The organism is Salmonella sp. SAL04162 (genome assembly GCF_046551535.1).
Classification (GTDB): Bacteria; Pseudomonadota; Gammaproteobacteria; order Enterobacterales; family Enterobacteriaceae; genus Salmonella; species Salmonella enterica.
In genome coordinates, this window is record NZ_JBGDVX010000006.1 from 286,524 (window position 1) to 343,052 (window position 56,529).

Below are 56,529 nucleotides of genomic sequence, written 5' to 3' on the forward strand. Positions count from 1 at the left end.
CAGGCGCCTTCCATATACAGGATAGGCGCGACACGGGCTTTCACGCCTTCAAGGCGGGCGATACGGGTCATCAGCGCCTTCCGCGCCAGCGCCAGACGTTCATCCAGCAGTTTCCAGAATGCGGTTTCGTCGCCTTTTGCTTCCAGCGCGATGCGCGGCAGGTTAAGGCTAATCACGCCCAGGTTGTTACGCCCGTCGTGGATCTGCTCGCCGTTTTCGTTCTCCCACACGCCGAGGAAGCTGCGGCAGCCCATTGGCGTTTTGAACGAACCGGTGACTTTGACCACCTGATCGTAGTTGAGGATGTCCGGATACATGCGCTTGCTCGCGCACTCCAGCGCCAGTTGTTTAATGTCGTAGTTCGGATCGCCAAACTTGTGGTTCAAACCGTCGCGGATAGCGAAGACCAGTTTCGGGAACACGGCGGTTTTGCGATTTTTACCCAGACCGGCGATACGGTTACGTAAAATAGACGCCTGGATCAGACGCGACTCCCAACTGGTGCCGAGGCCAAAACCAAAGGTCACGAAAGGCGTCTGGCCGTTAGCGGTGTGCAGCGTGTTAACTTCGTACTCCAGCGACTGGAAGGCGTCGTAGCACTCTTTTTCGGTGCGAGAACGCGCATATCCTTCGGCATCCGGGATCTGCCACTCATCGGCGGTTTTGCGGTGCTTGTTATAGCTTTCGGTGACAAACGGTGCCAACACTTCATCAATCCGGTTAATGGTGGTGCCGCCATAAATATGGCTGGCGACCTGAGCGATAATCTGCGCGGTAACGGCAGTGGCGGTAGAGATAGATTTTGGCGGTTCGATCTCGGCGTTACCCATCTTAAAGCCCTGGGTCAACATGCCTTTCAGGTCGATCAGCATACAGTTGAACATCGGGAAGAACGGCGAGTAGTCGAGATCGTGATAGTGGATATCGCCGCGCTCATGCGCTTGTACTACGTCACGCGGCAACAGGTGCTGGCGGGCATAGTGTTTGGCGACAATCCCGGCCAGCAAATCGCGCTGGGTGGGAATGACTTTACTGTCTTTGTTGGCGTTTTCATTGAGCAACGCGGAGTTAGTTTGCTCTACCAGGCCGCGAATTTCCTGGTTCAGACGACCACGCTTTTCACGCTGAATGTCGCGATCGTGACGGTATTCGATGTAGGCGCGGGCAAGCTGTTTGTACGGGCCGGACATCAGTTGGTTTTCAACCGCAGTTTGGATCTCGTTAATATCCACCTGACTGCGCGCGTTCATTTGGCTGCTAACGACTTCTGCGACGGTGGCACAGTAATCTGCGTCATCGACTCCCGCTGCTTTAGCTGCACGTAGAATGGCTTCCTTAATGCGCTCTGATTTGAATGGCACTTTACAGCCATCTCGTTTCATCACATGCGGTGTCATGATCACTCCATATTTGTAAGAACAGGTTATCCACAGAGGCCGGGGAAGCCATAACAGGGTTTATTCATCTCTTTTCCAATGACTTCCCGCAATCCTGACCCAGGTTATCCACAATTCACCTTGTGTCGAGTGAACGGGTGTTGTAGCAATTGTAGTCAATTAATACAACATATTGGGGCGGCGTGCATTTTAAAGTCTATATGTAGTGATTTGCATCAAGGATGTTTGCAATTTTATTGATGTAGAACAAGGTAAAAATCAGAGCGTACAGATGGCGGGCGCTGTAGCGTTTGTAAAAGATAGCAAGAAAAATCTGATTAATTATTCAACAAAAACAGACAGTAACCTGGAGCAACGCCACAGCCCGTGTCAATAGGCCTGTGGCGTTTATCCGTATAAGGACGTCGCGTTAGCGTTGTAACCACCAGATGGCTTCAAATGGGCGGAGCGTCATCGCCGCTGGCTGGCTGGCGACCTCGCCATAATTGTGCAGTAGCGCCTGCCACTGTCCTTTGATATGCGGCGGATGCCACTCCTGACACTGGTCGCTCAGATTGGCGACGACCAGCAGGGTTTGCCCCTGCCACTGGCGGCGATAACACCATACTGATGGGCTATCCGGGAGGAGATCCTGGTAATCGCCCCAGATCAGTACAGGCTGGGTTTTACGTAGCGCAATCAGCTTTTGATAGGTGTAAAACACTGAGTTTTTATCGCGTAATGCCGCCGCGACGTTAACCTCCGTATAGTTATCGCACAGGCTTATCCACGGCTCGCCCTGGGTGAAACCGGCGTTTTTACCGTGGTCCCACTGCATCGGCGTGCGGCTGTTGTCGCGGGATTTACTGGCCAGGATAGCCAGTAGTTCGTCGGGGTCGCGTCCGGCGGCGCGTAGCGCGGCAAACATGTTATGGCTTTCCACGTCGCGATAATCGGTGATGCGGGTAAAGTGTGGGTTGGTCATGCCGATTTCTTCGCCCTGATAGATATAAGGCGTCCCTTGCATACCGTGCAGCGCCATCGCCAACATTTTCGCGGCTGGAACCCGGTATTCACCCTCGTCGCCAAAGCGGGAAACGATGCGCGGCTGATCGTGATTACACCAGAATAACGCGTTCCAGGCGACGTTATGCATCCCCTGTTGCCAGTGGCGGAACAACGCTTTCAGCGCCACATAATCAGGTTTTGCCAGCGTCCACTTTTCGCCATTGGGGTAATCCACCTTCAGATGATGAAAATTGAAGGTCATCGAGAGTTCGTCGCCGCTAAGCGCGGCATATTGCTGGCAGTTTTCCAGCGTGGTAGAGGACATTTCGCCTACCGTCATCAGATTACGCGGTGTAAAAACGTCACGGTTCATTTCGCGTAAAAACGTATGCGCGCGCGGTCCGTCGGTATAAAAGCGGCGTCCGTCGCCCGTCGGATCGTCAGGGAAGTCCTGATCTTTGGCGATCAGGTTCACCACGTCCAGACGCAGGCCATCCACGCCGCGATCGGCCCAGAATTCGCAGACCTTTTTCAGCTCGGCGCGCACGGCGGGGTTTTCCCAGTTCAGGTCGGCCTGTTCAGGCGCGAAAAGGTGTAAATAATATTGTTCGCTCTGGCTATGCCAGCGCCAGGCGCTGCCGCCAAATTTGGATTGCCAGTTATTCGGGCAGACATCCGGCGTGCCATCGCGCCAGATATAAAACTGACGGTATGGGCTCTCTTTGTTCAGCGCTTCGCGAAACCAGGCGTGCTGGGTAGAAGTATGGTTAAACACCATATCCAGGATGATGCGAATACCGCGTGCTTTCGCCTGCGCGACCAGCTCGTCAAAATCATCCAGCGTGCCGTAGGTCGGGTCGATGGCCGTATAATTTGCGACGTCATAACCGTTATCCACCTGCGGCGAGATATAAAACGGCGTGAGCCAGATGGCATCCACGCCGAGTCGCTGTAGATAGTCAAGGTGCTGCGTGACGCCGCGTAAATCGCCGGTGCCGCTGCCGGTCGTGTCCTGAAAACTTTTTGGGTAGATCTGATAAATAACGCCGTTTTGCCACCAGAGGGGAATAGTCATTGTTGTTTCCTGCAAGTGCGTTGGGACGCAACTGCGCCCCGAAGAAGTATTAGACAATTTGTAATGTGCCCTGACGATGCTTACGCTGATAGATAAAGGTGGTCAGAATCACCGGGATAACGATCGCGATAACCATCGCCATGCCGTACACCTGCCAGTAGCGCGGCGGTATAGACAGGATGCCCGGCAGGCCGCCCACGCCGATACCGTTGGCGATGACGCCGTTCAGACCGCAGAGCAGTCCCGCCAGACCAGAGCCGATCATCGCGCATAGCATCGGAAAACGATACTTCAGGTTGATACCGTACATCGCCGGTTCGGTTACCCCAAGGTAAGCGGAAATGGCGGCAGGAACGGAGATCTCGCGTTCATTGTGTTTACGGCTGGAGATGATGATGCCCACCACGGCGGAGGCCTGCGCGATATTCGACAGCGCAATCAGCGGCCAGACTGGCGTACCGCCCATGCTCTGGATCATCTGCATATCGATAGCGAGCGTTGTCTGGTGGACGCCGGTAATGACCAGCGGGGCATACAGGAAGCCGAACAGCGCCGCGCCTATCGGGGCGAAACTGCCGGTCATCAGATAACGTACCGCAAAGGCCACGCCGTCGCCGATCATACGACCAAAGGGGCCGATAAAGGTGTGGGCGAGAAAGACGGCCAGTATTAACGAACACACCGGGACGACGACCAGGTAGAGATAATCCGGCACGATGCGTTTCAACCGCGTTTCAATAAACCCAAGCGCCAGCCCTGCCAGTAGCGCCGGGATAACCTGCGCCTGGTAGCCCACTTTCTCAATGCTAAATAAGCCGAAGTTCCAGACGTCCGGCGTTTGCTGGCCCAGCAGATACGCATTCATCAACTGCGGCGACACCAGCGTCACGCCGAGCACGATACCAAGAATCGGCGTGCCGCCCATTTTTTTCACCGCCGACCAGCAGATCCCCACCGGCAGATAGAAAAAGATCGCTTCGCCGATCAACCATAAAAAATCATAAAGCGTTTTTAGCGCCGGATGCATCTGCGCCAGCGTTTGGCCGTTGCTCATCGGCACATCGCCGATCACGTTACGAAAGCCTAAGATCAAACCGCCGCTGATCAACGCCGGTAGTAGCGGAAAGAAGATCTCCGCGAAGTGGGAAATTAACTGCTCATGCCATTTCATGTTCTGGCGAGCGGCTTTTTTGGCCTGCTCTTTATCGGCATACGCTTTGCCGGTGGTCTCCAGCAGCGCGTTATAGTAATCGCCGACTTCGGTGCCGATCACCACCTGAAACTGCCCGGCGTTGGTGAAACAGCCTTTAACCATCGGTAATTGTTCGATCTCTTTTGGCCTGGCGTTCGCGGGCTGGTGGAGCACAAAGCGCAGGCGAGTAATGCAGTGGCTCACCGTGGCGATGTTGTCACGCCCGCCGACCAGGTCAATCAGCCGGTCGATATCGGCTTGTTTTACTTTGCTCATCGTAAAGCCTCATGGCAGAGGAGGTATGTTATGGGTTGGCGCAAGAGTATCTCTTCAACGTTGGTTTAAAAATGGGAACGTTCCCGAAACGCAGCGACGATCACAAATTACTCGTGGTATTCCGTTTAATCAGTCACTCAGGCGAGGGTAGAAGGAATGACGATCCGGCGCGGATCGCAGCGGCCATTGATCTGTTCGATCAGCTGCGAAGCCGCCTGTCGTCCGGCTTCAGCATAGCCAGGATCGACAGTGACGATCTCCGGGTGCAGGAATTTTATCAGCGGCGTGTTCCCGACGCTTGCCAGTTGCAGCGTCTCAATACGTTGCTCCTGTAAATACTTACTGGCGCCCAACGCCAGCGTATCGGTGGCGCAGACTAACGCGGTGGTATCCGGCATGATGACGCTTGCCGTATGCTCATAGCCCTGCTTCATGGCAAGACCGGGCAGGGCGGCGACGGGATGAAGTTTATGTTTTTTGCAAAACGCCAGGTATGCGTCATGCCGACGTTTGCCGGTGGTAATATCGCTATGGGGAACGCCCAGAAAGCTAATGTTGCGGTGTCCCTGCTCATACAGCCGCTGCATAAGGATATGAATCGCGCCTTCGTCGTCGTAACAGACGGAGGCAAAACCTTGCGCATCTCTTGCCAGTAGCACCAGCGAGGCTTTCCAGGGGGCGATCAACTCTTCTGTGATGCCGGTAAAGCCAAACAGCACCACGCCATCAATGTTACGTCGTCTGAGCATGCCCAGATGTTCCATTACCAGCGTCGGCGAGAACTGACTTTCCATCATAATAGGGTCGTAGCCCTGTTCATAAAACGCAGGCAGCATGGTCTGAACCGCGAGATTTTCAGACAACGAATCAAGGCGAGTGACGATAATAGCGACCACTTTATCGCTTTGTCCCCGCATCGCACGGGCGGAGCGGGACGGAAAGAAACCGTGTTGATTCATCACCGCTTCGACACGCTCGCGGGTACGTTCGCTTACGCCGCTTTCATTGTTAAGCACGCGGGAAACGGTTGATTTCCCTACGCCGCTCAGGCGGGCGATGTCTTTGATAGTGAGCCGGTTTTGCATCCTGTTTTCCCGTGGCGTGACGCTGATGGTGATTGGTGATAAAAAGAGTAACTTTACTCAAGCGAAGGGCAATGGGCAAAGTCTGGTTTATCGTTGGTTTAATTACGTAACGGTATGATACCGCCATAATTGCCACAAAACTTATGGATTTATGCGTATAATCCACGGCGCAAATCGTTTACTTACCGGAGGCGACATGGACCCTGAACCCACCCCTCTCCCGCGATGGAGAATTTTCCTTTTCCGGTAAGCCTGCCTCTGCTGTCTTACCGGTGTGTAAGACAGTGACACAATAACGTCCCTGTTTTTATTTAAACATTGCTCATCGGGCAAGGCTTTGCCGTGCCTGAAGAATTTTCTGCGCCTGACTTCGGCGCGGAGGGATTACCTATGCTAAAAACCATTACCCGCCAGCTTTTTGCCCGGCTTAATCGTCATTTGCCTTATCGTCTGGTTCACCGCGATCCGCTGCCCGGGGCGCAGACCGCGGTAAATGCGACTATCCCGCCTTCGCTGAGCGAACGCTGTCTGAAAGTCGCGGCAATGGAGCAGGAGACTCTCTGGCGCGTTTTTGATACGCACCCGGAGGGATTAAACGCCGCCGAGGTAACGCGCGCGCGTGAAAAGCATGGCGAAAACCGCCTTCCGGCACAGAAACCCTCGCCGTGGTGGGTGCATCTGTGGGTATGTTATCGCAATCCTTTCAACATCTTACTCACGATTCTTGGCGGCATTTCTTATGCCACGGAGGATCTGTTTGCCGCAGGCGTTATCGCCCTGATGGTCGGTATCTCAACGCTGCTGAATTTTGTGCAGGAAGCGCGCTCGACGAAAGCAGCGGACGCGCTAAAAGCGATGGTGAGTAATACCGCTACCGTACTGCGGGTTATTAATGAAAATGGCGAAAACGCCTGGCTGGAATTACCCATCGATCAACTGGTGCCCGGCGATATTATTAAGCTGGCGGCGGGGGATATGATCCCGGCGGATTTACGGATTATCCAGGCGCGCGATCTGTTTGTCGCCCAGGCGTCGCTGACCGGCGAATCTCTGCCGGTCGAGAAAGTCGCCGCGACGCGTGAGCCCCGGCAAAATAACCCGCTTGAGTGCGACACGCTGTGCTTTATGGGGACGAACGTCGTGAGCGGAACGGCGCAGGCCGTGGTGATGGCGACCGGCGCCGACACCTGGTTTGGTCAATTGGCGGGGCGCGTGTCGGAACAAGATAACGAGCAGAACGCTTTCCAGAAAGGAATTAGCCGCGTCAGCATGTTGCTGATCCGCTTTATGCTGGTCATGGCGCCGGTAGTACTGATTATTAATGGTTACACGAAAGGTGACTGGTGGGAAGCGGCGTTATTTGCGCTTTCGGTCGCGGTAGGGCTCACCCCGGAAATGTTGCCGATGATCGTCACCTCCACCCTCGCGCGCGGGGCGGTGAAGCTCTCGAAACAGAAAGTTATCGTGAAGCACCTTGATGCGATTCAGAACTTCGGCGCGATGGATATTCTGTGCACCGATAAAACCGGCACTCTGACGCAGGATAAAATTGTGCTGGAGAATCATACGGATATTTCTGGTAAGCCCAGCGAGCATGTACTGCATTGCGCCTGGCTGAACAGCCATTATCAGACCGGTCTAAAAAACTTACTGGATACGGCGGTCCTGGAGGGAGTAGACGAAACCGCCGCGCGTCAGCTCTCCGGACGCTGGCAGAAAATCGATGAGATTCCGTTTGATTTTGAGCGTCGCCGGATGTCGGTGGTGGTGGCCGAAGATTCGAGCGTGCATCAACTGGTCTGCAAAGGCGCGTTACAGGAGATCCTGAATGTGTGTACTCAGGTGCGCCACAACGGCGATATTGTGCCGCTGGACGACAATATGCTGCGCCGGGTGAAACGCGTTACCGACACGCTGAACCGTCAGGGGCTACGCGTGGTCGCCGTCGCGACCAAATACCTGCCTGCACGTGGGGGCGATTACCAGCGTATCGATGAATCTGACCTGATCCTGGAAGGGTATATTGCTTTTCTCGATCCGCCGAAAGAGACCACCGCGCCGGCGCTGAAAGCGCTGAAGGCAAGCGGAATTACGGTGAAAATTCTCACCGGCGACAGCGAGCTGGTAGCGGCGAAAGTTTGCCATGAAGTTGGGCTGGATGCGGGCGATGTCGTTATTGGCAGTGATATTGAAGGGTTAAGCGACGACGCGCTGGCGGCGCTGGCCGCCCGTACGACGTTGTTTGCGCGTCTGACGCCGATGCATAAAGAGCGCATCGTCACTTTGCTCAAACGCGAGGGGCATGTGGTCGGTTTTATGGGCGACGGGATTAACGATGCCCCGGCGTTGCGGGCGGCGGATATTGGTATCTCGGTAGATGGCGCGGTGGACATCGCCCGTGAAGCCGCCGATATTATCCTGCTGGAAAAGAGCCTGATGGTGCTGGAAGAAGGCGTCATTGAAGGTCGTCGTACTTTTTCTAATATGTTGAAATATATCAAGATGACGGCCAGCTCAAATTTCGGTAACGTGTTTAGCGTACTGGTGGCGAGCGCCTTTTTGCCGTTCCTGCCAATGCTGCCGCTGCACTTGCTGATTCAAAACCTGCTGTACGATGTATCCCAGGTGGCGATTCCGTTTGATAATGTCGATGAAGAACAAATTCAAAAGCCGCAGCGCTGGAATCCGGCGGATTTGGGGCGCTTTATGGTCTTTTTCGGTCCGATCAGCTCGATTTTCGACATTTTGACCTTTTGTCTGATGTGGTGGGTATTTCATGCGAATACGCCAGAAACGCAAACTTTGTTCCAGTCCGGCTGGTTTGTGGTGGGATTACTGTCGCAAACGCTGATTGTGCATATGATCCGTACCCGTCGTCTGCCGTTTATTCAAAGTCGCGCCGCCTGGCCGCTGATGGCGATGACATTGTTGGTGATGGTGGTGGGAGTTTCGTTGCCGTTTTCGCCCCTGGCGTCTTACCTGCAGTTGCAGGCGCTGCCGTTAAGCTATTTCCCGTGGCTGATTGCCATTCTGGCGGGCTATATGACGTTAACCCAGTTAGTGAAAGGGTTTTACAGCCGACGTTATGGCTGGCAGTAAACACTTTCGTCGGGGATTCGCCAGCGTGCTTAATCCCCGATATCGCTAACCAGGCCAGATGCCCGTAAAGCTCGACAAGTTTTACGCGATCGGCTTTATCTTTAAATTTCAGGGCTTATTCAAGCAACTGTAGAATGCTATATGCAGGCATAAAAAAGAGGAATGTCCAGCTAAGTTTGTAAAATGTGTTCTCTGCCCCCAATCCGGAACGAGAGGAGGAGATATCCCACCGCCGGATATGTTTTGCGGATATGCGACGAAAGCGGCGAATATAGCTAACGCAATAAACTAAGTAAGGAGGAATCGCTAAGGCGCCAGTGGGTTTAGGAAACATAAGGGTAAGCAATATGGCTGCGACAATGAAGCATAAAAAGACTATCTTCGCGGTAGATTCTATCTGTTTTAATTCCTGGCGTACGCTTTCAGCATGCTTCTCCTGCCAGCGACGGAGCGTGCTGTTGCTAAATCCATATTCTTCGCACAACGCCTTATTCGGTACGCCGTTTTTCGACTGTTGCAGAAAATCGGCGATTTGTTCCTCGGTAAAACGCGATCTTACCATTGCCGCCTCTCCATGGCTGTTGGTGCCCCGAACCGGGCAAACTTGCGCCGCCCGGCGGGGATGACGTCCGGCGCTTAGCGACGAACAGCGATCGCTTCAATCTCAATTTTCACGTCTTTCGGCAGACGGGCAACTTCCACGCAGGAACGCGCCGGGAAGGTGGCGTTGTGCTCGGTGAAGAAGGCTTCGTAGGTGGCGTTGACGGTCGCGAAATCGTTCAGGTCTTTCACGAATACGGTCGTTTTCACAATGTCGCCTACTTTCAGGCCAGCGGCTTCCACGATAGCTTTAACGTTTTCCAGCGACTGACGTGCCTGAGCGGATACGTCTTCCGCTACGGCGCCGGTTTTCGGATCGACCGGGATCTGACCGGAAGTGATTACCATGCTACCCAGGTCAACGCCCTGTACGTATGGGCCGATTGCTGCTGGTGCATTTTCCGTCGCAATAGTTTTGCTCATGATTTCTCCTGAATTACAGCGGTAATAGAATGTCCCCGCTCATTATAGGGAGCCGGGATCTCATAACCAACCCCATTAGTTGGCCAGCACCACATTATGCGAAAACTCTTTTTCACAGTATTTGCATTTGAGGGCGATATCATTGGCGCGTTTTTTCACTGCAAAGCTGGAGGATACCGGTTCCGCGTGGCTGATGCAGTTGCTGTTCGGGCAAACCAGCACATTATTAATACGCTCTGGCAGGCTGGGGCGTGATTTCCCGACTACGTCGTAGTTGTCGATGCGGTTAACGGTGGCCTGCGGCGCGTACAGAGCAAGTTGGTTAACCTGCTCATCGGTGAGGAAGGTGTTTTCTATTTTGATTAAGTCTTTACGCCCCATCTCGCCAGACGGGAGATTCAGACCGATAGTGATTCGCTGATCGGTCTCGGTCAATTTAAACAGACTCAGCAGTTTAAAGCCTACCTGCGCAGGGATATGGTCAATCACGGTGCCGCATTTAATGGCTTCAACCTGCAGTTTGTTATCGTGTGTCATCGCTTTTCTCCCTTACAGACTCAGTTCGCTATTCAGTACCAACGCCAGTAACGCCTGGCGAGCGAAAATACCGTTGCCCGCCTGTTGGAAGTACCAGGCGTGTGGCGTTTTATCCACATCCGTGGTGATTTCATCAATGCGCGGCAGCGGGTGCAGCACTTTCATATTTTCACGCGCGCCGTTCAGGTCGCTGGCGCGCAGAACAAACTGCGCCTTCACATTGGCGTACTCCGACGGGTCGAGACGCTCTTTCTGTACGCGAGTCATATAGAGGATGTCGACGTCGGCCATGACCTCTTCAATAGACCCATGCAGGCTCCAGGCCATTCCTTTTTCATCCAGCATATCCAGAATGTACTGCGGCATCGCCAGTGCGTCCGGCGCGATAAAATAAAAACGGTTGCCGCTAAATTTCGCCAGCGCCTGGGTTAGCGAATGCACGGTGCGGCCATATTTCAGATCGCCGACCATCGCGATATGCAGGTTATCCAGACGGCCCTGTGTTTCCTGGATGGTGAACAGATCCAACAGGGTCTGCGTCGGATGCTGGTTCGAACCGTCGCCCGCATTGAGCACCGGCACCTGACCGGAAAACTCCGTCGCCAGACGTGCCGCGCCTTCTTGCGGATGGCGCATCACAATCGCGTCCACGTAAGTGCTAATCACTGAGATCGTGTCGGCTAACGTTTCTCCTTTTTTCCCCAGCGACGTGTTGGCGCTGTCGGAGAAGCCCACTACGCTGGCGCCCAGGCGATGCATTGAAGTTTCAAACGACAGGCGGGTACGCGTGGAGGCTTCGAAAAAGCAGCTGGCGATCACTTTATGTTTCAATAGCTCCGGCTGCGGGTTGGCTTTTAATTTCGCCGCCGTCGCCAGTACCAGATTAAGATCGTCGCGGCTGAGGTCGTTTATGGAAATGATATGTTTTTGATATAGCGGGTTAGCCATGTTTATCTCCTGACGCCTGGGCAAAAAAAAGCCCCTCAATTGAGGGGCTTGGTATTGGTTTTCAACGGAAAGAAAAACGGCAGGCCTGCGTCTTTTTTCAGACGCGGTAAGACAGAATGTCGTACACACTGAACCATGCTTCCTCCCGGCAAATTGTCCGCGATTATACTCAGCTCTGTTTGGGGATCAAGCGAATTAATGCATGATTTACTTGTCGCAAACGGTTCTTATGAATTTAAATTCATTTTAAGCAAATAATTAATTTGTTTGTGTACCAGCGCCGTGCGCTGAACGACCCGTGGTGCGACCCAGACAATACTGCTACCGGCAACGACGCCGAGAATTTCCGGCAATGCGTGGTAATCCAGAATTCTCGCGACGGCGCGACCATAACCTGCCGCCGTATGGATAAGGATAAATTCGCTATTATGTTCAACGCTGACGACCATTTCGGCTATTGAACGTCCGGCATCCGGCGAAGGACGCCGCTGGGGATTTACGGAATAAATCTTTTGTCCCTTCGTATTTCTGATTTTTATTGCGCCCAGCAGCTTGAGCAGGCGCGAAACCGTAGACTGACTAATACCTTCAAATCCCTCATTTTGTAAATCGCGGCGAATCTCCTCCTGGGACAGGTAACTTTTTTCACTAATCAGGCGCTGACAAACCGCCAGTTGCTGTTGTTCTTTGGCGGAGTAATCATCGTATTCCTTCATAAATGCACCTTATCTTTATTATTGATATCAACGGACTGGCGAAATTCATCACATTTGTCACATTGATTGCGGATCAATCGGGCGGTTTTGCAGGAAAATGAGAAGCCGATCAAAAAAGGTGACGGCGTGCCTGATGGCGCTGTGCTTATCAGTCCTGTCGGATAAGACGCGTCGCCATCTGGCTCGTTACATCATCGCTCCGATGCTCAGTACCGCCATATTCAGCAATGTCAGGATCAGCAACAGCGGGGCGACCCATTTCAGATAGCGGACATAGGGAACCCGCGCGATCGCCAGACCGCCCATGACTACGGCTGAGGTGGGAGTAACCAGGTTCACAATCCCGGAGGCCGACTGGTAGGCGGTTACGACCAAATCCCGCTGTACGTGGGCAAAATCCGCTAACGGCGCCATAATGGGCATCGTCAATACGGCAAGACCGGAAGAGGAGGGCACCAGGAAGGAAAGCAATACTTCCAGCCAGTAGGTTACGTTTATGAAAATGGTGGTAGAGAGGCCGGAAACCAGACTTTCCGCGCTGTGCAGAATGGTGTGGGTAATCATACCGTTATCCATGACCACCACAATGCCGCGCGCGATACCAATAATTAGCGCCACGCCGAGCAAATCCCGCGCGCCGTCGATAAAGGTACTGGTGAACGCTTCCTCACCCATCCGCGTTATCACGCCAACGATAATCGCCGCCGCCAGAAAGACGCCGGAGATTTCCGCCATCCACCAGCCGAGAACCGCCACGCCGTAAATCATCACCGCGAAAGAGGCGGCGAAGATCAGCAGTACCCATTTCCGGGTAGCCGTAAACTCCAGCAGAGTATTGGCGCGATTGCCGAGAAAATGGGCGCGGTTTTCCTCCATTTTATCCGCCACGATAGAAAGCTCAGGATGGGCGCGGACTTTGCGCGCATAGCGCATTACCCAAAACACGCACAGTACGTAGCCGACAATTAACAGCAGTACGCGCATCAGCATTCCCTGAGTAAAAGGGATGCCGGCGGCGTTGGCGGCAATGACTGTGGCGAAAGGGTTAATGGTCGAACCGAGCGTGCCTATCCCTGCGCCGAGCAGTACGGTTGCCGCCGCCACTAACGGATCGAAGCGGGCCGCCATCATGACCGGCACCAGCAGCGTGTAGAAGGGCAACGACTCCTCCGCCATGCCATAGATAGTGCCGCCTGCGGCGAACAGCGCCATCAGAATGGGGATCATCCACTCATCTTTGCCGTTGAGTTTGATAGTTACCCGTTCAATACCGGCATCAATCGCCCCCGTTTTATTCACCACCCCCAGAAAGCCGCCGATAATCAAGACAAACAGCGCGACGTCAATGGCGCCGGCGGTGTAGGTTTCGTGGTTATAGAGGCCGTCAATCGGCGCCAGTAAAACAGCGGTAATCCCTTGCGGATGCGCGTCCACGGGGGCATACGTTCCCGCCACCGGCACCTCTTTTCCCAGCGTGGCGTTCATCGCCATTTGGTATTTTCCCGCCGGCACAATCCAGGTCATCACTGCGACCAGGGCAATAAGAATAAACAGGATGGTATAAGCGGTGGGAAATTTAAATTTACCCATGATGTTCTCTCCTGATATCACGGATATGCGCCGCGAGGGCGCATATCCTGTGGGATTAGTCGCCGAGCGTCGCCACCATGACCGCTTTGATGGTGTGCATCCGGTTTTCCGCTTCATCGAAGACTATCGAGCCTGCGGACTCGAACACCTCTTCCGTGACCTCCAGTCCTTTCAGGCCGTAAGCCATTTCGATTTCGCGTCCCACTTTGGTGTGCTCGTTATGGAAGGCGGGCAGGCAGTGCATAAACTTCACATCAGGATTACCGGTAGCGTTTACCACCTGCTGGTTGACCTGATATGGCGTCATCAGACTGACGCGCTCCGCCCAGGCTTCTTTGGGCTCTCCCATCGAGACCCAGACGTCGGTATAGAGGAAATCCACACCGTGAACGCCGTCTTCAACGCTCTCCGTTAAGGTGATACGAGCGCCGGTAACGCTGGCGATTTCCCGGCACTGCGCGACCAGCGCGGCATCAGGCCAGAAGGACTTTGGCGCTATCAGGCGGATATCCATGCCCATCTTCGCCGCGCCCACCATCAGCGAGTTGCCCATGTTGTTGCGCGCGTCGCCCAGGTAGGCGAAGCTCAGTTCCGGCAGCGTTTTACCCGGCGCGTGTTCCAGCATGGTCATCAGATCGGCCAGGATCTGGGTGGGGTGAAATTCATCGGTCAGGCCGTTCCAGACGGGAACGCCCGCGTATTCCCCCAGCTCTTCCACAATGTGTTGACCAAAACCGCGATATTCGATGCCGTCATACATCCGCCCCAGGACGCGAGCAGTATCTTTCATGGACTCTTTATGGCCGATCTGCGAGCCGCTTGGGCCGAGATAAGTCACCTGCGCGCCCTGGTCGAAAGCGGCGACTTCAAACGCGCATCGGGTGCGGGTAGAGGTTTTTTCAAAAATCAGCGCGATGTTTTTGCCGATCAGCGTTTGCTTTTCGCATCCGGCTTTTTTTGCGGCTTTCAGCTCAATAGCCAGATCGATGAGGTGTTGGATTTCCGCCGGGGTGTAGTCAAGCAGCTTCAAAAAGTTACGATTTTTCAGTGAAATAACCATTACAATATCCTTGTTAAAATGAATTGCCTGATGGCGCTGCGCTTATCCGGCCCACGGTTATGCGCGCTCTGTAGGCCGAATAAGGCGGAAGCCGCCATCCGGTAAAAAGCCTTATGCGTCAACGTCGGCGGTTTCACACCGAATCAAAGTGCCTTTCTCGCCCGCGAGAATGGCTTGCCCATCCGCCAGCGAGCCGATTCCGGCAATGCCGCGGCAATGGCTGACAAACTCAGCGCAGGCGGTCACTTTCGGGCCCATCGAACCGGCGTCGAACTGCATTTCACGAAGCAGCTCCGGCGTAACCTGCGCCAGCGGGCGTTGGGTGGGTTTGCCCCAGTCGAGATACACCGCGTCGGCATCGGTCAGAATGAGCAGCGCGTCGGCGTGAATTTGGCTGGCAAGCAGAGCGGCGGACAGATCTTTGTCGATCACCGCCTCGATACCGTGGTAGCCATCGGCTTTTTCCACGACCGGCACGCCGCCGCCGCCGTTACAGATAACCAGGTGATCGCGGCTAATCAGCGCGCGGATGGCATCGTTTTCCACAATGCGTTTCGGCTGCGGGGAGGGCACAACGCGGCGGAAGGCGTTACCGTCGGCTTTGAATACCCAGCCCTTTTCTGCCTGTAACGCACGGGCCTGCGCTTCGTCGTAAATCGGTCCGATATATTTGGTTGGATTGAGGAATGCCGGGTCGTTGGCATCGACTTCGACCTGGGTGAGCAGGACGCTGATTTCGCGCTCCGGCAGATGATTCTTCAGCGCCTGTTGCAGCATGTAGCCAATCATGCCCTGGCTTTCCGCACCGAGAATATCGAGCGGGTAGGGCGTAACGTTAGCGTAGGCGCTATTTTGTAGCGCCAGCAGTCCTACCTGTGGGCCGTTGCCGTGCACTAACACCACGCGCCATTGCCGGGTAAGCTGGGCGATGGTTCTGGCCGCCAGTTCGATATTTTTACGCTGAATATCAGCCTCCAGCGGTTCGCCGCGTTTGAGCAGCGCATTGCCGCCCAGCGCGACGACCAGTGTGCGTTTGTTTTCCATAACGTCTCCTTTAAATACCATCGCGTTCCAGTGGACAGCTCATGCAGCGTGCGCCCCCGCGCCCGCGACCTAGTTCATCGCCGGGAATGGGAAGGACGGTAATGCCGGCTTTGTCGTATTTTTCGTTGGTCCAGATGTTGCGCTCATAGCCCACCACCACGCCTGGACGCAGGGTGAGCACGTTATTGGCGTCATTCCACTGTTCGCGCTCAGCTTCAAATGCGTCGCCGCCAGTGGTGATTAAGCGCACCTGATCGATGCCAAGCGCTTTTTCAAGAGCATGAACCAGCGTGCTCTCCTGGGTTCGTTTCAGACCGCCGCGTCCGTCTGGCGTCAGCGTCCAGCACTGAACGTCCGGGCGAACGACTTCCGGATAGACGGAGAAGGTGTCGATATCAATGTGGGTCATGACGGTGTCAAGGTGCATACAGGAGCGATGTTTTGGCAGTTCAACGGCAATAACGCGTTCCGCCTGACGATGTTTAAACAATGCCTGCGCCAGGAACTCGACGCCCTGCGGCGTAGTACGTTCAGACATACCGATCAACACCGCGCCGCGGCCAATCACCAGCACATCGCCGCCCTCTAAAGTGGCGTGGTCGTAATTAATGTCCTCGTCGCCGAAATATTTAATGAAATCACCGTCTGCGAATTGAGGATGCCAGCGATAAATAGCACGTAAATTATTCGTTTCACGTTGGCGTGCAGGTTTCGCCATGGGGTTAATTGAGACGCCGTTATATATCCAGCAGGACGTGTCACGGGTAAATAGGTGATTCGGTAATGGCTTCATAATAAAGTCATTAATATCGTGAGTATCGACCACCATATTTTTTATGGAGGCGGGGATTTCGCCGTAAGTTAAACCGCCGCTTAAATGGCGAGCCAGTTCACGGTGCGGCATATCCGCCAACCAGGCGCGAATATCTGCGGCAAAGGTGGGCCCAAGGCGATAATCGGAAATTTGCGTGTCCAGTAGCCAGGCTTTAGCGTCAGCCACATCCAGCGTTTGGGTGAGCAGGTCGGTTAACAGCAACACTTCTATCCCTTGCTGGCGCAGCGTGTTGGCAAAAATGTCATGCTCTTCGCCAGCGCGCTCTACGGATAATACATCGTCAAAAAGTAATTCCTGACAATTTGAAGGGGTAAGTCTTTTTAGGCTGAGATTGGGCCGATGCAACATTACACTGCGTAATTGACCGATTTCAGAACCGACAAAATGCTTTTCCATCATTATACCTTTTACATAATTTCAAGAATAAAGAAGGAGTGACTGCAAATATTTAGCGTGCTTGCAGTCGCGGCGTTTCAGTTAAATTCGGGAGCAATGATTGAATTTTATTTGGGTTGTTAATGTGATGAGATTCACATCAATCAAGGAGTGCTATTTTTCTTATTTAATATATGAGCCGGGTCAGAGAAATTCAAAAAACAATAAGGCATTAAATGAATTACTACGCAGCTATATGGTTTGTTATTTTTTTATTGTTAATTATTTGTTTGTTGTATTGAATGATATTTAAATCTTAACCACTTGAAAACAAAGTGATTATTTTTAAGAGTTGCATAACTATGCGTGAGGGGGATTTTATTATCGGGGATATTTAAATAATTTAAAAATAACTATGGATATAGAAGTCATTTATGCAGGGAGAGCGAATTGTGATCGCTAAAACGTTTTTATGTTAACGCCTTTAATATCAAAGCGTTGTTAGTGATGGCAATTTGGCACCGCTGGGGTTTATGCATAGATACTGCATAAAGTTGGGCGAACTATTAACAATATATAAACACCGCTGGCGATAAACATGCGCTGGTGCAAAATCGATGAGAGTAAGGGTAGTATGGCAGCCATTTTTCTCGTATAAAGAGAAAAATAAAACGCTGTTTTAACTAAGGGGATGCGATGATTATTGGCAATATTGAACATCTGGAGGCCTGGCTGCCGACGGCGTTACGGCAGGCGATTGAGCACGTCAATGCGCATGTCACGGCAACGACCGCGCCAGGTAAGTATGACATTGACGGCGACAGGCTGTTTTATATGATTTCTGAAAATATGACGGAGCCGGGCGAATCGCGCAGCGCAGAGTATCACGCCCGTTATCTTGATATTCAGATTGTGCTACAAGGTCAGGAAGGGATGGCATTCAGTACCCGGCCTGCAGGAACGCCGCACACGGACTGGCTGACGGATAAAGACATTGCATTTTTACCGACGAGCGTCGACGAGAAAACCGTCGTCCTGAACGAAGGCGACTTTGTGGTGTTTTATCCCGGCGAAGTGCATAAGCCCCTGTGCGCGGTGGGAGAACCGGCGCGGGTACGTAAAGCGGTTGTGAAAATGCTGATGGCGTAATATTTTGTCCGGATGGCGGCGCCTGCACGTTGCGATTTTGTAGGCCAACCGCCATCCGGCATCATAACGACATTATTTAGACAGCGTCGCTACCATTACTGCTTTGATGGTATGCATTCGGTTTTCCGCTTCATCAAAGACAATGCTGGCCGCAGACTCAAAAACCTCGTCGGTCACTTCCATCCCGCCATGTAAACCGTACTCTTCGGCCATTTTTTTGCCGAGCGTGGTTTCGTCATCATGGAACGCAGGCAGACAATGCAGGAACTTAACCTGCGGATTGCCGGTTAACGCCATCATCTGGCTGTTGACCTGATAATCACGCAGCAGGGCAATACGCTCCGCCCATTTCTCTTTGGGTTCGCCCATAGAGACCCAAACATCGGTATAGATAAAATCCGCGCCTTTTACGCCTGAGGCGATATCTTCGGTCAGGGTGATGGCGCCGCCATTCTTTTTCGCCATGGCGCTGCACTCCGCCACTAACGCGGCTTGCGGCCAGCAGGCTTTTGGCGCGACCAGACGGAGATCCAATCCTGTTAACGCGGCGGCTTCCAGCATGGAGTTACCCATGTTATTACGCGCGTCTCCGGCATAGACCAACGTCATCTCGTTAAAGGCTTTACCCGGCAGATGTTCCTGCATGGTGAGCAGATCCGCCAGTAATTGCGTTGGGTGATACTCATCGGTTAAACCGTTCCATACCGGCACACCGGAATATTCAGCCAGCGTTTCGACGATCTCCTGGCCATATCCTCGATACTGAATACCGTCAAACATCCGGCCCAGGACGCGGGCAGTATCTTTGATGGACTCTTTATGGCCGATCTGGCTCCCGCTGGAGCCCAGGTACGTCACGCGCGCCCCCTGATCGTATGCGGCAACTTCGAAAGAGCATCGTGTCCGGGTCGAGTCTTTTTCGAAGATGAGCGCAATATTTTTACCCACCAGCTTTTGTTCTTCTTTACCGTTTTTCTTATCGGCTTTCAGTTTGGCGGCAAGCTGCAACAGAGCAGTGAGTTCGCTGGCGGTGAAATCAAGTAACTTTAAAAAAGGTTTTTGGTAAAACGTAGACATACTTCCCTCACATGGCTTAGGCTTCTCATTGAATTAAAATTCACTTTATATGGATGATTATTCATTTGCAACCCTGTTTGATAAAACTTTTCTCGATAAGGTGGAGGCAACGTCGGCGGTATGTGACAATAAGAGTATCGGCAGGACATCTATGAGGAACGAGCTATGGCAAACCCGGAATTACTGGAAGAGCAGCGTGAAGAAACGCGGTTAATTATTGAAGAGTTACTTGAGGACGGCAGCGATCCGGATGCGCTGTACACTATTGAGCATCACCTTTCCGCTGACGATTTCGAAACGTTGGAAAAAGCCGCGGTAGAAGCCTTTAAACTCGGCTATGAAGTGACGGAGCCGGAAGAGCTGGAAGTGGAAGAGGGCGATACGGTTATTTGTTGCGACATTCTCAGCGAGTGCGCGTTGAACGCCGAACTCATCGACGCTCAGGTTGAGCAACTGATGAACCTGGCGGAAAAATATGATGTTGAATACGACGGCTGGGGAACCTATTTCGAAGACCCTAATGGCGAAGAGGGTGACGACGACGATTATGTCGATGAAGATGACGACGGCGTGCGTCACTAAAGCTGTATAGTATGACGGTACGGCAGCGTCTGCTGTCGTATTTTTTTAACAGGTTACGTATGAATTACCCGCAAATACTCTCTCCGGTGCTTAATTTCCTGCATTGCCCGACGCCGCAGGCGTGGATTGTCCAGGCCCGCGATCCGCAAAATCTTCCTCTTCTGCTTACCGATCACTTGATCTGCGAACTGAAGGCTGCGCAAACCGCGTTGCTGTTGGTGCGTAAATATGTCGCTGATAAATCGGGCGCCGACGCGCTGCTCGCCTGGCTGCAACCTTACGAGGCGTTCGCGTTTCGTCAGGGGCCGGAGCCGGATTTTGTTGCCCTGCATAGACAGATTAGCAAAAACGCCATGCCGCAAACTGATGACCCCTGGGGGCGTCAGCTGATCGACCGTATGGTGTTATTGATTAAAGAGGAGTTGCACCATTTTTGGCAGGTACGCGAGGTCATGCAGGCCAGAAACATTCCTTATGTGAAAATCACCGCCAGCCGCTACGCGAAAGGAATGTTGAAAGCGGTACGCACGCACGAACCGCTCACCTTAATTGATAAGCTGATTTGCGGGGCGTATATCGAAGCCCGCTCCTGCGAACGTTTTGCCGCTCTGGCGCCCTGGCTGGATGAGGATTTACAGACGTTTTATCTCTCGCTTCTGCGCTCCGAAGCGCGGCATTATCAGGATTACCTGGCGCTGGCGCAGCAGATTTCCGCCGAGGACATTTCTGCGCGCGTGCGCTATTTTGGCGAGGTGGAAGCTGACCTTATCTTGTCGCCAGACCGCGAGTTTCGTTTTCATAGCGGCGTGCCAGCCGCCGGATAAAGGGTAAAATTAAAGATTAGCGTTTTTATCTTTTACGCTGTCGCTGTCTGCAAAATTTGTGGTGGTCATCCGCCCGACATCAAACTGCTGGCGAGCAGAAAAAGTCATTTTCATGATATTCTGTCCTGAGTAAAGCCTGCCCTGCGGCAGGCAAAAAGAACTCACTCAGTGTTATATTCCCGAAAGGTGACCTTGAACAATGCCATTTTTGCATCATCACTACGGGTTCTTGTGTTGAAATACTTACTGTTTCACGCCTTTTGACGCTTCAGAGCAGGTCTTGCCAACAAAGGTTTGTTTAATTTTGTTGATGGAGGTTGTTTTATTACCTCCTGCATCGACATCCGATTTCATGGTCATCGCAAATTCTGTATCGCTTATTTTCGTCGTTTCTACAATAGAGTGCGATTTGGCATCAGGATTATTACACACAGTCTCATTGATCAGTTTAGTATCCGTACTTTCTACAAATGTTGTCGTGCAACCGCCTGCACTGGTAGAAAAACCCTTCACCATTTTTTTAGAATCTTCAGACATTTTAGGGGTATAACACATAAGCGTCGCTATGCCCGAATTTTTTTCATCCATTAATACTTCTTTTGTATCTGGATTGATGGTGCGCATTTCTATATTTTCCATTTTCCATTCACCGGGCTGTATATCTAAAGCATATACATTAGAGATACTAATAAACATAGCGGGGAAAACAATTGCTGATAATAGGCGTTTCATTTATAACTTCCTTGAATAATAAGTAATTCCCGGATAACAGGATGTTTCCGGGATTACTTATATCAGCAAAAATAATACCTGGCGAGGATAAATAAACGCCTGGTTTTCAGAGATCCTTTAACATCCTCACTTCGCAATCGACATGTCCGGTGCAGCCGAGCGGTTCGCTAATATGTTCAAATCCTAAACGTTCGTATAGCGCAATCGCCTCGCGTAAAAAAGCCGTTGTTTCCAGATAGCAGCGTTTAAAACCCTGTTCACGGGCATGATCCAGCGCCATCAGCGCCAGCTTTTTCGCCAGCCCCTGACCACGAATCACCGGTAAAAAATACATTTTTTGCAGTTCACAAATGTCTGGTTTGCTACAGGATAACGGCGCCACGCCGCCGCCGCCTACCACACAACCGTTTTGCTCTACCACCCAGTAGGCCGCGCCCGGTTGGCTATAAACCTGATACAGTTCATCCAGATTGGGGTCGGCAACGGTATAACCTTTATCGGCGGTAAGTCCGTATTCCGCTGAAACCTGACGGATGACACGGGCAATAGCGGCATTGTCGGCGGCAGTGATTCGGCGCACCGTGAGCGTTGGCGAGGCGACATTATTCATAATATGGCTCAATTTTTAAAATTTATTTATAGATTACTTTAATACCACCGTCTTGAGTCACGCGCAAGGAGATCCTGAATCAGACAAAATAAAAGGCGGAAAAATTAAACAAAAATAGTATCGTAGTCAAATCAGTAACAATTTACTGGTTTTTATTATTAATTCTAATAGATTGTAATTCAGGGATATGATTCATGAATAACGTTATCAGTAGTAAAGATAACCATAATCACACGTTGGTGTTTACAGGCAAGGGCGGAAAGTATTTTGTTATTTGCCTTGTGAATTTCTTGTTGACGTGTATCACGTTGGGAATCTATGCGCCGTGGGCGATGGTGAAATGTCGACGTTATATTTATACTAATATGACGCTAAACAATCAGCCTTTTGCTTACAAAGCCACGGGCGGCGCATTATTTATTAGTGTGTTGTTAGTTTTTATTATTTATATTGTTAGCCTCTCTCTTATTGAACACGGTCATCCCGGTCTCGGTTTTACGCTATTCGGCTTATTAATTGCGATTATTCCTTTTATGGCGGTGAAAGGATTACAGTATCAGGCGATGATGACTTCGCTTAATGGCGTACATTTTGGATTCCAGTGTTCCATGCGGCGCGCCTGGTGGTACATGTTCGCTCTCCCGGTACTCCTGATGGTGGCGCTTTATATTGTTCTTTATATTATCTCACTGGTAACCATCGCCGTCGGCGGTTTAGTGTTCAATATCGTTTTTCTCGGTTTGCTGGCTATTATTGGGATAGGGGTCATTAACGGTATTACCTACAGCAAATGGATGACCTTGTTTGGCAATGGCGCAAACTTTGGCATTCATCGTTTCTCGATTCAGGTTAATGTTAAAACGTGCATCAGAGGGTGCGTGTTGGCAATGTTGACCCTTTTCCCTTTTGCTGTCGTGATTGGTTATCTAATCGCGCCGGTGTTCACCGACATGATTCTTTTGAGTATGATGGGGAATGCGCAGGCAGGAGGGGCGCTTATTCTGCAATATTATGGCCAGATAATGGCATGTTATTTCCTCTATTTTCTCGCGATTATTGTGGTAACCAGTTACTTATATGTGGCGTTACGCAACCTGTTTTTAAACAATTTGTCACTGGCGAACGATTCGATTCGTTTTCATTCCTCTGTCACTGCACACGGTATGCTGTGGCGGTTACTGGTGGTGTTTGTGATTTCCGGCGTGACCTTAGGGCTGGCTTATCCGTGGTTGAAAATTTGGCTGGTGAGCTGGCTGGCGCAGAATACACAGGTCCAGGGCGATCTGGATTCGCTTGAGTTAACCAATGATGAGAAGCCGCTGGAAAACAGCCCGCTAATGTGGATTTCTCGTGGCATTATGCCTTACTTCCCGTTTATCTGATGTAAAAAGGCCGACGTTTACGTCGGCCCATAATTCATGTTGTCGGATGGCGGCGTGAATGCCTTATCCGGCCTACCGATCGCGCCATGTCAATAAGCGAACGTGTAGGCCTGGTAAGCGAAGCGCCATCAGGCTTTCAGATTACAGCGCGCTAATAACCGCCTGCTGCTCAATCAGTTTCGCTTTGGCTTCTGCGTAACCGTCCAGCTTCTCACGCTCTTTGGCAATCACCGCTTCCGGCGCACGGGCGACGAAACCTTCGTTGGACAGTTTGCCTTCGATACGGGCAATCTCGCCTTCGATTTTCGCCACTTCTTTCGCCAGACGCGCCAGCTCATCGTCTTTGTTGATGAGGCCTGCCATCGGGATCAGCAGTTCGGCGCCGTCGATGATTTTGGTCACGGAAACCGGGCCTTTGTCATCGGCTGGCAGCACGGTGATGCTTTCCAGACGCGCCAGGGTTTGCAGGAAGCTACGGTTGTCGTTAACACGACGAACGGCTTCTTCACTACAGCCGCGCAGCAGCAGTTCCAGCGGTTTGCCCGGGGCGATGTTCATTTCCGCACGAATGTTACGTACCGCGACGATCGCCTGCTTCAGCCACTCGGTATCGGCCAACGCGGCTTCATCCACCTGTGCGGCGTTATATTCCGGGAACGGCTGCAGCATGATGGTGTCGGCGGTAATACCGCAAATGACCTTCACGCGCTGCCAGATGGTTTCGGTGATGAACGGAATGATCGGGTGCGCCAGACGCAGCAAACCTTCCAGCACGGTGACCAGCGTATGGCGGGTGCCGCGCAGCTCAGACTCGGAACCCCCGGTCATCACCGGCTTGGTCAGCTCCAGATACCAGTCGCAGAACTGGTTCCAGGTGAACTCGTACAGGATGCCTGCGGCGATATCGAAGCGGAAGCTGTCCAGAGCGTCGCGGTAGGCTTTAACGGTCTGGTTGAATTCCGCCAGGATCCAGCGGTCCGCCAGCGACAGCGTCATTTCGCCGCCGTTGAAGCCGCAATCCTGCTCTTCGGTGTTCATCAGCACAAAGCGGCTGGCGTTCCACAGCTTGTTACAGAAGTTACGGTAACCTTCCAGACGCTTCATATCCCAGTTGATATCGCGGCCGGTCGAGGCCAGCGCCGCCAGGGTAAAGCGCAGGGCGTCGGTGCCGTGCGGCTCGATGCCGTTCGGGAACTGCTTCTCGGTACGCTTGCGAATTTTCTCCGCCATCTGCGGCTGCATCATATTGCCGGTGCGTTTTTCCAGCAGTTCCGGCAGGGAGATGCCGTCCACCATATCCAGCGGGTCGATAACGTTACCCTTGGATTTGGACATCTTCTGGCCTTCGTCGTCGCGAATCAGACCGGTCATATAGACGGTATGGAACGGCACCTGCGGCTTGCCGTTTTCATCTTTGATGAAGTGCATGGTCATCATGATCATGCGGGCAATCCAGAAGAAGATGATATCGAAGCCGGACACCATCACGCTGGTGGGGTGGAACTGACGCAGCGCGTCGGTGTTTTCCGGCCAGCCGAGGGTGGAGAAAGTCCACAGCGCGGAGGAGAACCAGGTATCAAGAACGTCTTCGTCCTGACGCAGCGCAACGTCGGCACCAAGGTTGTTTTCCTGACGCACTTCGTCTTCGGTACGGCCAACGTAGACGTTGCCGTCGTTGTCATACCATGCCGGGATACGGTGACCCCACCACAACTGACGAGAGATACACCAGTCCTGGATATCACGCATCCAGGAGAAGTACATGTTTTCGTACTGCTTCGGCACGAACTGAATGTCGCCGTTTTCAACCGCTTCCACCGCCGGTTTCGCCAGCACGTCTGCACGCACATACCACTGGTCGGTTAGCATCGGTTCGATAACCACGCCGCCACGGTCGCCGTAAGGGACGGTCAGATCGTGCGGTTTAATTTCTTCCAGCAGGCCGAGCGCGTCAACGGCAGCAACGATGGCCTTACGGGCAGCAAAGCGTTCCAGCTTCTGGAACTCAGCCGGAATCTCGCTGGAATAAACGTCAGACTCTTCACCTTTGGTATCGAACACTTCCGCGCTTTCGCGAATGTCGCCGTCAAAGGTCAGGATGTTGATCATCGGCAGGGCGTGACGTTTCCCGACTTCATAGTCGTTAAAGTCGTGCGCCGGGGTGATTTTTACGCAGCCGGTGCCTTTTTCCATATCGGCGTGTTCGTCGCCCACAATCGGAATGCGGCGGTTAACCAGCGGCAGAATAACGAATTTGCCAATCAGATCTTTATAACGCGGATCTTCCGGGTTCACGGCCACGCCGGTATCGCCCAGTACGGTTTCCGGACGGGTGGTGGCGACGACCAGGTAATCTTTACCGTCTGCGGTTTTCGCGCCGTCGGCAAGCGGATAGCGGATGTGCCACATCGAGCCTTTGGACTCGCGGTTTTCCACTTCCAGGTCAGAGATGGCGGTGCGCAGTTTCGGGTCCCAGTTCACCAGGCGTTTGCCACGGTAAATCAGGTCTTCTTTGTACAGGCGAACAAAGACTTCTTTCACGGCATTGGAAAGGCCTTCGTCCATGGTGAAGCGCTCGCGTTCCCAGTCAACGGAGTTGCCGAGACGGCGCATCTGACGGGTAATGGTGCCGCCGGATTCCGCTTTCCACTGCCAGATTTTGTCGATAAACGCATCGCGGCCGTAGTCGTGACGGGTTTTACCTTCTTCAGCGGCAATCTTGCGCTCAACCACCATCTGGGTCGCGATCCCGGCGTGGTCGGTGCCGACCTGCCACAGAGTGTTTTTACCCTGCATACGCTGGTAACGGATCATGGTATCCATGATGGTTTGCTGGAAAGCATGTCCCATATGCAAACTGCCGGTGACGTTCGGCGGCGGGATCATGATGCAGAAGGACTCTTTGCTTTCGTCGCCGTTAGGCTTGAAATAGCCCTGCTTTTCCCAGTGCTCGTAAAGCGGCTGTTCGATATCTTGGGGGTTATATGTCTTTTCCATTATTTCCAGGTTGCCGTATTCAGGTTAAAACCAGCCACGCGGTAGGCTTTGTAGCGTTCGCGCGCCAGTTGTTTCAAAGTTTCTTCGTAAGGGACGAAGTCTACCACTTCTGTGAAAGCGGTGGCAAAATCTGCAAAGCTTGTACGCAGGCTGATTAAAATATCGCGCGGGCTGCTGTTGCGTTTTTGCGGCCAGGCAATTTCAACCGGCGCGCCGCCGCGTGGGCCTTCGCCTGCCAGATTGTGCGGGACAAAACTTTCCGCCGGTCTTGCCCACAGCGCTTCATCCAACCGAATGGCCTGCTTCTCATCTTCGCAGGCGATCAGCACGCGCTTGCCGGCGCGCCAACGTTCTGCGGCAATTTCACACACCAGTTGTTCAACGGCGCTTAAACCATTGACGGTAGTGTCATTATCCAGAAGATAGAACGTCGCATTCTTCATATATGGGGCTTCTTGTGGTGGATTTAAATGCGTTGCCATGATGCATCCCGTAGGCCGGATAAGCGCAGCGCCATCCGGCAAAACGCCTGATGGCGGCGCTAATGCGCCTTATCAGGCCTACGGGGTAATCTCAAACTTACTCTTCGCCGTTAAAGCCCGCGCGATTGAGCAGGAACTGCGACAACAGCGCTACCGGACGCCCCGTCGCGCCTTTCGCTTTGCCGGAGCGCCAGGCGGTGCCGGCGATATCCAGGTGCGCCCAGTTATACTTACGGGTAAAGCGCGACAGGAAGCAGCCCGCGGTGATGGCGCCGCCAGGACGACCACCAATGTTTGCCATATCCGCAAAGTTGGACTCCAGTTGTTCCTGGAACTCATCGCCCAGCGGCAGACGCCACGCGCGATCGCCCGCTTGCTCGGACGCGCCGATCAGCTCATGCGCCAACGGGTTATGGTTCGACATCAGACCGGTAATGTGATGGCCCAGCGCAATCACGCAGGCCCCGGTTAGCGTCGCCACGTCAATGACGGCTTCCGGTTCGAAGCGTTCAACGTAGGTCAGCACGTCGCACAAAACCAGACGGCCTTCGGCGTCGGTGTTCAGGACTTCAACGGTTTGACCAGACATGGTGGTCAGCACGTCGCCCGGACGATACGCGCGTCCGCCCGGCATGTTTTCACAGCCCGCCAGCACGCCGATAACGTTAATCGGTAGCTGAAGCTCGGCAACCATACGCATCACGCCGTAAACCGCCGCTGCGCCGCACATGTCGTACTTCATCTCGTCCATCCCTTCAGATGGCTTGATGGAGATGCCGCCGGAGTCGAAGGTCAGGCCTTTACCCACCAGCACGATCGGGCGCGCGTCTTCGGACGGATTGCCCTTGTACTCAATCACCGACATCAGCGATTCATTCTGCGAACCGTGGCCGACCGCCAGATAAGCGTTCATACCCAGTTCGCGCATTTGCTGTTCGCCGATGACGCGGGTGATGACATTTTTGCTGTAGCTGTCAGCCAACTGGCGCGCCTGTGACGCCAGGTAGGCGGCGTTACAGATATTGGGCGGCATGTTGCCGAGATCTTTCGCTGCCTTAATCCCGGCGGCGATGGCCAGACCGTGCTGAATGGCGCGTTCGCCGCTGGTGAGCTCACGGCGGGTCGGCACATTAAAGACCATCTTACGTAGCGGGCGGCGCGGCTCGCTCTTGTTGGTCTTGAGTTGATCAAAGCTATAAAGCGTCTCTTTGGCCGTTTCGACGGCCTGACGCACTTTCCAGTAGTTGTTGCGGCCTTTGACGTGCAGCTCGGTCAGGAAGCAGACGGCTTCCATCGAGCCGGTATCATTCAGAGTATTTATCGTTTTCTGAATAACCTGCTTATACTGACGTTCATCAAGCTCGCGCTCTTTGCCGCAACCAATGAGGAGGATTCGCTCGGAAAGAACGTTAGGAACATGGTGCAGCAACAGAGTCTGCCCCGGTTTTCCTTCCAGTTCGCCGCGACGCAGCAATGCGCTGATGTATCCGTCGCTAATTTTGTCGAGCTGTTCTGCAATCGGAGAAAGGCGACGCGGTTCAAAGACGCCCACGACAATGCAGGCACTCCGCTGTTTCTCCGGGCTACCGCTTTTTACACTGAACTCCATGCACTATGCTCCTGAATCTTAAAGACAACAGTGGTGGCTACAGCTATACTCGTCGTCTTTCAAGTTGCAGATGCGTTGGCTGCGCCTGCTCACCCCTGTCGCTTACCTGATGTAAGCTCCGGGGCTCCACAGTCTTGCCGCCTGCCTGCAACTCGAAATCCATTAGAGTATAGAAATTGAAAGCTTTCGTAACTCATATCCGCTGTTGCGGTGACTTCGTGTTAATCTTAACGTTATTACGGCATTGGCACGTCAGAACAAGTTCTGAGAGGTGAATCCGCTGAGTATAATGATCTTAGCGATGATTTCGACGACTCAAGAGAATAAATGACGTTTAAGCCATGAAACAAGCTAAATTCCAGCAAAAAAATGGGTTTTTACGGGCGTATTTAAAGTGATAATCATAAGATATCTGGTGCGGGAGACGCTCAAAAGCCAGCTGGCGATACTCTTCATCTTACTTTTGATCTTCTTTTGTCAAAAGTTAGTGAGGATTCTCGGCGCGGCGGTTGACGGCGATATTCCCGCAAATCTGGTGCTCTCGCTTCTGGGGCTGGGCGTACCGGAAATGGCGCAGCTCATCCTGCCTTTAAGCCTGTTCCTGGGGCTGCTGATGACGCTGGGCAAACTGTATACCGAAAGTGAAATTACGGTCATGCACGCCTGTGGGTTGAGCAAAGCCGTGCTGGTAAAGGCCGCCATGGTACTGGCGTTATTTACCGGTATCCTTGCGGCGGTTAACGTGATGTGGGCCGGTCCCTGGTCGTCAAAACACCAGGATGAAGTGCTGGCGGAGGCGAAAGCGAACCCCGGTATGGCGGCGCTGGCGCAGGGGCAATTCCAGCAGGCGACCAACGGCAGCTCGGTGCTGTTTATCGAAAGCGTTGATGGCAGCGACTTCCACGATGTTTTCCTGGCGCAGATTCGCCCTAAGGGCAATGCTCGTCCTTCTGTGGTAGTGGCTGATTCCGGACACCTTACTCAGTTGCGCGATGGTTCCCAGGTTGTCACCTTAAACAAAGGGACACGTTTTGAAGGAACGGCGTTGCTACGCGATTTTCGCATCACCGACTTCCAGAACTATCAGGCGATTATTGGCCATCAGGCCGTGGCGCTGGACCCGAACGATACCGACCAGATGGACATGCGCACGCTGTGGAATACCGACAACGATCGCGCTCGCGCCGAGCTGCACTGGCGTATCACGTTAGTCTTTACCGTATTTATGATGGCGCTGATGGTCGTGCCGCTCAGCGTGGTGAATCCACGTCAGGGGCGCGTCTTGTCTATGTTGCCCGCCATGCTGCTTTATCTGCTGTTCTTCCTGATCCAGACCTCCATTAAATCGAATGGCGGTAAAGGCAAACTGGACCCGGTTATCTGGATGTGGGCGGTCAACCTGATCTATCTGGCGTTGGCGATTGGTTTAAACCTGTGGGATACGGTGCCGGTCCGCCGCCTGCGTGCCCGTTTTCTGCGTAAAGGAGCGGTATAATGCAGCCATTTGGTGTACTTGACCGCTATATCGGTAAAACCATTTTTACCACCATCATGATGACGTTGTTCATGCTGGTGTCGCTCTCCGGGATCATCAAGTTTGTCGATCAGCTGAAAAAAGCGGGGCAGGGTAACTACGACGCGCTGGGCGCGGGTATGTACACCCTGCTCAGCGTACCTAAGGATATCCAGATCTTCTTTCCTATGGCGGCGCTGCTTGGCGCGTTGCTGGGACTGGGGATGCTGGCGCAGCGTAGCGAACTGGTGGTGATGCAGGCATCGGGTTTCACCCGTATGCAGGTGGCGCTGTCGGTGATGAAAACGGCTATCCCCCTGGTGCTGTTAACCATGGCGATCGGCGAATGGGTCGCCCCGCAGGGCGAGCAGATGGCGCGTAACTATCGTGCGCAGGCGATGTATGGCGGTTCGCTGCTTTCCACCCAGCAAGGTCTGTGGGCGAAAGACGGGAATAACTTTGTCTATATTGAACGGGTGAAGGGCGACGAGGAGCTGGCCGGCATTAGTATTTACGCTTTCAACGATCAGCGTCGTTTGCAGTCGGTGCGTTACGCCGCTTCGGCAAAATTCGACCCGGGGCATAAGGTCTGGCGTTTGTCGCAGGTGGATGAGTCCGATCTGCAAAACCCGAAACAGATCACCGGTTCGCAGACGGTGAGCGGTACCTGGAAAACGAATCTGACGCCGGATAAGTTAGGTGTGGTGGCGCTGGACCCGGATGCGCTTTCCATCAGCGGTCTGCATAACTACGTTAAATATCTGAAGTCGAGCGGACAGGACGCCGGACGTTATCAGCTCAATATGTGGAGTAAAATCTTCCAGCCGCTCTCCGTGGCGGTGATGATGCTGATGGCGCTGTCGTTTATCTTTGGCCCACTGCGTAGTGTGCCGATGGGCGTGCGCGTGGTGACGGGGATTAGCTTCGGCTTCGTCTTTTACGTTCTCGACCAGATTTTTGGCCCGCTGACGCTGGTATACGGCATTCCGCCGATTGTCGGCGCGCTGCTGCCGAGCGCGTCTTTCTTCCTGATTAGCCTGTGGCTAATGCTGCGTAAGTCGTAATCACAGGCTGCCATCCGGCAATGCAGTAAAGCGCAGTGCCTGATGGCGCTGCGCTTATCAGGCCTACTATGACCCGTAGGCCTGATAAGTCCTTTCCGCCGCCATCCGGCAGACCGCCTGGTATTCCTCGAATGATGTAGTGCGTAACCTGACGCGTGGCGCTTTTGGCTACGCGTTAAGCTCAGGCAAGCTGCGGGAAAAAGTAGATCAAAAAATTTATAACGTGCTGCCGTGATAAATCTGATAACCCAAATCAATCGTATTATGGTTGAGATCGTTATTTTTAATTTTGTTGAGCAACATCTGCGCGGCTCTGCGCCCGATCTCAAAACGAGGGGTAATTACGCTAGCGAGGCTCGGTATCATTTGCCTGCCCATCTCCAGACCGTGGAAGCCGGCGATGGAGATCTGCTCCGGTACGGCCAGTTGACGCTCGCGGCACCACAGTAGAGCGCCCATTGCGATATCGTCGTTAGTACAAAAGACGCCATCCACGTCCGGGTGCGCAGCAAGCGCATCACGCATTAGCTGTATCCCCAGATGGATAGAGGAGATAGCGCGGGGATTGATGCGCAACGGCGCCAGCCCCCGGCGCGTCATCGCATCGCAGTAGCCATGATAACGCTGCTCATCACGGATATCGTCTTTTGAACCCAGATAGAGGATTTTACGCCGCTGGCGTTTATCCAGCATGGTGCTGACCATATCAAAGGCGGCCTGACGGTTATCAAACCCCACCTCCATATCTAAGCGATCGCCCTGGATATCCATGAGTTCTACAATCGGAAGGGTAGCTGAGCGCAGGAATTTGACGGTTCTGAGGGTATGATATTTTTCTGAAAGAATAATGCCGTCGATATTGTAAGACAGTAAATTGATAACGGACTCTTCTTCCGAATCGCGATTGTAATTGTAATTCGCAATGAGAGTTTGGTAGTTATGACCCGACGTTACGGATTCAATCCCGGCAAGAATGTCGGCAAACAACTGGTTCTGAAAAGAGGGGATCAGCACGCCCAGAGTGTAACTTTGCGCGTTTAACAGCATAGCTGGCGCGCGATTTGGTATGTAGTTAATTTCTTCCATGATCTGCGCAATACGCTCGCCGGTTTCCCTGGCGACTTTTTTCGGCGAGCGGATGTAACGGCTCACCGTCATTTTTGTCACGCCAGCAAGCGTAGCGATATCCTGCAAAGAAATTCTGTGATTCCTCATGTTTTCTCCAGTACCGGGGGCGGGAACGTCGCCCCCATGGTTAATTGGGCTGCGGATGATGAATTAATGCAGAACCGCATTCAGCGCCAGTACGCCCAGCAACCCCATGACAGAAATCAATGTTTCCATAACGGTCCAGGTGCGTAGGGTTTCCCCGACGCTAAGATTAAAATACCCTTTAAACAGCCAAAAACCGGGATCGTTAACATGTGATGCAATAACGCTTCCCGCGCCTGTCGCCAGTACCATTAACGCCGGATCGGCGTGGGTTACGTTAATAATCGGCAATACGACGCCCGCTGTGGTTATCGCGGCCACGGTCGCGGAACCTAACGCAATACGCAGCACGGCGGCTACCGTCCAGCACATTAATAACGGAGATAGCGAGGTGCCGGTCATTAATTGCGAGATATATTGGCCCACGCCGCTATCCACCAGCACTTGCTTAAACGCGCCGCCGCCCGCGATGATAAAAACAATCATCGCAATAGCGCCAATGGACTCGCCGACGATATCCATCACCTGCTCAACCGTACGTCCATTGCGTCGCCCCAGGGTAAAAATGGCGATGATAATGGCAATAAACAACGCCACTGCTGGATTACCGATAAATTCGAAGAAAACCCGCACGGCATTCGTTTTTGGCAGCGTGATTTCACATACCGCTGCGATGGCCATCAGAATGACCGGGATCACGGCGGCAAAAATACTGTTCCAGAATGACGGCATCTCCTCTTCACTGAATAGGTGAGGATTAAATAATCCTTCAGGCGGCGCTTTCTCAAAGCGCGCCAGCAATTTTGAAAACAGAGGGCCGGCAACAATCACGGTCGGTATGGTAATGATTAACCCATACAGCAGGGTCGTACCGAGATTTGCCTCAAAAATTGTCGCAATAGCGGTAGGGCCGGGATGCGGCGGCAGGAAGCAGTGCGTAACGGATAAGGCGGCGACCATTGGAACCCCGACATACAGCAAGGGCAGTCCCGATGAGGCCACAATCGTAAAAACGAGCGGCAACAGCAGTACGAATCCGACTTCAAAAAACATTGCCAGGCCGACGATAAGCCCGGTGATCACCAGCGCCCATTGCACGCGTTTTTTACCGAACGTATTAATGAGCGTCGTCGCAATGCGCTGCGCGGCGCCGGTATCGGAAATTAATCTTCCCAGCATCGCGCCAAAACCGAGGATCATGGCGAGTCCGCCCAGAGTACCGCCAATTCCGTTTTGTATGGAGTGCAGGACGTCTTGCGCGCCCATCCCTTCGGCAAAACCCACCACGGCGGCAACCAGAACAAGGGCGATAAAGCCGTTAACTTTAAAGCCAATCATTAAGACCAACAGCAGCGCAACGCCTGCCGCAATAATTATTAATGGCATATTCGTCTCTCTTATTAGCGCCAAAATAGCAGCGCTTACGCGCTGCATCGTATTTCCCTGGTCAGACGGCAACCAGCATACCGCCATCGACAAACAGCAGATGTCCGTTAACAAAGTCGGAGGCTTTTGACGAGAGAAACACCGCTGCGCCAATAAGCTCCTGGGGATCGCCCCAGCGTGCGGCAGGCGTACGTTTGCATAGCCAGGAGGTGAAGGCTTCATCTTCAACCAGCGCTTTGGTCATCTCCGTTTTGAAGTATCCCGGCGCAATACCGTTGACCTGGATATTATGACGCGCCAGCTCCACGCACATGCCGCGAGTCAGCATCTTCACGGCACCCTTCGACGCGGCGTATGGCGTAATCGTGTCGCGGCCCAGCTCGCTTTGCATCGAACAGATGTTGATCACTTTTCCTGCCTGACGCGCCACCATACGGCGCGTAACGGCCTGAGAGACGAGAAAAACCGCGGTCTGATTTACGGCGATGACGTCATTCCACTCCTGCTCGGGAAACTCAGTAAACGGATGACGGCGCTGGATACCGGCGTTATTTATCAGGACGTCAATGACGCCGATATCTTTTTCGATATGTTCAACCGCAGCTTCAATATCCTGTTTATGGGTGACATTAAAGGGAGCGGCAATAGCCTTTATCCCTTCCTGCTGAAGTTTCGTCACGGCTGTTTCGGCGCGCTCCGGGGTAATATCGTTAACAATAATGCGCGCGCCATAGCGACCAAGACCGGTCGCCAGCAAATAACCAATTCCCTGAGCGGCTCCGGTGATAAGGATATTTTTACCTGCCAGTGAAAAAAGATCGTTCATGATAGTGTCCCTTATTTTACTTTCTCAGAAAACGAGCTGAACTTTTGCCGCCTGTGTTTTGTCTCCGGCAAAGATCAGCGCCGCTTCCAGGTCGGTAAATGGATATTCCGCGCTCAGTAACGGCAGCGGATTGATAACGCGGTTGGCAAGCCAGGAAACCGCAGTATTAAATTCGGTAGTAAAGCGGAAAGAGCCTTTCAGGGAGATCTCTTTGCTTATTAGCATCATCATCGGGAAGTTGGGGACTGCGCCGCCCATGCCAACCTGCACCATCACGCCTTTGGCCCGTGTGACTTCCAGACACGTTGAGATAGAGGAAGGATGCCCAGAGACTTCAAAACTGATATCGAAATACCCTTTTTCTGCTTTCCAGTCATCGAGAGAATCATGCTGTGGGTTCACCAGCGTATCCGCGCCCATCTGCCGGGCCAGCGAGAGAGAACGGGTACTGATATCGGCACATACCACTTCCGCCGCGCCCAGCGTTTTTACCGCGCTAACAATCAGGCAGCCGATAGGGCCAACGCCGGAGATAAAGACGCGTTTGCCTTGCAGATCGCCCGCCTCATGAGCCGCATGAATGGCAACCGCCAGCGGTTCGGCAAAGGCCATGGCTTTTTCGTCTGCCTGTTCCGGCCAGGGAATACACTGAACGGTATCGACAGCTTTAAATCGGGTAAAACCGCCATCGACATGCGGAAAATACATGGCGCTGCCAAAGAAACGCATTTCAGTACAGTGGTTTTCTTCATGCTGCAGACAGTATTTGCAATGACCGCAAGGCTTCGATGGATTAATCGCTACCGGTTGTCCTTCACGTAATAAATCTGAGTCGCTATGAACGATTTTGCCAATCACTTCATGACCTAAAATCATTGGCGCTTTTACTGTAAAATTGCCGACTTTGCCTTCCTGATAATAATGTAAGTCAGACCCACAAATGCCGCCACGGGTAATTTGTACGAGTGTTCCTTTATTATTCCATTCAATATTTTGTTCCGTAACGGCAACAGCACGCTTACCCGCAACAACGCAGGATTGAGTTTTTACTTCCATAAATTCCTCACTGGTCAGGTAGTTACCCTGAACGCATTTAAGCGGTTTTATTTGTCACTATTTGTGACTTATGTCACGCTGGAAAATTGTTACACTACAATGTTACGCATAACGTGATGTGCCTTAGAGTTCTTCTCTATGGAAATTAAAAAACGTGAAATTGTCGAACGTAGAGGCGTAATATTGTGGAGTGGAATATGACTCAGAGGTATTTAAATGGCCGGGGAAAGCTATATTTTAATGGGTGTTTCAGGTAGTGGTAAGTCTTTAATAGGCAGCAAAATTGCAACATTATTTTCTGCGAAGTTTATTGACGGCGATGATCTCCATCCGGCGAAAAACATTGATAAAATGTCTCAGGGAATACCGTTAACTGATGAAGACCGCTTACCCTGGCTGGAACGATTAAATGACGCTTCATACAGTCTTTATAAAAAAAATGAGACGGGATTTATTGTCTGCTCGTCATTAAAAAAACAGTACCGCGATATTTTACGTAAGAGCAGCCCTAACGTACATTTCCTGTGGCTGGATGGCGATTACGCCACCATTCTGCAGCGAATGCAGCGTCGTGCTGGGCATTTTATGCCGCCAAACCTGCTGCAAAGTCAGTTTGACGCACTGGAGCGACCCTGTGCCGATGAACATGATATTGCGCGTATCGATGTTAATCATGACATCGAGCACGTAACGGAGCAGTGCCGACAGGCTGTACACGCTTTTCGTCAGGCACTCAGCGCTTCCTGATCATTGTCAAAGCGCTGAGTCAGGCGGTCAGAAGTCAGCTTTTAGCACTACACGATAGCGGGCTTTGCCGTCGCGAACGTGCTGAATAGCCTCGTTGATTTGTGACATTGCGAACAGTTCCGTGGTGGGTGCGACTTTGCTGCGTCCGGCGAATTTCATCAGTTTGCGAAGTTCATATGGCGTTCCGGTTGCCGAGCCTGAGATACTGCGATCGCCGGCAATTAATGTAAACGCCGGTACGGGCAGCGGCTTCAATACGGCCCCAACGGTATGGAAGTTGCCGCCATACGTCAGCGCTTCGAAGTAGGGTTGCCAGTCGAGATCGACGTTGACCGTGTTAATAATGAGATCGAACTGGCCCGCTAGTGCTTTTAACGCTTCCGGATCGCGGCTGTTCACCACGTTATTGGCCCCCATCGCCAGCACTTCCTGCTCTTTCGATGGATTGGAGCTGAACGCGGTGACTTCGCAGCCCATTGCATGTAACAGCTTTATGGCGATATGCCCCAGCCCGCCAATACCGATGACGCCAACGCGGCTGGTGGCAGTAATATGGTGCATCAATAGCGGTTTAAAGACCGTAATGCCGCCACATAACAGCGGACCTGCGGACGCCATATCCATATTCTCCGGAAGAGGAATTACCCACTGCCAGCCTGCGCGAAGCTTCTCGGCAAAACCGCCACGATTGAGGATAGTGGGCACTGCGCCTTCCTGGCAGTTAATTTGATTGCCGCTGATACAGGCATCGCAGTGTCCGCAGCTGCGCGCCGTCCAGCCGATTCCAACGCGCTGGCCGACTTTTAGTCCCTTATCCTGTGCCGCGCTGCCGAGTGCGGCCACCCGACCGATGACCTCATGTCCGGCAACCAGAGGGTATTGAGAGAACCCCCATTCATTGTCGATCATCGACAGATCGGAATGGCAGATCCCGCAGTAGTCGACCCGTACCTCGACATCTTCCGGTTGGAGTTCTCCCGCGTCATATTCATAGAGTTCGAGTTCGCCGCCCGCCTCTTTGGCGGCATAGCTTTTTATTATCGTCATTGTGTTTCCCTTAATGTGGTGTTGAACTGAAAAGTGTAGAGCATGGAGGCAAGGGACGCCCGGCGTTAATCTGCTGGAGAAGGCGGGAAGTAGCCTGATTATTCTATTTAATACTCAACGCTGCTGAAATTTTCAGCACTTAGCGAAACAGGTGTATGCTCGTGCTTGCATGGTGGCGTATGACAGGTATAATCCACAACGTTTTCCGCATACCTCTTCAGTGCCGAAGTGGCGAAATCGGTAGACGCAGTTGATTCAAAATCAACCGTAGAAATACGTGCCGGTTCGAGTCCGGCCTTCGGCACCAAAAGCATGTAAATGGACCTCAACTGAGGTCTTTTTTTATGCCTGAAATCCGCGCTATACAAGGCTTTCCACGATTTTCCCCTTAATTGAAGTCAACTCGGGTCAACCCACATCAAGTCGCTTGTGAGTATATAACTGAGTATATATGCTGATTCGATAATGTTTGTATACTCACGGCGGTACATGGAAGGAGAACCATCATGGCTCTGACTGATACTAAAGTCCGTTCGGCAAAACCTGAAGATAATGCAAACCCGCTATCTGATGGTGACGGCCTGTTTTTACTGGTACATGCTAATGGCTCCAAATATTGGCGATTTCGTTTTCGCTTTGGTGGCAAGCAGCATGTGATGGCGTTTGGCGTTTATCCCGAAGTTTCACTGGCGGATGCCAGGAAGAAAAGGGAGGAGGCCAGGAAGCTGGTTGCTGCTGGTATCGATCCTCGAGCACATAAACGTGCTGTGAAAGAAGAACAGGCGAAAGAGATTATTACTTTCGAGAAGGTCGCCCGAGATTGGCTCGCGACCAACCAGAAATGGTCGGAAGATCACGCTGAGCGAGTGAAAAAGAGTCTGGAGGATAATGTTTTTCCGGCGATTGGGACGCGCAATATTGCTGAATTGAGCACCCGCGATTTGTTACTTCCCATTAAGGCCGTAGAGACGTCTGGACGTCTTGAAGTGGCTTCCCGTCTCCAACAACGTACTACGGCCATCATGCGTTATGCAGTGCAAAGCGGGCTAATTGATTACAATCCGGCTCAGGAGATGGCAGGAGCGGTTGCTTCTGGTAATCGAAAGCATCGTCCTGCGCTGGCCTTAAAGCGTATTCCAGAACTGCTTCAGAAAATAGATGGCTATACCGGAAGACCATTAACCCGCTGGGCAACCGAACTTACCCTACTGATTTTTATTCGATCCAGTGAACTACGTTTTGCTCGTTGGTCGGAGATTGATTTTGAAACGTCAATGTGGACGATTCCACCAGAGAGAGAACCTATCCCTGACGTTAAGCATTCTCACCGAGGATCAAAGATGCATACACCGCATTTGGTGCCGCTTTCTAAGCAAGCACTGGCGATCCTGAAACAGATAAAGCAGTTCTGTGGCAAGCATGAACTGATTTTTATTGGCGATCACGATCCGCGTAAGCCGATGAGTGAAAACACGGTGAACAGTGCGCTACGGGTGATGGGGTTCGACACTAAGGTTGAAGTTTGCGGCCACGGTTTCCGCACGATGGCCTGTAGCTCATTGATTGAGTCAGGGTTATGGTCAAAGGATGCGGTAGAACGACAGATGAGCCATATGGAACGTAACTCAGTGCGGGCAGCGTATATCCATAAGGCGGAGTTTATCGACGAACGTAAACTGATGCTGCAATGGTGGGCTGATTTCCTGGATGCGAATCGGGAGAAAGGGATCACGCCATTTGACTATGCGAAGATCAACCAGGGGCATGGTGAGTGAGACGAGTGCTTTTATTTCTTGATTGATGTTTAAATTAAAATGACCAACCAGCCCGATTAGGGCTGGTTGGTCGCTGTATTTTTTACCGTTGTTATCGGGTTTTCATCTGCCAGGTACAGAGCTGACAAATAAAAAAGATATCTGCAATAAAGCCTTGAATGTACATATAGTTGCGAGCATCATCGCAAATATGTGCTCATGGATTCTTCAATGTAATGGCCTCTGACAAAACCCTAAAGCAAGCGATATCAAATATCACTATCTGGCGCAAAGGCGAACAGCGTGCGCCACATAAGCCATTATTGCTGTTGCACGTCCTCTCACACTATCGGCAGGGTCATGATCGCCTGTTTAACTATGGTTCTGAAATCTACGAGCCCTTGCTGGATCTTCTGGAACGTTATGGACCGCAGCGCCGTGACCAGCGCCCGGACATGCCGTTCTGGCGTCTGAAGGGCGATGGCTTCTGGGAACTACAAAACGCGGAACTGTGCTCAACCAAGGGTAGCCGCCAGCCGCCCCGACGTGAACTCATCGAATATAATGTCGCGGGTGGATTTGATGCCGATAATTTTGCGTTGGTGGCAAAAAATCACAGGTTAATTGATACGCTGGCGCAGCAGCTCCTGGAGGCGCATTTCCCGGTCAGTATTCAGGAAGACATCGCTGACGAGATGGGTTTTGATATTCGCACCTCTCTCCGTCAACGCGATCCGAAGTTCCGCCAGATGGTGCTACGTGCTTACAATTATCAGTGCGCGATCTGCGGCTTCAACATGCGCCACGACAATGCGCCAATTGCTCTGGAAGCTGCCCATATCAGATGGAAGCAGAACCATGGCCCTTGTGAAGTACCTAATGGCCTGGCATTGTGTGCGATTCATCATAAAGCGTTCGATCGCGGCTCGATTGGTCTAGATGAAAATATGCGTGTGGTGGTTTCAGGTGCGGTTAATGGCGGTGGGGTGGTGCAGCGGCTGTTCTGGGATTTTGCGGGAAAGGCGATTGCGTTGCCACCGGTTAAAGAAAATTATCCGGGCGAGCAGTTTGTGGAATGGCATAGGAAAGAGGTGTTTAGAGGAGAGTGTTGATCCGGGGTCGGCTTAGTGCCAGGAGCGGAAGTTGCTACCATTTATTGTGTTAAAATCCACTGAGCGTAAGATAGGAAGTTAAATTGCTCCTCAAATATTAATCTCGAAAATTGCAAAAGGAAATTTCTATGGCTACTATTATGTTTTTCGAAGAAACAATCAAGGATCAAGGAGGTAAAACCTCTATGGTTCTAGAACTCGGTCGTTCTTCATTCTATGCCGAAGACAGCATCTATTTAACTGTTGATGGAAAAACCGTGATAATGGATCGAGAAATGGCGAAGAAATTTGTTGATGCCGTGATTTCTGTCGGTTCTTATCATGGCCTAGTGGAATAATAATGTGGCACCTGCCACTCATTACTACCGATGGCACAGGGTTAAGATTGTTTCTTAACTAGGTGTGATACCTGCCCTTGACATGAAGTTGTTCTTCTTCGTTTGAACTGCTTCGTGCCAGGAGCAAACGTTATTAATATCAGTCTTGTTATTTAACAGGTGAGTAGATCAGGTCTGAGCTAATACAAATATAACATCACCACTGTTTTAATACATCTTCGGGCACGTTTAATTCATTTCTTAACCTCTCAAACAGATCAAATGCATATTTTTGTGCAGATACAATCAGTATGTTAAAGTTGTCGATACAACCTGCTGTGCTATGTGAATTGATAAGATATGAAGTAGGATGCAACAATTTTGAAAATAGTTTAAATAACGCCGCGTACTCTTCCAATTCACCAACTTTTTCAGCAATGCTTTTGACTGTTTCAGGACTTTTGACACTTTTTAAGTTATGTTTATCTAAAATGGAGTTATTTAGTCTTTTTTTATTTTCGAACAACTCCAGTTCAGCGGCGTGGTTATCATTAGCAATCGTTGAAATAGCATCTAGAATTTGATTTTCATCCATAACCATCTCACTCATCCATGTGTTAAGCGAGTTTTCATCTTTAACTATCGATCTTAGTCTGATATTAAGCTCAAAAAGATTTCTCGTGCATAATGCTACTAATGTTATGTCATAGTCATCTGACAGATTATTGGCCAGTAAGCTTAAAGAACGATGTGTTCCTTTTGCAATATTAGTTAGCGCTACATTTTTATTAGTTCTTTCAATATTTTTAGAACCTGAGCAAAAATGAATAAGTCTTTTATAATTCGAGTCTATTTTAAATAGATTTCTTTGGATATTTTTGATTGAGTCATGTTTCACAAACTCCCTAAGAGTTTTTTCAGACATATTTCCCCCTTCGAAAAATAAACTCATTACCGATTTAATGAAACCATTACATCACAGAGAATCCATAGACTGCATCAGCTCTAAAATAATTACAAGTTATATTTAATGACTTTGAGGTCCAGCCTTTCGTGAAATTGTGCCGTAAGATGCAAAGTTTGAGGTATAACTCATACATCACAGTTGTACCCGGTCAAAACAGCAGCACATGGTATTAAAGCCATGTTAAAAGTTACGGATGACCTGGATGAACAAGCCGGTAATGCACTAATGGCATGGTGGGAAGGGAATGGTGCTGCACAGGTGATTGCACATGAAGATGAAGCAATTCTTCTCTCAAGAGCCACAGGTCCTTCTTGATATTCGGGTATCCAGAAGTCAATAAAAAGGCAATCAGCTTATTCAATATTAGAGTAAGCTGATTGTTAATATCATTTCATTGATAGCATATTTAAACTATCGGATATAATTTTTTGATATCCATTGCCTGCTCAGTTAGCTCAGGGTATAGATAGCTCCTTGTTATACCTAACGAAGCTAGGTTATCTAATATTTCTTTTTTGGCTTGAGCATTTATTGTTACACGTGTGGGAGTACAAAATTTCTCTATTCCCCAACTTTTATTCTCCATTGGAGGCCAGATAAGAAACAAGCCCTGTTGACGTTTAATTCTTTCATTGTTCATTTGGGAATGGACAATATTAAAAAAGGCGAACTGCCGCATAAAATAATCTAAATTATTAGTTAAGCCATTCTTTAAACCAACCAAATTGGACAATACTTCAATGATAACTTTTTGCATCTCATTAAAACGTCTATTAAATTCAAGAGCAAAAAGTTTTGCCTTAAGGCATGCTTGGTGATCTAGTCCAATTTCAACATGAAGTTCATCATTTTGCCATCGTTGCGAAAAATCGACAATTTTGTCATGGATGCTTTGAAAAACATAAGCAATAGATAAAAAATCATTGATTTCTACTGTTGAGCCAATTGTTGATAATGCAGATGTACAGAAATCTAATAGTCGTATATATTCAGAATCAATCAATATATATCCACAGGTACGCTTTCTCTCTGCTGTAAAAAAATCAATTAGATAATTCACACTTTTACTGCTGAGATCATTAAATTGTATTTTATTCTCCACCCCAGCAAATGAGGCATCAGGAATTCCGTGTGGATATAATATAGAATCCTTTCGCGGACTGAATGAAAAAATCTCGCCATCATCATTCCATTCACTTTCACAAGCAAAAAATAATGCCACTAGCGGACTTTCCGTAAGATCTAATAGCCGAGTAGGTAATCCGTGATGCTGCATTCGAATTAACCGTTCAAAAACTGATTTATCCTTTTCGAAAGCATCGGGACTACGACGTAGCATCTGCTGATATAAATCATATTCATGAGCCCGATAACTTTTCCCTTCGCTATCTGTTCTGTATACACTTGGCTGGAGTTGCCATTTTTTATCAGCATGTCCTCGGTATAGATTCAAATTCCCTTGTTTTTCTTTGCTGGTGTCTTTCACCCATACCATGTATTCCGATAAAGATGATAACTTAATCTCATTTGACATTTTTTAACACCCTATATTATATTGCAAAATACAATAAACTAAGGAATGAGCCGAAAATAAAAACATGCCTAAATATTGCTAATCCGACTAATTCATCAAGACGATAACCTTTCCATGATGCATTCCTCCAACCTAACTGGAATAAGGTTGCCCATGATAGAGTAAATATTCCGGTGGCACTGATAGTATCTTTCCAGACAAATGGAGCGGTACCCCGAAACTTTCCTGAATAAAACCCAATCAAAATAACCATGAAAAGTACACCCAACATTATTGATACTGAAACGAGAAGGGATTCTCTTAGGTCATCGCAACATTCTTCAAGATGATGTTTATGATCATCTGGATTCAGGCTATAACGTCCTGCTTCAAGTTTCTTTCTATATTCATCTTTTTCAAGGTCAAATGCCATGCCATTAATAGCACCAAGTGTAATGAATCTTTCTTTGTTGAAGAAAAAATAAAACATTGCTTTATAAATATTTGCTTTTTTAGGTAACTGTGCTGTATTCATATCTATCACAAAAAATAAAGAGGTTGACAGCAAGAAGCTGTCAACCTGAGATTTACATCGTCCAATGATTCGAAATAACTTCCGCTTGTTTTAATATTAACTCTACCGCACCCGCTGTTTTATCCGGCGGATATTTGTACTTACGCAGCGTCTGGCGTACCAGAACCCGTAACCTTGCCCGCACGCTGTCCCGTACTTGCCAGTCTACGGTGGTGGATTTACGCAGTTGCCGTGTGACCTCAATAGCTAGCTTTCTGAGCGTGTCGTCGCCCAGTTCACGTACTGCGCTTTCGTTTTCGGCTAACGCATCGTAGAAGGCGATTTCATCCGGGTTCAACCCCAGCGCATCATCGCGCGCCATTGCGTCCTGAAACGCTTTCGCCATCTCGATCAGCTCTTCAATTACCTGCGCGGTTTCAATCGCCCGGTTATTGTATTTGAGCAGTACGGCTTTCAGGCGGTCAGAGTATTTCTTCTGCTGCACTACGTTATTACCGGAACGTGCATGAATCCCGTCATTGAGCAGTTTTTCCAGCAATTCTACAGCCAGATTACGCTGCGGCATTTCCCGCACTTCCTCCAGGAACTCATCCGACAGCAAACCTATGTTCGGTTTATCCAATCCGGCCAAAGCAAAAACATCCTCAACCCCTGTTGCAACAACGGCATTATCAAGAATTTTACTCAGCAGCGAATTTTTTTCTGACTGGCTAAATTTAGCTTTCGGATCGAGTTTGATAAGCCCAACCCGGATCGCCGAAAGAAACGCGAACTCTTCCTGTAAAGGTTCGGCCTCATCAAGGGTGTTACACAATGACCAGGCTTTGCTCATCGCCAGCGAGACATCGAGGTAACGTTTTTTACCGTCATCCAGTCCCAGAATGTAGTTCACAGCATCACGCAAGAAGGCCAGCGGATCGTGGGAGAAGCCCGTGTAATCAAACCCCGGCTTACCCGCCGAACGGGCAAACATCCCATGAATGACATCCATTTTTTCCAGCAGAATAGCAAAGGCTTCCCGGGCATCGACCGTCGTCTGTCCTTTGCCTTTTGAATCAGTATAGGTTTTCAGCGCCTGCTTCAGCTCGTTGGCAATGCCGATATAATCCACCACCAGCCCGCCAGGTTTATCCCGGAACACGCGGTTAACGCGGGCAATCGCCTGCATCAGGTTATGGCCGCGCATCGGTTTGTCGATATACATGGTGTGGCAGCATGGGGCATCAAACCCGGTCAGCCACATATCCCGCACAATCACCAGTTTCAGCGGATCGTTCAGATCTTTAAAGCGGGCTTCCAGGCGTTTTTTGGTCTGTTTGTTGTAGATATGCGATTGAAGATGGTCTTTATCTGACGCCGATCCGGTCATGATGACTTTGATCGCCCCTTGTTCGACGTCTTCACTGTGCCATTCAGGGCGTATCGCCACGATAGCATCGTACAGTTTCACGCAGATCTCGCGGCTCATGGCGACAATCATCGCCTTGCCGTTCATGGTAGCGTTGCGTGTTTCAAAATGCTGAACCAGGTCGGCGGCGACCTGTTGAATACGTGGCTCTGAACCGACCAGCTTTTCCAGACGGCTCCAGTCACCTTTGGTTTTCTCCTGCTGCCCCGCCTCTTCGTCTTCCACCAGCTCATCGACCTGGTCGGATAGCGTTTCCAGCTCCTCATGGTTCAGGTCGAGTTTTGCTAGCCGGGATTCATAGTAGATAGGCACCGTTGCACCATCATCGACCGCATCCTGAATGTCGTAGATAGAGACATAATCGCCGAACACCGCGCGGGTATCTTTATCTTCCGAGGCAATCGGCGTACCGGTAAAGCCCATAAACGATGCATTCGGCAGCGCATCGCGCATGTGTTTGGCGTAGCCGTATTTGTAGACGCCAGTTTGTCTGTCCAGCGTGGCGCTCAGGCCATACTGGCTACGGTGCGCTTCATCCGAAATCACCACGATGTTGCTGCGCTGATTGAGTGCCGGATGGCTCTGCTCACTGTCCAGCGGCGCAAATTTTTGCACTGTGGTAAAGATGATGCCGCCGGATTCACGGGCATTAAGCAGTTCGCGCAGCTCGTCGCGGTCATTGGCCTGTAACGGCGTTTGCTTCAGCAAATCCTGCGCCTGGCAGAAGGTGGCGTATAACTGCCCGTCGAGATCGTTACGATCTGTCACTACCACAATGGTCGGGTTGTTCATCTCCGCCTGTTGCAGCAGTTTCCCGGCGTAGCAACACATGGAGATACTTTTGCCGGAACCCTGGGTATGCCAGACCACCCCCGCCTTTTTACTGCCGGGCTGAATATTGCTGTGCAGCGGCAGGTGTTTACCGGTCGAGGCCACAATCGTCGCCGTCACCGCTTCACGCACTGCATGGAACTGGTGATAGGCGGCAATCTTCTTAATCAGCCGTTTGCCGTCGTTTTCAAACAGGACAAAATAGCGGATGTAATCGAGCAATAATTCACGGTTAAAAAAGCCCTGCACCACGGTTTTAAGCTGCCAGTCAAACTGCGGTTTGTCATTTTCGTTCGCCACTGTTTTCCACGGCAGGAAGCGCTCTTCATCCGCCGTGAGAGAGCCGATGCGCGCATTTTGCCCATCGCTTACCACCAGCGCTTCGTTGCAAATAAACAGGTCGCTCAATTCGTTTTTATAGGTCTGTAGCTGGTTAAACGCAGCCCAGATATCAGCATTAGCATCAATCGGGCTTTTGAGTTCGATCACCGCCACCGGCAGGCCGTTGATATAGCCAATGACATCCGGGCGACGTACCTGCTTTATTCCCTGAATGGCGACCTGGTTCACCACCATAAAGCGGTTGTTGTCTGGATGGTTGAAATCCATTAACAGCGCGTTATCGTGAATCACCTTGTCTTCATGCTTATATTCAACGGGCACGCCATTGAGCAGCAGGTGATGAAAGGCTTTATTGCTGACGACCAGATCCGGGCTGTGCGCGCGGGCGATACGCTGTATCACCTCTTCCAGCACGGAAACAGGGAGATGGGGGTTGATGGTTTGTAGCTGTTCCAGCATGATCGGGCGCAGAAACACATCATGAAATGAGGCACGCAGCGGGTTATCTCCATCCGGCGCGATATCTGGCCCGTGTAGCACTTCCCAGTCCTGTTCAGCAAACCATTGCAGGCATTGCTGTTCTAAATCGTCTTCGCTTAGCATCAGGCTTCCTCGCTGATTATTTGTTCTGCTTCCGGCAGGGTAATTTCACCCGAGAGAAGTTTGGGGAGAAGGGTGTCTCGGAGTTCGGTTAAGCCATTTATTTCCTCTGAGTTTAATTGTTGTAATTTCATTATAGACGAAACTTTTTTTGTGAATTTTTTTGCAATTATCTCATTCGGGAAAATAAGTTTCATTTCTTTAATGGTTTTTGAGTTTACAGCCGTTGCAATAGATGACGTGCTCCCTAATTTATTAAAATCAAAGGACTTGAGAGCATGATACAACCAATGGCTTTCGTATTTATTTTCTTTAGGTGTAAAATGGGCGATAGCCTCATTTGAGCACATTTCTTCCGTCGTAATACAAACTCTTCCGACAGTCAGTTTGAAGCTTAGGAATACCGTATTTGCAGGCATTACTTTAATGTTGAATTTTTTAACAGCCTCATGGGTTAACCTTTCACTTGTTTCAGATATATAGGTTGAAGCAATACCCATATCCTTTATTGAAACCCATTTTAAATCTTCACTATTTATTGAGAACCATTGAGCTTCTTTTCTTGGTGGAGTTTTACCAATAGAAATACTGTAGTGTTCAGAGGTTGAATTAACCATCCATCCCACCGGAATTTCCCCCAGCTCACTGTCCTGCATCGCTGACGGAAACAGTTCTGCCGTGGTTTTTAATTCGGCATATCGCTCAGGGTGTTCACGCTCAAAAACCGCCAGCGCATGCGCATCTTTCCCGGAAATGGCGGCCATGGCGGCAAGCGTCGCGTCTGCCTGCGAACCACCCGCTTCCAGTACCGCAATTTTGGCTTTTACCGGTTCAAAATCGATAAACCAACTTTTGAACAGGGCTTGGGCCATTTGTTCGAGGGTTTGGTTGATATTAAAGTTAACTAGGATTTTCTTATCTAAATCTAATAATACCTTTGAAATTCTATAGCTATCTTCAAAGTCTACAATTGGAAAAGGCAAATCCTCGATAGTTTTCCCACTAATATTTGCCTGATTCGCACTACCTGTCGAGTTTGCGACAAAATATTCTTGGGTGCTATTTTGGGAAAGATAATAATATATAAAATCAAGGTGAATTGAGAAGTTAGATTTCAGAACGACCCGACCAACCCTTTGATTAAGGTATGCATCTCCATTCCAAACACGAGCAACACGCCCCACTAATGATTGAGGTGCATTAGGACCAGATCCTGTCATAGAAATTAAGACATCACCTTCAGATACCGACCATGCTTTTGTCTTCGATGCCAACTCGTCTGAAATATATGCGCAATCATCATAAGTTACATAACCTGCACGAATATTTTTGATCTTCAAAACTTTATTATTAGACTCATCAAGAAAATCATGGCTTTTATAAGCATAACCCCCTTGAATTTTCACGTAATGACCTAATGTTGTTAACTCAAAATTCATAACCCAGCCCCCCCAGATTCGCCTTAATCTGCGCTTCCAGCTTAGCGCTCTCTTCCAGCTGATCTTTCAGTTGCGCGGTCAGTCGTGCCATCTTCTCGGCAAAGGGTTCATCGTCTTCTTCCTGCTCGGCAGCACCAACATAGCGCCCTGGGGTCAGCACAAAGTCGTTTTTCTGAATATCTTCCAGCGTTGCTGAGAAGCAGAATCCGGCTTCATCTTCATATCCTTTATCCGTCTGCCAGGCGTGGAAAGTCTCGGCGATTCTGGCGATATCCTCACGGGTAAAGTCACGCAGCACGCGGTCTTTCATATAGCCAATCTGACGCGCATCAATAAACAGCACTTCACCTTTACGGTGTGCTTTACCGTTGCCGCCAGATTTATCTTTGGTCAGGAGCCAGATACAGGCCGGGATTTGGGTGTTGGTAAACAACTGGCCCGGCAGCGCCACCATACATTCCACCAGATCCGCTTCAATCAGGTTGCGGCGGATTTCGCCTTCATTGTTGGTGTTGGAACTCATTGAGCCGTTCGCCAGCAGCAGCGCCATCGAACCTTTTGGCGTGAGGTGGTGGATCATGTGCTGCATCCACGCGAAGTTGGCATTACCTTGAGGCGGTGTACCATATTTCCAGCGCACGTCGTTTTCCAGCTTCGCGTTCCACCACTCCTTCATGTTGAACGGCGGGTTCGCCATCACGAAGTCGGCACGCAGATCCGGGTGCTGGTCGTCCAGCAGGGTATCGGCATTTTTACTGCCGAAGTTAAAGTCGATACCCCGGATCGCCATATTCATCGCTGCCAGTTTCCAGGTGGTCGGGTTCGACTCCTGACCGTAAACGGAGATATTGCGCTTCTGCTCGGCGGCGTTGTACTGCTTCTCGCCCGCGTGCTCTTCAATAAAACGGTCGCTGGAAACAAAGAACCCGCCGGAACCCATCGCCGGGTCATACACGCGCCCGTTATATGGTTGCAGCATTTCAACAATCAGGGTGACGATACTTTTTGGCGTGTAATACTGGCCGCCCTGCTTACCTTCCGCCAGCGCGAACTGGCCGAGGAAGTACTCGTAAACGTGGCCGAGAATATCTTTGCTCTTTAAGCTCAGCTTCTCACCGTTATATTCCGGGTTGCTGAAGTTGGCATCAGAGAAGGTGTTAATCAGCCCGGTCAGTACCTCGTTGCCCAGTTGGTACTGGCTGATGCGGTTCAGGATGCCTTTCAGTTTCGGGTTAGTTTTTTCGATTTCATCCAGCGCGTTGTCCACCAGCCAGGAGACAGAGCGCAGCTTCACATCCTGTCCGGTCGTTTCATCCACCCACAGAACCGTACCGGTCGGCAGCATGGCTTTCGTTTTCAGCGTATCCCAGCGTGCGGCTTTCGGCACCCAGAAGATGTTCTTCTCGGTGTAGTAATCCTCGATTTCCAGTTCATCAACAATCGCCTGCGCGTAGTCTTCGTCGGAGTCGTAATCATCGCGCGACATGGCGTAGATGTTGTCCGGGTTGCCAACATCGCGGAACAGCGTGATCAGCTCCTGCTGACGGGCTTCAAAAGCATCGGAGACATACTTCAGGAAGATCAACCCCAGCACGACATGCTTGTAGTTGGCGGCATCCATATTGGCGCGCAGCTTGTCAGCGGCCTTCCAGAATTTGTTATCCAGCTCGTTCAGGAACTGTTGTTCAGCGTTATTCATAAAAACCTCAAAAAATCAGCACTACCCGGCACGATGTCTACCAGGCTGCATAAAATCGGTGAATGCGAAAGATCATACCCTGACGTCAGAGCGATACCAAGATAAGGGGAAAGTTTTCGCATCAATAGCTTGAGATAGGCAGGATTACTCTTTTGCATTTATGGCGCAAAATAACGGTACTTTTCTATCGGAGTATCCTACACATTATGACCACTCTCGTTTTTTCCTATTCTCATGCAGACGAAGCACTACGCAATGAGCTTGAGAAGCATCTGTCGCCTCTGAAGCGCATGGGCAAGATCACCACATGGCACGATCGCTGCATCATTCCAGGGCAAGAGTTTGAGAACCAAATAGACCACTACTTTTCTCGGGCAGATATCATTCTGTTGCTGATTAGCAGCGATTTTATCGCTTCGGACTACTGTTATCAGGTAGAAATGACCAACGCTCTGGAACGGCATAACCGGGGAGAGGCGGTGGTCATTCCGGTGATCTTAAGGGAGTGCGCCTGGAAAATGTTACCGTTTGGCCGCATTCTGGCGGCAACGGTAGACGGTAAGCCAATTGATAAATTCGCCAGCCATGATGAAGGCTACGTTCAGGTTGTCGATGCCGTTTCCCGCGCTATTGCCAATTTGGAAGCGAAGAGCCTACAGCAGGGTGCTTATGCCTCTTCTCCTGCGTCAGTAAACCCAATGCTTCAGGCAACGGATACCGTTTTTACACCACGTTCCAGCAATCTTTCTCTGCCAAAACGTTTTACCGACCTTGATAAGGATCGTGCTTGCCGTGATGGTTTTGAATATATCGCCCGTTATTTTGAAGGATCGCTGGCTGAACTCAAAAAACGCCATTCTGGATTAGAGGTCGATTTTCACAAGCGTGATGCAGACGCCTTTACCTGCGCGATCTACATGGGTGGGAGCAAAGTCGGTCAATGTGCAATCTGGCGTAATAGCGGGCGAAATATGGGGATGGGTGATATCGGTTATAGCCAGGATGGCACAATTGGCAATTCTTACGATGAAATCTTAACCATTGACAATAACGGACAGACCCTCGGTTTTCGCCCATCGATGGGAGTATTTAGTGCTGGTTACTCAAGGGATACTTTGCTCACTAACGAAGGTATGGCTGAACATCTCTGGGATATGTTTTTTGAGCCAATAAAACAACGGGCCCGTTAATGTAAGTGGGCATCACTCATTTGGCGTGACGCCCTTTCATTAGTTGTTCAAAGCTACGTAGTCTTCTATCTGCGACTGCAATGCCCAGAATGTCTGTAGCTTCTGATCTGTCCACGCTATCAGGGATTCCGTGGATAACCGGTGTAACTCCTTCCATTCGTTGTGATCGATGTCAGTTGCCAGTTCAGCCCAGCATAACAGTGTTAACCTTTCTCTGATCCCTGGCCCTCTGAATTGTTGAAACAATGACTGTAGTTTGTTGCTGAGGCGACGCATCCCCAGTCGCTCGCATTCGCTGAGCAGCACACCCGGCAGCAGTAACGACATCAGGCCTGTGTTGATGTCCTGCGCTGCTGTCATTGGTGCTGTTGCTGGAATATTGAGAATACGCTGGAGGCGTTCAGGGATCACCAGTTCGGCAAGCTCACCACCGGGAAGTGTGCAGGGCACCATCGCCAGCGTGTGCCAGCGGATAATTTCGGGCTGGCACTGACCATGAATAATGGCCGGGCGCGTGAAATCGTTCAGGCAGACCTGATACTGGTTGAGTAATGTGTTCATTGTTTTTTCCTTACGTTAGTTAGCAGGCCGGCGGCAACCACCGCAGAGTGCCGGAGCGCCGATGTGCCAGGGATGGATTGAAATCAGGTAATGCAGAGAATTATTTGCGGGATGGTTCAGATGCTCGCGCGAGGAATAGCTTTGATGAGCCACTGGATTCAGTAGTGCATAAACATGACGTACTCATCCATCAGAGCCGTCAGTACCGTATTCTCCTCCTGCCGGTGTATCAGCCAGGTGGTAATTTGTTCGTCGTCCGCCAGTGCCAGTATATCCAGCCAGTCGTCTGCCGGAGTCCCCATCATCAAATCGTACCAGCACAGCCAGATAAGCTTCTGGCGAAGCTCACTCGACCTGACCCGCGTCAGAAGACTGCGCAGTTTGCTGGCAAGGTGGTTTTGCTTTAGTCGGGCGCATTCACTCAACAAAATCCCCTCCAGCCCTACATGGGTGAACAACAGTTCCGTGTTGATGTCGAGACTGATTAGAAAATCACGCTGAATGCTCAGTGGGTCGGGGCGCGTTTTGCCATAAATCATCCGGTACAGGCTTTGCGGCACCACAGCAGTGACGGCTCCCGTGCCTGGAAAATATAATGTTGAGAGTGTAAGACCGTGGCTGAACTGAATGTGCGGGTGGCACATGCCATTTTTGATGGCGATACTGGTCAGATCGCTCAGCCAGCGCTGATAGGAGTTGAGCAGTACATCATGACGAGCCGTGGTTTCTTTCATCGATCGATACCTTGTAAAGCAGACAGCCGCAGCAGGTAGTTTGTCCGGCGAGGTTCAGGGAACAATGGTGCAGGAAATGGAAAACGCTACTGACGTGATTCATCAATGCGCTTCTGGAACCAGGTTTCCACCTCACTGCGTAACCAGCGGGAACTGCGACCCAGCTTTATAGGTTTTGGAAACTCGCCATCTTTAATCAGCTTGTAAAACCATTTGTCCGTTAGTTTTGAATATTTAGTAATAAATTTCATATCGACTAATTCATCGTTTACTTCGGAAGGTAATGTTGTCATGGTTAAATTCCCGGTTGAGAATGATAATCCGGAAAGGCGTTTTCATCGTTGCCTTGCTCCGTCCATAACAACCGGTGCTTACGTAAAAAAATAATAATGCTGTTATCAGCGCTGGCTGCATCCAAAAGAACGATTATCACGGCTATAGATTTTCGAGCGTTCTTTAGCAAAATAGCTCAGGCGAAACGTTAGGCTATTGTAGATGTCAACAAAGTCAGTTGAATGAGCATGCAGGTAATACAATGGATTATCAGGAAAGTGGACCAGTGTTCGATATTCAGGGAATGCAGAAAGTGATAACGCGCTCAACCAGGCATCCGCAATAAGCGTCCCCAGATTGTCAGATTCATTTCGATAGTGTCCCAGCGTATTGAATGTGTCGTGATTGAATAATAAAACGATATGATAGTGTGGCTTTTTACCTGACTCATATTCCCTGACCCAGGCATAGCGTAACTCACTATAATGAACTCGAATATTCTGTTTGGCTTTACGTTTTTGATAGGCGGTTATCTTTTCTCTCAGTGATTCAATAAATCTGGACATAATATTTCCATTGTGGTCTGGGATGCTACTGATACTGTCGCCAATATCCCGATACTCAGGTAATCTGAGTATCGCTATTACAGCCAGAGTTCTTGAATGTTGGTTGATAGCGTTATTCAATACCATCCACATTCTTTCCAGATAACGCTCGTTGAAAGGAGCATGTCTGTTATCAAGGTTATAACGTTGGTTCATTTCAATATCCTCACGGGTATGTTGGTAGTACATACCAGAGAGGTGTATTTGTATTTTTTTTAGCATAACCCTGTCATAGTAATCGAATCTCTTCAGGTATCCATGATGAGGTGACCATCTGTCGGTTATAATGGAGTGGATATATCCGATAAGGATAGAAGACATATATTACTAAACAGACAATATTCATAACCCAGAAAATCTTTCCCGCTCTGGCTTTGTCCGCCATTTTATCGTCAATTTTTACTCCGAAGTTATGTTTCCTGATTCAGGAGAAAATCATTCATTTTTTTCCTTTCCCAAGATAACTTGATGTTCTTTGTTCTGTGAAATGACAAGTGCTAAAGAGGCTGTTGAGTCCCTGTTCGCAATGTAAAAAACAAGAAAAAGATACAAAATAATCTACGTATTTTTCTACGTAAAATGCGACGTAAATCTCTACGTAGAATCAATTAAAAATGTACTATCTGAATAGATGAAATTGATTGTTTTTGGAGATGATATGAATAAGTCAGGTGATGGAAAAAAGGTAAATATCAGATTAGATAACGCGCTATTTAATGTGATTAAATATAATAAAGGCGAATCTGTGTTTAGTGATGTTACAGGTAATCAAATATTTGGGTGTGAGTGGAAAGATATAAAAAATAAAATAAGTATTTATTTTCATGGGGGGAATGAGTTTAAAGATGCGTTTTCCAGTGTAATGAAATATAAATGCGATAATGAAAACATTGAGAAATATGTAACTGGACTTAAGGAAATAGCATTAAAATATCTGATAAATGAAAGTTTATTGTCCTGGTGTAAAGGGCAGAGAGAAATGATGTTGGTATTACATGCGGTAATGCAGAGATACAAACTGATGTATCCTACACCAACAGTTTCATCGTTTTGTTTTTCTACTGATATATTTGACTGTGAAAAAGGTTGCGTAGACAAAACGGCTTTTCTACTTGCGCTGGATGAAATGAGTTTTTATATAGATCGTGAATGTATTCAAAGCGAAATTATGGAGGCGAAAAGATCGTGGGAATTAATCCAGGATATGGCCGAAAACCCTCTCCCATTCCCAGAGAAGAGTTACGCTGCAAAATATAAAGATGATTATCTTTGGGCTATTAAGTACATAGATAAAGTTTACGGAGAAGATATCGTCCTTCATATCGATAAAATTAATAACGCCTGCATATCGGATCAGTTGAGGGTATATCACAAGTACGATATTTACTTCTCAACCAGAAAGATGAATGAGTCAGAACTAAAGCTTTTTGTTATGAGAATGAAAAAGACCAGAAGTCAGAATAAATATCGTGAATCCGTGAAGGATAAAAAAGTATTAAATACATATATTAGCTCCGGAGCCAAAGCGAGACTTACGGCTATGGCTAAATATCATGGAATGAATATCAATGAGGAACTGGAACAACTCATTAATCATGCCTATACAAAATATCGGTAGCCTTACAACTATTTTCAGACAGATATTATCTCCATGACAACACTCAACAACCCGCCGCGAATCACCTTCCGGCGGGTTTTCTTTTAACTGTCGAAGGAGATAAAAATGATCTGCCCTCATTGTGGTTCTACGAATACGCAGAAGCGAAATATTGGCCGAAAAGTCGGTGGCGGGATTGGTGCCATCGCAGGCGGCGTTGCCGGTGCGGAGGGTGCCACGATCGGCGCAGCGGCAGGCTCCATTATTCCCGGCATTGGAACGATCGCCGGAGGCGTGATCGGTTTTCTGGTCGGGATGGGAAGTGGCGCTGCGCTGGGCGCAATGACTGGCGGGAGCCTGGATGGTGAGGTGCTTGATGAGTATCTCTGCCATGACTGTCTGCTGACATTCAATGATTAAATATTTTCTGGCTCTTGCCCCAGGCATCATTCTGCGTTGTACGGTTTAACCTCGCTTTTCCTGCTGTCGCCCTGTCGCTTCCCGCGACAGGGCCGGGCTTTATTTTCATGCTTTCACTCTGGTTCATCACGGATTGCCGGAGTGCTGCCCCATCACTCTCCGGCGTCATGTGGACATACCCTGTCCGCCTGGCTCGCCAGAAAGTGATGTAAAAACCATCAGTTTTGTCCACCAGCACCCGTAGTGACGGGGATCGGGCCACCGGGAAAAATATTTTTCGCCGTGTCCATACCCTGTCCGCGCCCCTCTTTATCATAACCACATATTTTTCAAGGCATTAAAACGGAGCCTTTTATGCCTCAGACTGAACGCCGTCATGAGCGGCTTGCCGACAGGCTGACGCAAATCATTCGCCGTCTGTTTGCCGGGGAGAATCTCAATATGCGCCACCTTGCAGAAGAGTTTGGTGTTTCCGTTCGTACCCTGCGCCGGGATCTCCGCGAACGCCTGACCGGATTGGATCTGGCCCCCGGTGGCACTGACTGCGGGTTCATTTACCGGGATTTTCAGCCATCTCGTCACCGCGATTAACCGGCGTAACCGTATCTCCCTGCTGGCGGAAGGGCAGCGCTGCGAGTGCCTCGCGCCTTACCGTCTTATCTGTCTTGATCGCAACTGGTATCTGACGGGCGAGTTATGGAATGACATTGCCGTGTTCCCGCTGGCCGAGATCCAGAATGTGGCGGTGCTGGCGGACACCTATACACGTAATGAAACCATCAGCCGTCTTACCCGTCATCCCAACTTTATTAATGCCTTACCGCATTACCGGTTTATCCGGGATCTGCTCGCCACCTTTAAATCCGGCCCGTTCCCGAACGGTGCCGACGAATAAATGCTGATGATTCAGCACAACACCACCGGATGGAGTTCACTGCCGGTTTATCTGAACGAAAAGGAGTACATCATGAAAATCCAGAAAATTACGCTTCGCCTCTGCCATGCCGGGCGTCGCTGCCCGGACTGCGGTTCATCGGACGATATCATTCCGTGGGGAGACGGCTGGATGTGCCGCGACTGCGGCTGTGAGTGGGGAAA

Annotated in this window: 54 protein-coding genes, 1 tRNA gene and 2 pseudogenes (2 of these 57 running past the window's edge); 21 read left to right on the forward strand and 36 right to left on the reverse strand. The window is 50.4% G+C overall.

Annotated elements, in window-relative coordinates:
- From nrdD to treR, 4 genes are all read right to left on the reverse strand, one after another.
- Window positions 1–1,397 carry the 5' portion of an anaerobic ribonucleoside-triphosphate reductase gene (gene nrdD, locus ACLJRH_RS14615; protein ID WP_000187821.1) on the reverse strand. The gene continues 742 nt to the left of window position 1, outside the view, so the window shows 1,397 of its 2,139 coding nt (coding positions 1–1,397); the start codon lies at window positions 1,395–1,397; its stop codon lies beyond the left edge, outside the window.
- A 409-nt stretch (window positions 1,398–1,806) separates the two neighbouring features.
- Window positions 1,807–3,459: an alpha,alpha-phosphotrehalase gene (treC, locus tag ACLJRH_RS14620; RefSeq protein ID WP_023137279.1), complete on the reverse strand. Its 1,653-nt coding sequence runs from the start codon at window positions 3,457–3,459 to the stop codon at window positions 1,807–1,809.
- 49 nt (window positions 3,460–3,508) lie between these two features.
- On the reverse strand, window positions 3,509–4,927 hold the full coding sequence (treB, locus tag ACLJRH_RS14625; protein WP_000048828.1) for a PTS trehalose transporter subunit IIBC: 1,419 nt from the start codon (window positions 4,925–4,927) through the stop codon (window positions 3,509–3,511).
- Between the two features lie 137 nt (window positions 4,928–5,064).
- Window positions 5,065–6,012 carry a trehalose operon repressor TreR gene (treR, locus tag ACLJRH_RS14630; protein ID WP_001181294.1) on the reverse strand — a complete coding sequence of 316 codons (948 nt, stop codon included), beginning with the start codon at window positions 6,010–6,012 and terminating at the stop codon, window positions 5,065–5,067.
- Window positions 6,013–6,208: 196 nt separating this feature from the next.
- Here treR and mgtL point away from each other — a divergent pair, with 196 nt between their 5' ends.
- On the forward strand, window positions 6,209–6,262 hold the full coding sequence (gene mgtL, locus ACLJRH_RS14635) for a mgtA regulatory leader peptide MgtL (RefSeq protein WP_099374030.1): 54 nt from the start codon (window positions 6,209–6,211) through the stop codon (window positions 6,260–6,262).
- A 140-nt stretch (window positions 6,263–6,402) separates the two neighbouring features.
- The gene (mgtA, locus tag ACLJRH_RS14640) at window positions 6,403–9,111 is read left to right on the forward strand and encodes a magnesium-translocating P-type ATPase (protein WP_015406162.1); all 2,709 of its coding nucleotides are present in this window, start codon (window positions 6,403–6,405) and stop codon (window positions 9,109–9,111) included.
- Between the two features lie 115 nt (window positions 9,112–9,226).
- On the opposite strand, the gene ACLJRH_RS14645 is transcribed toward mgtA, so the two are convergent.
- The 5 genes from ACLJRH_RS14645 to pyrL all read right to left on the reverse strand — a co-directional run bounded on the left by ACLJRH_RS14645 (window position 9,227) and on the right by pyrL (window position 11,756).
- Window positions 9,227–9,673: a transposase gene (locus ACLJRH_RS14645; RefSeq protein ID WP_000252557.1), complete on the reverse strand. Its 447-nt coding sequence runs from the start codon at window positions 9,671–9,673 to the stop codon at window positions 9,227–9,229.
- Window positions 9,674–9,747: 74 nt separating this feature from the next.
- Window positions 9,748–10,134: a 2-iminobutanoate/2-iminopropanoate deaminase gene (gene ridA / locus ACLJRH_RS14650; protein WP_000047544.1), complete on the reverse strand. Its 387-nt coding sequence runs from the start codon at window positions 10,132–10,134 to the stop codon at window positions 9,748–9,750.
- A gap of 75 nt (window positions 10,135–10,209) precedes the next feature.
- Window positions 10,210–10,671 carry an aspartate carbamoyltransferase regulatory subunit gene (pyrI, locus tag ACLJRH_RS14655; RefSeq protein WP_000148566.1) on the reverse strand — a complete coding sequence of 154 codons (462 nt, stop codon included), beginning with the start codon at window positions 10,669–10,671 and terminating at the stop codon, window positions 10,210–10,212.
- Window positions 10,672–10,683: 12 nt separating this feature from the next.
- On the reverse strand, window positions 10,684–11,619 hold the full coding sequence (gene pyrB, locus ACLJRH_RS14660) for an aspartate carbamoyltransferase (RefSeq protein ID WP_000013055.1): 936 nt from the start codon (window positions 11,617–11,619) through the stop codon (window positions 10,684–10,686).
- A gap of 35 nt (window positions 11,620–11,654) precedes the next feature.
- Window positions 11,655–11,756, reverse strand: a complete 102-nt coding sequence (gene pyrL, locus ACLJRH_RS14665; RefSeq protein WP_000249504.1) for a pyr operon leader peptide — start codon at window positions 11,754–11,756, stop codon at window positions 11,655–11,657.
- Between pyrL and ACLJRH_RS14670 the strand changes: the two are divergent.
- Window positions 11,736–11,877: pseudogene (locus tag ACLJRH_RS14670) on the forward strand (hypothetical protein). The gene pyrL and the pseudogene ACLJRH_RS14670 overlap by 21 nt on opposite strands.
- On the opposite strand, the gene ACLJRH_RS14675 reads toward ACLJRH_RS14670, so the two are convergent.
- The 5 genes from ACLJRH_RS14675 to arcA all read right to left on the reverse strand — a co-directional run bounded on the left by ACLJRH_RS14675 (window position 11,847) and on the right by arcA (window position 17,260).
- Window positions 11,847–12,335: an arginine repressor gene (locus tag ACLJRH_RS14675; protein WP_000666051.1), complete on the reverse strand. Its 489-nt coding sequence runs from the start codon at window positions 12,333–12,335 to the stop codon at window positions 11,847–11,849. The pseudogene ACLJRH_RS14670 and the gene ACLJRH_RS14675 overlap by 31 nt on opposite strands.
- Window positions 12,336–12,521: 186 nt before the next feature.
- Window positions 12,522–13,925, reverse strand: coding sequence for a YfcC family protein (locus tag ACLJRH_RS14680; protein WP_000514424.1), 1,404 nt, complete (start codon window positions 13,923–13,925; stop codon window positions 12,522–12,524).
- A gap of 55 nt (window positions 13,926–13,980) precedes the next feature.
- Window positions 13,981–14,985 carry an ornithine carbamoyltransferase gene (gene argF, locus ACLJRH_RS14685; RefSeq protein ID WP_000237031.1) on the reverse strand — a complete coding sequence of 335 codons (1,005 nt, stop codon included), beginning with the start codon at window positions 14,983–14,985 and terminating at the stop codon, window positions 13,981–13,983.
- 111 nt (window positions 14,986–15,096) lie between these two features.
- Entirely contained in the window at window positions 15,097–16,029 is a 933-nt protein-coding gene (gene arcC / locus ACLJRH_RS14690; RefSeq protein WP_000428751.1) for a carbamate kinase, read from the reverse strand.
- A 10-nt stretch (window positions 16,030–16,039) separates the two neighbouring features.
- Entirely contained in the window at window positions 16,040–17,260 is a 1,221-nt protein-coding gene (gene arcA / locus ACLJRH_RS14695; protein WP_000410838.1) for an arginine deiminase, read from the reverse strand.
- 675 nt (window positions 17,261–17,935) lie between these two features.
- Between arcA and ACLJRH_RS14700 the strand changes: the two genes are divergently transcribed.
- Window positions 17,936–18,388 carry a YhcH/YjgK/YiaL family protein gene (locus tag ACLJRH_RS14700; protein ID WP_000583457.1) on the forward strand — a complete coding sequence of 151 codons (453 nt, stop codon included), beginning with the start codon at window positions 17,936–17,938 and terminating at the stop codon, window positions 18,386–18,388.
- A gap of 72 nt (window positions 18,389–18,460) precedes the next feature.
- Here the strand turns inward: ACLJRH_RS14700 and argF (ACLJRH_RS14705) are convergent, their stop codons facing one another.
- Together argF (ACLJRH_RS14705) and argL are read right to left on the reverse strand one after the other, a co-directional pair.
- A complete protein-coding gene (gene argF / locus ACLJRH_RS14705; protein WP_000103041.1) occupies window positions 18,461–19,465 on the reverse strand; it encodes an ornithine carbamoyltransferase in 1,005 nt (334 codons plus the stop codon).
- Window positions 19,435–19,614 carry a putative translational regulatory protein ArgL gene (gene argL, locus ACLJRH_RS14710; protein ID WP_372784285.1) on the reverse strand — a complete coding sequence of 60 codons (180 nt, stop codon included), beginning with the start codon at window positions 19,612–19,614 and terminating at the stop codon, window positions 19,435–19,437. Before argL ends, argF (ACLJRH_RS14705) begins: the two co-directional genes overlap by 31 nt.
- A gap of 16 nt (window positions 19,615–19,630) precedes the next feature.
- Between argL and rraB the strand changes: the two genes are divergently transcribed.
- Window positions 19,631–20,047, forward strand: a complete 417-nt coding sequence (gene rraB / locus ACLJRH_RS14715; protein ID WP_000002940.1) for a ribonuclease E inhibitor RraB — start codon at window positions 19,631–19,633, stop codon at window positions 20,045–20,047.
- Between the two features lie 11 nt (window positions 20,048–20,058).
- Entirely contained in the window at window positions 20,059–20,871 is an 813-nt protein-coding gene (gene miaE / locus ACLJRH_RS14720; RefSeq protein ID WP_000218448.1) for a tRNA isopentenyl-2-thiomethyl-A-37 hydroxylase MiaE, read from the forward strand.
- Window positions 20,872–21,114: 243 nt separating this feature from the next.
- Here the strand turns inward: miaE and ACLJRH_RS14725 are convergent, their stop codons facing one another.
- Window positions 21,115–21,603: a DUF3617 domain-containing protein gene (locus ACLJRH_RS14725; RefSeq protein ID WP_000826191.1), complete on the reverse strand. Its 489-nt coding sequence runs from the start codon at window positions 21,601–21,603 to the stop codon at window positions 21,115–21,117.
- A 106-nt stretch (window positions 21,604–21,709) separates the two neighbouring features.
- Complete coding sequence (locus ACLJRH_RS14730; RefSeq protein ID WP_023137281.1) at window positions 21,710–22,213, reverse strand: GNAT family N-acetyltransferase; 504 nt, start codon at window positions 22,211–22,213, stop codon at window positions 21,710–21,712.
- 194 nt (window positions 22,214–22,407) lie between these two features.
- On the opposite strand from ACLJRH_RS14730, the gene ACLJRH_RS14735 reads away from it, so the two are divergent.
- Window positions 22,408–23,595 (forward strand): YjgN family protein, encoded by a 1,188-nt coding sequence (locus ACLJRH_RS14735; RefSeq protein ID WP_001066975.1) that lies wholly within the window; start codon window positions 22,408–22,410, stop codon window positions 23,593–23,595.
- 141 nt (window positions 23,596–23,736) lie between these two features.
- Here ACLJRH_RS14735 and ACLJRH_RS14740 read toward each other — a convergent pair whose 3' ends face one another.
- From ACLJRH_RS14740 to pepA, 3 genes are all read right to left on the reverse strand, one after another.
- Window positions 23,737–26,592, reverse strand: coding sequence for a valine--tRNA ligase (locus tag ACLJRH_RS14740; protein WP_000416331.1), 2,856 nt, complete (start codon window positions 26,590–26,592; stop codon window positions 23,737–23,739).
- Window positions 26,592–27,035, reverse strand: coding sequence for a DNA polymerase III subunit chi (holC, locus tag ACLJRH_RS14745; RefSeq protein WP_001523689.1), 444 nt, complete (start codon window positions 27,033–27,035; stop codon window positions 26,592–26,594). Before holC ends, ACLJRH_RS14740 begins: the two co-directional genes overlap by 1 nt.
- Before the next feature lie 136 nt (window positions 27,036–27,171).
- Complete coding sequence (gene pepA / locus ACLJRH_RS14750; RefSeq protein WP_000397158.1) at window positions 27,172–28,683, reverse strand: leucyl aminopeptidase; 1,512 nt, start codon at window positions 28,681–28,683, stop codon at window positions 27,172–27,174.
- 280 nt (window positions 28,684–28,963) lie between these two features.
- Between pepA and ACLJRH_RS14755 the strand changes: the two genes are divergently transcribed.
- The 3 genes from ACLJRH_RS14755 (at window position 28,964) to lptG (ending at window position 31,260) form a co-directional block, all read left to right on the forward strand.
- Entirely contained in the window at window positions 28,964–29,014 is a 51-nt protein-coding gene (locus tag ACLJRH_RS14755; protein WP_212724070.1) for a hypothetical protein, read from the forward strand.
- A gap of 63 nt (window positions 29,015–29,077) precedes the next feature.
- Window positions 29,078–30,178, forward strand: coding sequence for an LPS export ABC transporter permease LptF (gene lptF, locus ACLJRH_RS14760; RefSeq protein WP_000584132.1), 1,101 nt, complete (start codon window positions 29,078–29,080; stop codon window positions 30,176–30,178).
- The gene (lptG, locus tag ACLJRH_RS14765; protein ID WP_023137282.1) at window positions 30,178–31,260 is read left to right on the forward strand and encodes an LPS export ABC transporter permease LptG; all 1,083 of its coding nucleotides are present in this window, start codon (window positions 30,178–30,180) and stop codon (window positions 31,258–31,260) included. The genes lptF and lptG overlap by 1 nt, the downstream gene beginning before the upstream one ends.
- 216 nt (window positions 31,261–31,476) lie before the next feature.
- On the opposite strand, the gene ACLJRH_RS14770 is transcribed toward lptG, so the two are convergent.
- The 4 genes from ACLJRH_RS14770 to idnD form a co-directional block, all read right to left on the reverse strand.
- Window positions 31,477–32,475 carry a LacI family DNA-binding transcriptional regulator gene (locus tag ACLJRH_RS14770; protein WP_001244061.1) on the reverse strand — a complete coding sequence of 333 codons (999 nt, stop codon included), beginning with the start codon at window positions 32,473–32,475 and terminating at the stop codon, window positions 31,477–31,479.
- Window positions 32,476–32,538: 63 nt separating this feature from the next.
- Entirely contained in the window at window positions 32,539–33,858 is a 1,320-nt protein-coding gene (gene idnT, locus ACLJRH_RS14775) for a gnt-II system L-idonate transporter (RefSeq protein WP_001128356.1), read from the reverse strand.
- Between the two features lie 61 nt (window positions 33,859–33,919).
- Window positions 33,920–34,684, reverse strand: coding sequence for a gluconate 5-dehydrogenase (gene idnO / locus ACLJRH_RS14780; protein ID WP_000998688.1), 765 nt, complete (start codon window positions 34,682–34,684; stop codon window positions 33,920–33,922).
- A gap of 24 nt (window positions 34,685–34,708) precedes the next feature.
- Window positions 34,709–35,740 (reverse strand): L-idonate 5-dehydrogenase, encoded by a 1,032-nt coding sequence (gene idnD / locus ACLJRH_RS14785; RefSeq protein WP_000453357.1) that lies wholly within the window; start codon window positions 35,738–35,740, stop codon window positions 34,709–34,711.
- Window positions 35,741–35,956: 216 nt separating this feature from the next.
- Between idnD and idnK the strand changes: the two genes are divergently transcribed.
- Complete coding sequence (idnK, locus tag ACLJRH_RS14790; RefSeq protein WP_000896761.1) at window positions 35,957–36,487, forward strand: gluconokinase; 531 nt, start codon at window positions 35,957–35,959, stop codon at window positions 36,485–36,487.
- Window positions 36,488–36,514: 27 nt separating this feature from the next.
- On the opposite strand, the gene ACLJRH_RS14795 is transcribed toward idnK, so the two are convergent.
- Complete coding sequence (locus ACLJRH_RS14795; RefSeq protein WP_000152566.1) at window positions 36,515–37,534, reverse strand: NAD(P)-dependent alcohol dehydrogenase; 1,020 nt, start codon at window positions 37,532–37,534, stop codon at window positions 36,515–36,517.
- Window positions 37,535–37,756: 222 nt separating this feature from the next.
- Between ACLJRH_RS14795 and ACLJRH_RS14800 the strand changes: the two genes are divergently transcribed.
- The 4 genes from ACLJRH_RS14800 to ACLJRH_RS14815 all read left to right on the forward strand — a co-directional run bounded on the left by ACLJRH_RS14800 (window position 37,757) and on the right by ACLJRH_RS14815 (window position 40,738).
- Window positions 37,757–37,841 (forward strand) — tRNA-Leu (locus ACLJRH_RS14800).
- 199 nt (window positions 37,842–38,040) lie between these two features.
- Window positions 38,041–39,309, forward strand: a complete 1,269-nt coding sequence (locus ACLJRH_RS14805) for a tyrosine-type recombinase/integrase (protein ID WP_023137283.1) — start codon at window positions 38,041–38,043, stop codon at window positions 39,307–39,309.
- Window positions 39,310–39,524: 215 nt separating this feature from the next.
- Window positions 39,525–40,400, forward strand: coding sequence for a phosphorothioated DNA-binding restriction endonuclease (locus ACLJRH_RS14810; protein ID WP_023137284.1), 876 nt, complete (start codon window positions 39,525–39,527; stop codon window positions 40,398–40,400).
- A 128-nt stretch (window positions 40,401–40,528) separates the two neighbouring features.
- A complete protein-coding gene (locus tag ACLJRH_RS14815) occupies window positions 40,529–40,738 on the forward strand; it encodes a hypothetical protein (protein WP_023137285.1) in 210 nt (69 codons plus the stop codon).
- Between the two features lie 196 nt (window positions 40,739–40,934).
- Here ACLJRH_RS14815 and ACLJRH_RS14820 read toward each other — a convergent pair whose 3' ends face one another.
- Window positions 40,935–41,642, reverse strand: a complete 708-nt coding sequence (locus tag ACLJRH_RS14820) for a DUF5677 domain-containing protein (RefSeq protein ID WP_024147802.1) — start codon at window positions 41,640–41,642, stop codon at window positions 40,935–40,937.
- 162 nt (window positions 41,643–41,804) lie between these two features.
- On the opposite strand from ACLJRH_RS14820, the gene ACLJRH_RS14825 reads away from it, so the two are divergent.
- Window positions 41,805–41,999 (forward strand): aminoglycoside phosphotransferase family protein, encoded by a 195-nt coding sequence (locus ACLJRH_RS14825; RefSeq protein ID WP_371061915.1) that lies wholly within the window; start codon window positions 41,805–41,807, stop codon window positions 41,997–41,999.
- 91 nt (window positions 42,000–42,090) lie between these two features.
- On the opposite strand, the gene ACLJRH_RS14830 is transcribed toward ACLJRH_RS14825, so the two are convergent.
- The 5 genes from ACLJRH_RS14830 to ACLJRH_RS14850 are packed head-to-tail and all read right to left on the reverse strand — an operon-like array spanning window position 42,091 to window position 50,051.
- Complete coding sequence (locus tag ACLJRH_RS14830) at window positions 42,091–43,218, reverse strand: FRG domain-containing protein (RefSeq protein WP_023137288.1); 1,128 nt, start codon at window positions 43,216–43,218, stop codon at window positions 42,091–42,093.
- 16 nt (window positions 43,219–43,234) lie between these two features.
- Window positions 43,235–43,732 carry a hypothetical protein gene (locus ACLJRH_RS14835; RefSeq protein WP_023892164.1) on the reverse strand — a complete coding sequence of 166 codons (498 nt, stop codon included), beginning with the start codon at window positions 43,730–43,732 and terminating at the stop codon, window positions 43,235–43,237.
- Between the two features lie 52 nt (window positions 43,733–43,784).
- Window positions 43,785–46,916: a type I restriction endonuclease subunit R gene (locus tag ACLJRH_RS14840; RefSeq protein WP_023137290.1), complete on the reverse strand. Its 3,132-nt coding sequence runs from the start codon at window positions 46,914–46,916 to the stop codon at window positions 43,785–43,787.
- Window positions 46,916–48,352 (reverse strand): restriction endonuclease subunit S, encoded by a 1,437-nt coding sequence (locus tag ACLJRH_RS14845; RefSeq protein ID WP_023137291.1) that lies wholly within the window; start codon window positions 48,350–48,352, stop codon window positions 46,916–46,918. Before ACLJRH_RS14845 ends, ACLJRH_RS14840 begins: the two co-directional genes overlap by 1 nt.
- The gene (locus tag ACLJRH_RS14850; RefSeq protein ID WP_023137292.1) at window positions 48,342–50,051 is read right to left on the reverse strand and encodes a type I restriction-modification system subunit M; all 1,710 of its coding nucleotides are present in this window, start codon (window positions 50,049–50,051) and stop codon (window positions 48,342–48,344) included. Before ACLJRH_RS14850 ends, ACLJRH_RS14845 begins: the two co-directional genes overlap by 11 nt.
- Window positions 50,052–50,257: 206 nt before the next feature.
- Here ACLJRH_RS14850 and ACLJRH_RS14855 point away from each other — a divergent pair, with 206 nt between their 5' ends.
- Window positions 50,258–51,241, forward strand: a complete 984-nt coding sequence (locus ACLJRH_RS14855; protein WP_023892165.1) for a toll/interleukin-1 receptor domain-containing protein — start codon at window positions 50,258–50,260, stop codon at window positions 51,239–51,241.
- Window positions 51,242–51,280: 39 nt separating this feature from the next.
- Here ACLJRH_RS14855 and ACLJRH_RS14860 read toward each other — a convergent pair whose 3' ends face one another.
- The 4 genes from ACLJRH_RS14860 to ACLJRH_RS14875 form a co-directional block, all read right to left on the reverse strand.
- The gene (locus ACLJRH_RS14860; RefSeq protein WP_023137294.1) at window positions 51,281–51,802 is read right to left on the reverse strand and encodes a hypothetical protein; all 522 of its coding nucleotides are present in this window, start codon (window positions 51,800–51,802) and stop codon (window positions 51,281–51,283) included.
- 158 nt (window positions 51,803–51,960) lie between these two features.
- Entirely contained in the window at window positions 51,961–52,536 is a 576-nt protein-coding gene (locus ACLJRH_RS14865) for a hypothetical protein (protein ID WP_023137295.1), read from the reverse strand.
- A gap of 86 nt (window positions 52,537–52,622) precedes the next feature.
- Window positions 52,623–52,829 (reverse strand): helix-turn-helix transcriptional regulator, encoded by a 207-nt coding sequence (locus ACLJRH_RS14870; RefSeq protein WP_001620335.1) that lies wholly within the window; start codon window positions 52,827–52,829, stop codon window positions 52,623–52,625.
- 105 nt (window positions 52,830–52,934) lie between these two features.
- Window positions 52,935–53,570 carry an inovirus Gp2 family protein gene (locus ACLJRH_RS14875; RefSeq protein WP_023223126.1) on the reverse strand — a complete coding sequence of 212 codons (636 nt, stop codon included), beginning with the start codon at window positions 53,568–53,570 and terminating at the stop codon, window positions 52,935–52,937.
- A 502-nt stretch (window positions 53,571–54,072) separates the two neighbouring features.
- Between ACLJRH_RS14875 and ACLJRH_RS14880 the strand changes: the two genes are divergently transcribed.
- The 4 genes and pseudogenes from ACLJRH_RS14880 to ACLJRH_RS14895 form a co-directional block, all read left to right on the forward strand.
- Window positions 54,073–55,032 (forward strand): hypothetical protein, encoded by a 960-nt coding sequence (locus tag ACLJRH_RS14880; RefSeq protein ID WP_139385791.1) that lies wholly within the window; start codon window positions 54,073–54,075, stop codon window positions 55,030–55,032.
- Window positions 55,033–55,137: 105 nt separating this feature from the next.
- Entirely contained in the window at window positions 55,138–55,431 is a 294-nt protein-coding gene (locus ACLJRH_RS14885; RefSeq protein ID WP_000562957.1) for a hypothetical protein, read from the forward strand.
- A gap of 354 nt (window positions 55,432–55,785) precedes the next feature.
- Window positions 55,786–56,326 (forward strand): annotated as a pseudogene (locus ACLJRH_RS14890) (WYL domain-containing protein).
- A 72-nt stretch (window positions 56,327–56,398) separates the two neighbouring features.
- Window positions 56,399–56,529 carry the 5' portion of a hypothetical protein gene (locus tag ACLJRH_RS14895; protein ID WP_023892166.1) on the forward strand. Its footprint extends 16 nt past the window's final position, so only the first 131 of its 147 coding nucleotides appear in the window; it begins with the start codon at window positions 56,399–56,401; its stop codon lies beyond the right edge, outside the window.

Excerpts from the sequence above, each read along its gene's own strand:
- treB (WP_000048828.1), bottom strand. The coding sequence starts at position 4,927 with ATGAGCAAAGTAAAACAAGCCGATATCGACCGGCTGATTGACCTGGTC.
- ACLJRH_RS14830 (WP_023137288.1), bottom strand. The coding sequence starts at position 43,218 with ATGTCAAATGAGATTAAGTTATCATCTTTATCGGAATACATGGTATGG.
- argF (WP_000237031.1), bottom strand. The coding sequence starts at position 14,985 with ATGGTTATTTCACTGAAAAATCGTAACTTTTTGAAGCTGCTTGACTAC.
- ACLJRH_RS14865 (WP_023137295.1), bottom strand. The coding sequence starts at position 52,536 with ATGAAAGAAACCACGGCTCGTCATGATGTACTGCTCAACTCCTATCAG.
- ACLJRH_RS14730 (WP_023137281.1), bottom strand. The coding sequence starts at position 22,213 with ATGAATAATGTCGCCTCGCCAACGCTCACGGTGCGCCGAATCACTGCC.
- ACLJRH_RS14805 (WP_023137283.1), top strand. The coding sequence starts at position 38,041 with ATGGCTCTGACTGATACTAAAGTCCGTTCGGCAAAACCTGAAGATAAT.
- rraB (WP_000002940.1), top strand. The coding sequence starts at position 19,631 with ATGGCAAACCCGGAATTACTGGAAGAGCAGCGTGAAGAAACGCGGTTA.
- holC (WP_001523689.1), bottom strand. The coding sequence starts at position 27,035 with ATGAAGAATGCGACGTTCTATCTTCTGGATAATGACACTACCGTCAAT.
- ACLJRH_RS14860 (WP_023137294.1), bottom strand. The coding sequence starts at position 51,802 with ATGAACACATTACTCAACCAGTATCAGGTCTGCCTGAACGATTTCACG.
- ACLJRH_RS14820 (WP_024147802.1), bottom strand. The coding sequence starts at position 41,642 with ATGTCTGAAAAAACTCTTAGGGAGTTTGTGAAACATGACTCAATCAAA.
- ACLJRH_RS14700 (WP_000583457.1), top strand. The coding sequence starts at position 17,936 with ATGATTATTGGCAATATTGAACATCTGGAGGCCTGGCTGCCGACGGCG.
- ACLJRH_RS14725 (WP_000826191.1), bottom strand. The coding sequence starts at position 21,603 with ATGAAACGCCTATTATCAGCAATTGTTTTCCCCGCTATGTTTATTAGT.
- ACLJRH_RS14840 (WP_023137290.1), bottom strand. The coding sequence starts at position 46,916 with ATGCTAAGCGAAGACGATTTAGAACAGCAATGCCTGCAATGGTTTGCT.
- ACLJRH_RS14850 (WP_023137292.1), bottom strand. The coding sequence starts at position 50,051 with ATGAATAACGCTGAACAACAGTTCCTGAACGAGCTGGATAACAAATTC.
- pyrI (WP_000148566.1), bottom strand. The coding sequence starts at position 10,671 with ATGACACACGATAACAAACTGCAGGTTGAAGCCATTAAATGCGGCACC.
- arcA (WP_000410838.1), bottom strand. The coding sequence starts at position 17,260 with ATGGAAAAGCATTTTGTCGGTTCTGAAATCGGTCAATTACGCAGTGTA.
- ACLJRH_RS14885 (WP_000562957.1), top strand. The coding sequence starts at position 55,138 with ATGATCTGCCCTCATTGTGGTTCTACGAATACGCAGAAGCGAAATATT.
- ACLJRH_RS14680 (WP_000514424.1), bottom strand. The coding sequence starts at position 13,925 with ATGGGTAAATTTAAATTTCCCACCGCTTATACCATCCTGTTTATTCTT.
- pyrB (WP_000013055.1), bottom strand. The coding sequence starts at position 11,619 with ATGGCTAACCCGCTATATCAAAAACATATCATTTCCATAAACGACCTC.
- argL (WP_372784285.1), bottom strand. The coding sequence starts at position 19,614 with ATGTCCTGCCGATACTCTTATTGTCACATACCGCCGACGTTGCCTCCA.
- miaE (WP_000218448.1), top strand. The coding sequence starts at position 20,059 with ATGACGGTACGGCAGCGTCTGCTGTCGTATTTTTTTAACAGGTTACGT.
- arcC (WP_000428751.1), bottom strand. The coding sequence starts at position 16,029 with ATGGAAAACAAACGCACACTGGTCGTCGCGCTGGGCGGCAATGCGCTG.
- lptG (WP_023137282.1), top strand. The coding sequence starts at position 30,178 with ATGCAGCCATTTGGTGTACTTGACCGCTATATCGGTAAAACCATTTTT.
- ACLJRH_RS14875 (WP_023223126.1), bottom strand. The coding sequence starts at position 53,570 with ATGAACCAACGTTATAACCTTGATAACAGACATGCTCCTTTCAACGAG.
- idnO (WP_000998688.1), bottom strand. The coding sequence starts at position 34,684 with ATGAACGATCTTTTTTCACTGGCAGGTAAAAATATCCTTATCACCGGA.
- treC (WP_023137279.1), bottom strand. The coding sequence starts at position 3,459 with ATGACTATTCCCCTCTGGTGGCAAAACGGCGTTATTTATCAGATCTAC.
- treR (WP_001181294.1), bottom strand. The coding sequence starts at position 6,012 with ATGCAAAACCGGCTCACTATCAAAGACATCGCCCGCCTGAGCGGCGTA.
- pyrL (WP_000249504.1), bottom strand. The coding sequence starts at position 11,756 with ATGGTTCAGTGTGTACGACATTCTGTCTTACCGCGTCTGAAAAAAGAC.
- mgtA (WP_015406162.1), top strand. The coding sequence starts at position 6,403 with ATGCTAAAAACCATTACCCGCCAGCTTTTTGCCCGGCTTAATCGTCAT.
- ACLJRH_RS14855 (WP_023892165.1), top strand. The coding sequence starts at position 50,258 with ATGACCACTCTCGTTTTTTCCTATTCTCATGCAGACGAAGCACTACGC.
- ACLJRH_RS14870 (WP_001620335.1), bottom strand. The coding sequence starts at position 52,829 with ATGACAACATTACCTTCCGAAGTAAACGATGAATTAGTCGATATGAAA.
- ridA (WP_000047544.1), bottom strand. The coding sequence starts at position 10,134 with ATGAGCAAAACTATTGCGACGGAAAATGCACCAGCAGCAATCGGCCCA.
- ACLJRH_RS14795 (WP_000152566.1), bottom strand. The coding sequence starts at position 37,534 with ATGACGATAATAAAAAGCTATGCCGCCAAAGAGGCGGGCGGCGAACTC.
- ACLJRH_RS14735 (WP_001066975.1), top strand. The coding sequence starts at position 22,408 with ATGAATAACGTTATCAGTAGTAAAGATAACCATAATCACACGTTGGTG.
- idnK (WP_000896761.1), top strand. The coding sequence starts at position 35,957 with ATGGCCGGGGAAAGCTATATTTTAATGGGTGTTTCAGGTAGTGGTAAG.
- idnT (WP_001128356.1), bottom strand. The coding sequence starts at position 33,858 with ATGCCATTAATAATTATTGCGGCAGGCGTTGCGCTGCTGTTGGTCTTA.
- argF (WP_000103041.1), bottom strand. The coding sequence starts at position 19,465 with ATGTCTACGTTTTACCAAAAACCTTTTTTAAAGTTACTTGATTTCACC.
- ACLJRH_RS14740 (WP_000416331.1), bottom strand. The coding sequence starts at position 26,592 with ATGGAAAAGACATATAACCCCCAAGATATCGAACAGCCGCTTTACGAG.
- ACLJRH_RS14770 (WP_001244061.1), bottom strand. The coding sequence starts at position 32,475 with ATGAGGAATCACAGAATTTCTTTGCAGGATATCGCTACGCTTGCTGGC.
- ACLJRH_RS14835 (WP_023892164.1), bottom strand. The coding sequence starts at position 43,732 with ATGAATACAGCACAGTTACCTAAAAAAGCAAATATTTATAAAGCAATG.
- ACLJRH_RS14880 (WP_139385791.1), top strand. The coding sequence starts at position 54,073 with ATGAATAAGTCAGGTGATGGAAAAAAGGTAAATATCAGATTAGATAAC.
- ACLJRH_RS14810 (WP_023137284.1), top strand. The coding sequence starts at position 39,525 with ATGGCCTCTGACAAAACCCTAAAGCAAGCGATATCAAATATCACTATC.
- idnD (WP_000453357.1), bottom strand. The coding sequence starts at position 35,740 with ATGGAAGTAAAAACTCAATCCTGCGTTGTTGCGGGTAAGCGTGCTGTT.
- ACLJRH_RS14845 (WP_023137291.1), bottom strand. The coding sequence starts at position 48,352 with ATGAATTTTGAGTTAACAACATTAGGTCATTACGTGAAAATTCAAGGG.
- ACLJRH_RS14815 (WP_023137285.1), top strand. The coding sequence starts at position 40,529 with ATGGCTACTATTATGTTTTTCGAAGAAACAATCAAGGATCAAGGAGGT.
- pepA (WP_000397158.1), bottom strand. The coding sequence starts at position 28,683 with ATGGAGTTCAGTGTAAAAAGCGGTAGCCCGGAGAAACAGCGGAGTGCC.
- ACLJRH_RS14645 (WP_000252557.1), bottom strand. The coding sequence starts at position 9,673 with ATGGTAAGATCGCGTTTTACCGAGGAACAAATCGCCGATTTTCTGCAA.
- ACLJRH_RS14675 (WP_000666051.1), bottom strand. The coding sequence starts at position 12,335 with ATGAAGGAATACGATGATTACTCCGCCAAAGAACAACAGCAACTGGCG.